Here is a 57,671-nt window from a genome sequence, read left to right on the forward strand (position 1 = left end):
TTCAAACTTTTCTTTTGCCATTTTAAAATTTCCTATAAAGAAATTAAAGTCCAGTCCTAAGACCGGACCGAACTAAAATTACTTAACAGCGCGAGCTGCAATTATTGCGTCGGCAACGTTTTTCGCCGCTTCTGCGTACTTGGAAAATTCCATTGAGTACGAGGCACGACCTTGCGTTGCAGAACGTAAATCGGTTGCATAACCAAACATTTCAGACAGTGGGACTTGTGCATTTACAAGCTTAAGACCACCAAAAGCGTCTTCCATACCTTCGATCATGCCGCGACGACGGTTTAAGTCGCCTACTACGTCACCCATGTTTTCTTCAGGGGTAGTGACTTCAACTTTCATAACAGGTTCTAAAAGCACTGGTTGCGCTTCTAAAGCACCATTTCTGAAGCCCATTGAACCGGCGATCTTAAAGGCCATTTCATTTGAGTCAACATCGTGGAAAGAACCGTCAAATAACGTCGCTTTCACACCTAACAGAGGGTAGCCCGCAAGCACACCTTGTTTCATTTGCTCTTGAATACCTTTATCAACCGCTGGGATGTATTCCTTAGGAACCGTACCGCCTACGATTTCATTAACGAATTCGTAAGTAGGTGCGTCTTCATCAGAAAAGTCCATTGGTTCCAATTTCAGCCATACGTGACCATATTGACCACGACCACCAGATTGACGTACGAACTTACCTTCAGCTTCTACAGAGCCACGAATGGTTTCTCTGTATGCCACTTGCGGCTTACCAACGTTACAAACAACGTTGAATTCACGTTTCATACGGTCAACAATGATATCTAGGTGCAGTTCACCCATACCAGAGATGATCGTTTGACCTGACTCTTCGTCAGTTTCAACACGGAAAGACGGATCTTCTGCTGCTAGTTTACCTAGTGCAATACCCATTTTTTCCTGATCAGCGACTGTTTTTGGCTCTACCGCTACTGAGATCACAGGCTCTGGAAATTCCATGCGCTCTAATGTGATCACTGAATCTTGAGAACAAAGCGTGTCACCAGTGGTAACGTCTTTAAGTCCAATCGCAGCAGCAATATCACCAGCGCGAACTTCTTTAATTTCTTCGCGCGAATTTGAGTGCATCTGAACAATACGACCAAAACGCTCTTTTTTACCCTTTACAGGGTTATAAACAGAGTCACCTTGACCTACAGTACCAGAATAAACTCGGAAGAAAGTCAGTGTACCAACAAATGGGTCCGTCGCAATTTTAAACGCCAACGCCGAAAACGGCGCGTCGTCGCTAGCTGGACGAGTAGCTTCAGAATCATCCTCAAGGATACCCTGAATCTCTTTAACCTCAGTTGGTGAAGGCATGAATTCAATAACAGCATCAAGCACAGCTTGAACACCTTTGTTTTTGAATGCACTACCACAAGACATTGGCACAATTTCGTTGTTCAATGTCAGTTGACGAATCGCAGATTTAATCTCCTCTTCGCTCAACTCACCTTCTTCTAAATATTTGTCCATTAGCTCTTCAGTCGCTTCCGCTGCACTTTCAACTAAGTGAGAGTGCCACTCTTCAGCTAAATCCTGAAGGTCTGCCGGGATCTCTTCGTATGTGAAAGTCATGCCCTGGTCATCTTCGTTCCAGTTAATGGCTTTCATTTTGATGAGATCGATAACACCTTTAAATTCATCTTCAGCACCAATTGGTAACTGAATAGGCACAGGTGTCGCACCAAGACGGTCTTTCACCTGATCCACAACTGCCAAGAAATCTGCACCAGTACGGTCCATCTTGTTAACGAAGATCATACGAGGAACTTCGTATTTATTGGCTTGACGCCAAACAGTTTCTGTTTGTGGTTGTACGCCTGATGAAGCACAAAGAACAACAACTGCACCATCAAGTACACGCAATGAGCGTTCTACTTCGATAGTAAAGTCTACGTGTCCTGGAGTATCAATGATATTGATGCGATGCTCAGGGAACTGAGCATCCATACCTTTCCAGAAACACGTTGTCGCAGCAGAAGTGATGGTAATACCACGCTCCTGCTCCTGCTCCATCCAGTCCATAGTTGCAGCACCATCATGTACCTCACCAATTTTGTGAGACAGACCCGTGTAATAAAGTACACGCTCTGTGGTGGTGGTTTTACCTGCATCTACGTGAGCACAAATACCGATGTTACGATAGCGCTCAATTGGAGTAGTACGTGCCATAATATCCTCTTAAAGGTCTTGGGCAGATTACCAACGGTAGTGAGCGAATGCTTTGTTCGCTTCAGCCATACGGTGAACGTCTTCACGTTTCTTAACCGCAGTGCCTTTGTTTTCCGCAGCGTCAAGGATCTCTTGTGCAAGACGAAGACCCATTGACTTCTCGCCACGCTTACGTGCAGAGTCAACTAACCAACGCATACCTAATGCGTTGCGACGAACTGGACGTACTTCAACTGGTACTTGATATGTAGAACCACCAACACGGCGAGATTTAACCTCAACCGCAGGGCGTACATTTTCAAGTGCAGCTTCAAAGATTTCTAGGTGCGACTTGCCTGATTTATCAGCAGCCACGTCTAGCGCACCGTATACGATTTTTTCAGCAGTAGATTTCTTGCCGTCTAACATTACTACGTTAACGAATTTAGCAAGAAGTTCTGATCCGAACTTCGGATCTGGAAGAATTTTACGTTGACCTATTACGCGTCTTCTAGGCATTTTATCTCTCCGATATCTTCAGGTTCGTTTTTTTAAACGAATACCCAAAACAAATTATTCAATATTAAAACTTAAGTGCTTGGCCTTACTAACGGAGAACCATTAGCCCTTAGGACGTTTTGCACCGTACTTAGAACGACCTTGTTTACGATCGTTAACACCCGCACAGTCAAGCGCACCACGAACTGTGTGGAAACGCACACCTGGTAAGTCTTTAACACGACCACCACGGATAAGGATTACACTGTGCTCTTGAAGGTTGTGGCCTTCACCGCCAATGTAAGAAGTTACTTCGAAACCGTTCGTAAGACGAACACGCGCTACTTTACGTAGTGCAGAGTTTGGTTTCTTTGGTGTAGTTGTATATACACGAGTACATACACCACGCTTTTGTGGACAAGCTTTAAGAGCAGCAGAGTTGCTCTTTGTAACCTTGCTGCGACGTGGCTTACGTACTAGCTGGTTAATAGTTGCCATTAAATAGCTCCTGATTAGTTAAAATTACTACTGAAAAAATAAAATCGACCCAAATTTTCCTTCCATTTTAATGGAACGAATAAATGGGTGGCCGAATTTTAATGAGCAAAGATTAACCTGTCAATAAAAATCCATTTTACAGCGGTATTTTTCGTCGAATTTGTGCATTTTGAGGCTGTGCTTTTAACTCTAAGGTGATTTACGGCTTATCCTATTTTGCTAAATAGTGATATATCTCTCACCCAATATAGATTACACATCGTGCTCCTCGTACCTTTATCAGAGATTTACCAAAACGACAGATACTGACATGTGATTAAGACACCGCCATGACAAGTTGCTTTTTCTCCAATCTCGCTCAAATTGTATAGATCAAAAAGGCCGCCTTAGAGGCGGCCCTTTTAGTCAGACTATTTAGTCTCTAAAGCTTACTCGTTGCCGCCTAATAGGTCAGCGTTAAGTGCGTCTGTAAGCGCCTGAGACGCCTCTTCTGCACTTACTGTTTGCTCTTCAACTGGTAGCTCGCTTTCTTTGCGACGGTTAATACGCTCTTGGTGATACGCAAAACCAGTACCTGCTGGGATCAAACGACCTACGATAACATTTTCTTTCAGGCCGCGAAGCTCATCGCTCTTACCGTTTACAGCTGCTTCAGTTAGGACACGAGTTGTCTCCTGGAACGATGCCGCTGAGATGAACGATTCAGTTGCTAGTGATGCTTTAGTAATACCCATTAGCTGAATTTCGAATTTAGCTGGGATCTTACCTTGCTTCTCAAGCTCACGGTTTGCAATGTTAACGCGTGCAACCTCCGCTTGCTCACCTGCTAGGAACTCAGTGTCACCACCGTCAAGAATGATACACTTACGTAGCATTTGGCGAACAATTGTTTCGATGTGCTTATCGTTAATCTTTACACCCTGAAGACGGTAAACTTCCTGAACTTCGTTGGTGATGTAGTTAGATACATCTGTCACACCACGTAGACGTAGGATGTCATGCGGAGACTCAGGACCATCAGCAATGACTTCACCTTTAGCAACTTGCTCACCTTCGAACACGTTAAGCTGACGCCATTTCGGGATCATCTCTTCATATGCATCGCCTTGATCTGGTGTGATAACTAGACGTTTCTTACCTTTAGTCTCTTTACCGAAGCTCACAGTACCTGTGATCTCTGCAAGGATAGCAGGATCTTTTGGCTTACGTGCTTCAAATAAGTCAGCAACTCGAGGTAGACCACCGGTGATATCACGAGTCTTCGAACCTTCTTGCGGAATACGTGCTAATACGTCACCCGGCTGAACAGTTGCACCGTCTGTAATTTCAATCGTGGTGAATGAAGGTAGACGGATTTCCTGTAGGCCACGCTCTTCGTTTTCGATGATTAGCTTAGGCTCTTTTGCATTTACCTTAGCTAGATCTTTAACTACAACACGCGTTAGACCAGTTAGTTCATCAGTCTGAGCTTCTGTATTTGAGTCATCAATATCGCTGAACGATACTTTTGACTGGTGTTCGATAACGATTGGGTGACTATGCGGGTCCCAGTTAGCAACAATGTCGCTACCTTTAACTTCTGCACCATCTTGAACAGTCAGTACTGCACCGTAAGGTACCTTATAACGCTCTTTCTCACGGCCTTGCTCATCAATAACCGTAATTTCTGTAGAACGTGAAGTTACAACGATCTTGCCATCTGTATTAATTACAAATTTAGCGTTATGTAGCTTCATGCTACCGTTGTTTTTAACTTGTACGCTGTTTTCTGCAGATGCTCTTGATGCCGCACCACCGATGTGGAACGTACGCATCGTAAGCTGTGTACCTGGCTCACCGATTGACTGAGCTGCAATTACACCGACTGCCTCACCTGGGTTAATGATATGGCCACGTGCAAGGTCACGACCGTAACAGTTAGCACATACACCAAAGTCATTGTCACACGTGATTACAGAGCGAACTTTAACTTCATCTACTGAGTGCTCTTCTAAAAGGTCACACAGTTTTTCGTCAAGCATCACGTTACGTTCAACCAGTACTTCATCAGTACCTGGCTTACATACGTCTTCTGCAACAACACGACCTAGAACTCGCTCGCGAAGCGGCTCTACAACGTCACCACCTTCGATAAGTGGCTTCATTACTAGGCCTTCTAACGTGCCACAATCTGATTCGTTGATAACCAAATCTTGCGCAACGTCTACTAGACGACGTGTTAGGTAACCCGAGTTTGCTGTCTTAAGTGCGGTATCGGCAAGACCTTTACGTGCACCGTGCGTCGAGATGAAGTACTGAAGTACGTTTAGACCTTCACGGAAGTTTGCCGTGATTGGCGTCTCGATGATTGAACCATCTGGACGTGCCATTAGACCACGCATACCTGCTAGCTGACGGATCTGAGCGGCACTACCACGAGCACCTGAGTCGGCCATCATGAATACTGAGTTGAAAGAGTCTTGTTGCTCTTCTTCACCCTGTGCATTCACAACTGTATCTTTCGATAAGTTCGCCATCATTTCACGTGATAGGTTTTCGTTAACACGTGACCAGATATCGATTACTTTGTTGTACTTTTCACCCGCAGTTACAAGACCTGATTGGAACTGTTGGTTAATCTCTGCAACTTCAGCTTCTGCACGCTCGATGATTTCAGTCTTCGTAGGTGGAATAACCATATCGTTAATACCGATAGATACACCTGACTTCATCGCATAGTGGAAACCTGTGTACATCACTTGGTCAGCAAACACAACCGTGTCTTTTAGACCTAGGCGACGGTAACACTCGTTAAGAAGACCAGAGATCTGCTTCTTACCTAGCGCTCTGTTGATTAGCTCAAACGGAAGGCCTTTTGGCATGATCAATGAAAGGATCGCACGACCTACTGTTGTATCAACAATGTGAGTTTTTTCCGAACGCTCGCCAGTTTCTTCGTCAACAATAGTTTCTGTTAGACGAACTTTAACACGTGCGTGAAGCTCTGCTGTACCTGTACGGTATGCTTTTTCAGCTTCTTTCGGGTCTTTAAACGCAATGCCTTCACCTTTTGCATTGATGCGATCGCGCGTCATGTAGTAAAGACCTAATACAACGTCCTGTGAAGGTACGATGATAGGCTCACCACTTGCAGGTGAAAGGATGTTGTTTGTAGACATCATTAGTGCACGAGCTTCTAGCTGTGCTTCTAATGTTAACGGTACGTGTACCGCCATTTGGTCACCATCGAAGTCAGCGTTATACGCCGCACACACCAACGGGTGTAGGTGGATTGCTTTACCTTCGATTAGAACCGGTTCAAATGCTTGGATACCAAGTCTGTGAAGTGTAGGAGCACGGTTCAATAGAACTGGGTGTTCACGGATCACTTCATCAAGTACGTCCCAAACCTCTGGTACTTCACGCTCTACCATCTTCTTCGCAGCTTTGATGGTAGTAGCCATGCCACGGCGCTCTAGCTTACCGTAGATAAATGGCTTGAATAGCTCTAGTGCCATCTTCTTCGGAAGACCACACTGGTGAAGTTTAAGCGTTGGACCAACTGTGATTACAGAACGGCCTGAGTAGTCAACACGCTTACCTAGAAGGTTTTGACGGAAACGACCTTGTTTACCTTTGATCATGTCTGCAAGCGACTTAAGAGGACGCTTGTTAGAACCTGTGATCGCACGACCACGACGACCGTTATCAAGTAGTGCATCTACCGCTTCTTGTAACATACGCTTTTCGTTGCGTACGATGATGTCTGGTGCAGCTAGGTCTAGTAGACGCTTCAGACGGTTGTTACGGTTGATAACACGACGGTATAAGTCGTTCAGATCTGAAGTCGCGAAACGACCGCCATCTAGTGGTACTAGTGGACGAAGATCTGGTGGAAGTACAGGTAGTACGCTCATGATCATCCACTCAGGGTTGTTACCTGATTGGTGGAACGATTCCATAAGCTTAAGACGCTTAGTAATTTTCTTACGCTTAGTCTCAGAGTTAATTGTTGGTAACTCTTCACGCATTTCTGCGATTAACTGACCAAGGTCTAGTTCGCGAAGTAGATCAAGTACAGCTTCTGCACCCATCTTCGCTTCAAACTCATCACCGTGCTCTTCTAGTGCATCTAGGTACTCTTCTTCACCTAATAGCTGGCCACGCTCAAGCGTTGTCATACCAGGCTCTGTTACTACGAATGATTCGAAGTAAAGTACACGCTCGATGTCACGAAGTGTCATATCAAGCATTAAGCCGATACGAGACGGTAATGATTTAAGGAACCAAATGTGCGCTACTGGGCTCGCAAGCTCAATGTGACCCATGCGGTCACGACGCACTTTAGTAAGTGTAACTTCTACGCCACACTTTTCACAGATAACACCGCGGTGTTTTAGTCGCTTGTATTTACCACACAAACATTCGTAATCTTTTACTGGGCCGAAAATACGGGCACAGAATAAGCCATCACGCTCAGGCTTGAAAGTACGGTAGTTGATTGTCTCAGGTTTCTTTACTTCACCGTATGACCATGAACGAACCATGTCTGGAGAAGAAAGACCAATGCGAATTGCATCGAATTCTTCGGTCTTATTTTGTTGCTTCAGAAACTTAAGTAAGTCTTTCACCTTAGCTCTCCTGTCGGAGTTAATCTTGAGGGCAAGCTGCGCTCACCCCTTCATTCTTTACAGTTACAGTCCGGGTTGGCAGCTCAACTGAGCTGCCGGTCGGATTAACTTTCTTCCAACTCGATGTTGATACCTAGCGAGCGGATTTCTTTCAACAATACGTTGAATGACTCTGGCATACCCGGTTCCATCTTGTGGTTACCGTCTACGATGTTCTTATACATCTTAGTACGACCATTTACGTCATCCGACTTAACTGTCAACATTTCCTGTAGTGTATAGGCAGCACCGTATGCTTCTAATGCCCATACCTCCATCTCACCGAAACGCTGTCCACCGAACTGTGCTTTACCACCCAGCGGCTGCTGAGTAACTAGGCTGTAAGAACCCGTTGAACGTGCGTGCATCTTGTCGTCTACTAAGTGGTTTAGTTTCAGCATGTACATGTAACCAACAGTTACTTTACGCTCAAATGCATCACCCGTACGGCCATCATAAAGCGTTACCTGACCACTTGATGGGTAACCACCAAGCTCTAGTAGCTCTTTGATTTCGCTTTCTTTAGCACCATCGAATGCCGGCGTTGCGATTGGTAGACCACCCTTAAGGTTATTTGCTAGGCGACGAACTTCGTCATCTGAGAATGTAGCAATGTCTACTTCTTGACGACAGTCGCCAAGGTCGTACGCTTTCTTGATGAAGTCACGCAGCTCATGTAGCTCTGCTTGCTCTTTCATCATATCTTCGATGCGCTCACCGATACCGCGTGCAGCAAGACCCATGTGTGTTTCAAGGATCTGACCGATGTTCATACGTGATGGTACACCTAGTGGGTTAAGAACGATGTCTACCGTACGACCTCTTTCGTCATATGGCATATCTTCTACTGGTACGATTGTCGAGATAACACCTTTGTTACCGTGACGACCAGCCATCTTATCACCCGGTTGGATACGACGTTTAACAGCTAAGTACACTTTAACAATCTTAAGTACGCCCGGCGCTAAGTCATCACCTTGTGTGATCTTGCGACGTTTGTTCTCAAACTTCTTGTCGTATTCCGCTTTCAGTTCATCGTACTGTGCAGCTAACTGTTCAAGTTCAGCTTGTTGTGCTTCGTCTGCTAGGCTCTGAGTCAGTAGCTTCTCAGCATTTAGAAGTGCAATTGCATCTTCGTTTTGACCAGATTCAACTAGTAGTTTACGAGCACGAGTTAAAATGCCACCTTCAAGGATCTTGAATTCTTCATTGAAGTCTTTCTTCGCTTCGCGAAGCTGCATTTCTTCAACTTCAAGTGCGCGCTTGTCTTTTTCAACACCATCGCGAGTAAACACTTGAACGTCAATAACTGTACCAGAAACCGAGTTAGGCACTCGTAGAGAGCTATCTTTAACGTCAGAAGCTTTCTCACCGAAGATTGCACGTAGTAGCTTTTCTTCAGGCGTAAGCTGTGTTTCACCTTTAGGCGTTACTTTACCTACTAGGATATCGCCGCCTTTCACTTCGGCACCGATGTATACAACACCTGACTCATCCAGTTTACCAAGTGCAGACTCACCTACATTAGGGATATCAGCAGTGATTTCTTCTGGACCTAGCTTAGTATCACGTGCAATACACTGAAGCTCTTGGATATGGATCGTGGTTAGACGATCTTCTTGTACAACTCGCTCTGAAAGTAGGATTGAATCCTCGAAGTTGTAACCATTCCAAGGCATGAACGCAACACGTAGGTTTTGACCAAGTGCCAAGTCACCTAAGTCCGTAGAAGGACCATCAGCAAGTACGTCACCGCGTACAACTGGCTCACCAACCATACAAGTTGGTTTTTGGTTAATACATGTGTTTTGGTTCGAACGCGTGTATTTAGTTAGGTTGTAAATGTCGATACCCGCTTCACCAGGAACGCGCTCATCTTCATTTACGTTAACAACGATACGGCTCGCGTCAGCATATTTTACGACACCACCACGTTTAGCAACGATTGTTACACCTGAATCTTTTGCAAGTGTACGCTCGATACCGGTACCTACTAACGGCTTATCAGCGCGTAGTGTTGGTACTGCTTGACGTTGCATGTTCGATCCCATCAATGCACGGTTCGCATCATCGTGTTCAAGGAATGGGATTAGTGCCGCAGCCACAGAGATAACCTGCTGTGGAGATACATCCATATACTGGATGCTGTCGCTAGGCATAAAGGTTGATTCACCTTTATGACGACATGGAATTAACTCTTCTGCAAACTGGTTCGCTTCAGTCAAGTTTGTATTCGCCTGTGCGATTACGAATTGACCTTCTTCGATTGCAGATAAGTAATCAACTTCGTCAGTCACTACGCCATCAACAACTTTACGATAAGGAGTTTCCAAGAAACCGTAGTCATTTGTGCGTGCGTACGTCGACAATGAGTTGATTAGACCGATGTTTGGACCTTCAGGCGTTTCGATTGGACAAACACGACCGTAGTGCGTTACGTGTACGTCTCGAACTTCGAAGCCTGCACGTTCACGTGTCAAACCACCCGGACCTAACGCAGAAATACGACGTTTGTGCGTAACTTCTGAAAGCGGGTTGTTTTGGTCCATGAACTGTGACAACTGAGAAGAACCAAAGAATTCTTTAACAGCTGCAGAAATCGGCTTAGCGTTGATCAAATCTTGTGGCATCACGTTATCTAGGTCACCTAGACTTAAACGCTCACGTACAGCACGTTCAACACGTACTAGACCAACACGGAATTGGTTTTCAGCCATTTCACCAACAGAACGAATACGACGGTTACCTAAGTGGTCGATATCATCCACTTCGCCTTTACCATTACGAATGTCGATAAGAACTTTCATAACAGAAACGATGTCTTCTTTGCTCAGTGTGCCTGGGCCTGTATCTGAATCATAACCAACACGGCTATTGAACTTCATACGACCTACTGTTGATAGATCATATCGTTCATCAGAGAAGAATAGGTTGTCGAATAAAGCTTCAGCAGCTTCTTTCGTTGGTGGCTCGCCTGGGCGCATCATACGGTAGATTTCTACCAATGCTTCAAGACGATTAGAAGAAGAATCAATACGAACTGTCTCTGACATGTACGCACCGCTGTCTACTTCATTGATGTAAAGCGTATCGATCTTAGTGTGACCCGCTTTCACAAGCTCAGCCATCAACTCAAGCGACAATTCAGCGTTCGCTTCAGCGATGATCTCACCTGTTGACTCATCGATGTAGTTTTTAGCAACTACGCGACCAATGATGTACTCATGCGGTACTTCAAGTTGCGTAATGCCTTTTTTCTCGATGTTTTTGATATGACGAGCTGTGATACGACGGCCCTGTTCAACCAATACTTCACCGTCTGCATCTTTGAAATCAAATGCAGCCGTCTCACCACGTAGGCGAGATGGTACTAGTTCCATCATCACTTTACCGTTTACAACTTCAAAACCAGTTGTTTCAAAGAACAGCGCTAGAATTTCTTCAGTTGTGAATTCTAGTGCGCGTAAAATGATTGAAGCCGGTAACTTACGACGACGGTCAATACGAACGAAAAGGTTATCTTTTACATCAAATTCAAAATCTAACCATGAACCACGGTAAGGGATAACACGTGCATTATAAAGCACTTTACCCGATGAATGAGATTTACCGCGGTCGTTATCAAAGAATACACCCGGTGAACGGTGTAGCTGAGAAACGATAACACGCTCGGTACCGTTGATTACGAAAGTACCTGTGTCTGTCATGAGCGGGATCTCGCCCATGTAAACTTCTTGCTCTTTAATGTCTTTGACTGTACCTGGAGCTTCTTTGTCCATAAGTACAAGACGTAATTTAACGCGTAGTGGAGCAGAATAAGTCACGCCGCGAATTTGACATTCTTTTACATCGAATACTGGTTCTCCGATACGGTAACTCACGTATTGAAGTTCAGAATTGCCCGAGTAGCTTTTGATAGGGAATACAGAACGGAATGCAGCTTCCAATCCAGTATCGCCATCCGCGTCCGGCGTAATGAATTTTTTAAACGATTCCAACTGCGTTTGCAAAAGGAAAGGTATATCCAAAACTTGTGGACGTTTACCAAAATCCTTACGGATACGTTTCTTTTCAGAATAAGAGTAAGCCATGGGGTTCCTCAGCTTGCTGATCTTTGACCCAACCTGTTCATGCAGAACAGCATTCATTGGCATCTAAGCCATGATAACAACATCTAAATTGTCTACCTAAACCCAACAGTTTCCCAAAAGGTTTAAATTATTGAAAAACTTGAAGAATTTAGGTTTTTATTGCGCAATAGTAATACTTTCGCTCTAGAGCGCAAAAGGGCCGGTGATTAAAAAATCACCAGCCCTTGCCTGATTTCTCAGGCAGCGAACCTAGCGTATGCTAGATTACTTGATCTCAACTTCAGCACCAGCTTCTTCAAGATCTTTCTTAAGTGCTTCAGCTTCTTCTTTAGAAACAGCTTCTTTGATTGGCGCAGGAGCAGACTCAACAAGAGCTTTTGCTTCTTTAAGGCCAAGACCAGTTGCACCACGTACAGCTTTGATAGCAGCAACTTTGTTACCGCCAGCGCCAGCTAGGATTACGTCGAACTCAGTCTTCTCTTCAGCAGCTTCAGCAGGACCAGCAGCAACAACAGCAGCAGCTGCAGTTACGCCGAATTTTTCTTCCATTGCTTCAACTAGTTCAACAACTTCCATTACTGACATTTCAGCAATCGCGTCAAGGATTTGGTCTTTAGTTACAGACATTTTAAGTTTCCTAATTAATCACGAACCCATGAGGTTCAAAAAAATTTATTGATGAAAGTGTAAAAGGTGCGATTAAGCAGCTTCTTCAGCTTTCTGAACACGTACAGCTTCAATTGTTTTAACCAATTTACCAGCTGACGCTTCTTTCATAGCGCTCATTAAGCGTGCAACAGCTTCGTCGTAAGTAGGTAGCTTAGCAAGCATATCTACGTCAACAACATTGCCTTCAAATGCAGCCGCTTTCAGTTCGAACAACTCGTTTTTCTTTGCGAAATCAGCAAAGATACGAGCAGCAGCACCTGGGTGCTCTGAAGAGAAAGCGATTAGGCTTGGGCCTACTAGCGATTCGTTAAGGCACTCATAATCAGTACCTTCAACAGCGCGTTTTGCAAGCGTGTTACGGACGACTTTCATCCATACGCCTGCTTCACGAGCTTCTTTACGAAGCGCAGTGATAGCATCTACTGTTACACCACGAGAATCTGCAACTACTGCAGATAGAGCACCTTTGGCAGCTTCGTTGACTTCAGCAACAATTGCTTTTTTGTCTTGAAGATTTAAAGCCATGGGTGTTACTCCTGGTTAATATGGGAACAAGTCCCCAGTTCTACTTTACTCACAGCCAACTGGCCATGAGCTGCTTTTTACGGCGAGAACCAGAAGATTAGGAAAAATCTAGCTGGGATTCACACCGTCTACGTAGGGAGATTAAGTAACAAAGTTACACCTACGGTCTTGGACGGAAACGCAATTTATCGATTTTATTGTAGACCAAATTTGATAAACAACTGTTCGAAATTATGCGCTTCAACCCGAATTCTTTGCTTCGTTGGAAGTGACTTCTCAACGAAATGGCGCAAAATTATAGTCTAATTTTTACGCCATGTAAACGCTAAAATCTAAATTACGCTAGTTGCGTGTTTAGAGTAGCTTGGTCTACAGCAACACCCGCGCCCATAGTCGTTGAGATGCTTACTTTCTTCAAGTAAGTACCTTTCGCTTGAGAAGGCTTAGCCTTCTTAAGAGCAACGATAAGTGCTTCTAGGTTTTCTTGAAGCTGGTTAGCGTCAAAGTCAACCTTACCGATTGTTGTGTGGATGATACCGTTCTTGTCGTTACGGTAACGAACCTGACCAGCTTTTGCGTTTTTAACTGCTTCTGCAACGTTAGGTGTTACAGTACCAGTTTTAGGGTTAGGCATAAGACCACGTGGACCTAGGATTTGACCTAGTTGACCAACAACGCGCATTGCATCTGGAGAAGCAACAACAACGTCAAAGTTCATTTCGCCTTTCTTAACCTGCTCAGCAAGGTCTTCCATACCTACTAAATCAGCACCAGCTTCTTTAGCAGCGTCTGCGTTAGCACCTTGAGTGAATACAGCAACGCGTACTTCACGACCAGTACCGTGTGGTAGTACAGTTGCACCACGTACGTTTTGGTCTGATTTACGAGCATCGATGCCAAGGTTTACAGCAACGTCAACACTTTCTGTGAATTTAGCAGTAGCTAGTTCTTTAAGAAGAGCAACAGCTTCGTTGATTTCGTATTCTTTAGTTACGTCAACTTTTTCGCGGATTACGCGCATACGCTTAGTTAATTTAGCCATTCTCAATTACCCTTCTACATTCAAGCCCATTGCACGTGCAGAACCTGCAATCGTGCGTACAGCTGCGTCCATATCAGCAGCAGTAAGGTCAGGACGTTTAGTCTCAACAATCTCTTCTAGTTGTGCACGTGTTACAGTACCAACTTTCTCAGTGTTTGGACGGCCAGAACCAGACTTGATACCTGCAGCCTTCTTAAGAAGGTAAGATGCAGGTGGAGTTTTCATATCAAAAGTGAATGAACGGTCGTTGTAAACAGAAATGATTACAGGAACCGGTGCGCCTTTCTCGATAGACTCTGTACGTGCGTTGAACGCTTTACAGAATTCCATGATGTTTACACCGTGTTGACCTAGTGCAGGACCTACTGGAGGACTAGGGTTAGCCATACCAGCAGCAACTTGTAGCTTGATTAAAGCTTCAACTTTTTTAGCCATGTTAATAACCTCGTTAAATGGGTCTTAGCCTTGTGCGCGCGAGGACGCGTACTCAAACGGCTTCCCGATTAAAAAATTCGTACTTTTTGCAGTTAGCATAGAGCTAGCTACAAAAAGGCCGCTGATTATAGTTTAATCAGCGGCCTTTTTCAATTACTTTTTGCAATAGTACAAAAATAATGCAAATTAGGTATCTTGCTCTACTTGGCCAAATTCTAAGTCAACAGGCGTTGAACGACCAAAGATAAGTACTGATACTTTTAAGCGGCTCTTTTCGTAGTCCACTTCTTCAACTACACCGTTGAAATCTGCAAATGGACCATCGATAACACGAACCACTTCACCCGGTTCAAATAGCGTCGCAGGCTTAGGTGCTTCTGCGTTCTCTTGAAGACGGTTAAGAATACGATCAGCTTCACGCTGACTAATTGGTGCAGGACGATCAGATGTACCGCCAACAAAGCCCATTACACGTGGTGTGCTATTCACCAAGTGCCAAGTTGCGTCGTTCATCACCATTTGAACAAGGACGTAACCTGGGAAGAATTTACGCTCAGACTTGCGCTTTTGACCAGCACGCATCTCTACAACTTCTTCTGTAGGTACTAGTACTTCACCGAAGTCTTCTTCTAAGCCTTCAATTTTAATGTGCTCGATAATTGTTTGAGCAACGCGCTTTTCAAAACCAGAAAACGCCTGAATTACGTACCAACGTAATTTCTTTTCTTTGTTCTCATCCGACATGGGATCAGATCTCCAATCCAGTTAAAAAGCCAACAGCACGGAATAGCAAGCCATCTAATCCCCAAAGGATAAGTGCCATCACTACTGTTGCTGCCATCACGATAATTGTAGTATGTGTTGCTTCTTGACGCGTAGGCCATACAACTTTACGAACCTCAATACGAGACTCTTTTGCAAATGCAATAAAAGTACGACCTTTTTCAGTTGTCGCTGCGATACCTAAAGCGGCACCCACTGCAACTACAACACCGACGGCGCGAACCAACGCAGACATGTCTGCATACATATAGTTACCAACTACTGCGCCAGTGAGTAGTACAACTGCAACTAGCCATTTTACCGTGTCCATCGAGCTAGACGGGTTTTCAACATTAGTGCTCATAATTGTTTTACCTTAAATACAGACACAACAACCCTGTCTAAGACAGGGTTAATCCATTAAATCCAAATTTATAAATAAGCGACTTAAACTGCACATTATTTTAAATTGGGACTAAAAAGTATTGAGTGGCAGGGGCGGCAGGACTCGAACCCGCAACCATCGGTTTTGGAGACCGCTGTTCTACCAATTGGAACTACGCCCCTGCAAAGTGGATGCCCATTATACTGACGAACAATCTGAAAACAAGTGTAAAAGTTATACATCGTGTGATTTTCACAACTTTTGTTTTTCAATCAGTTATTCACAAGTGCGTCACGGCATCACATTTTGTTATTTTAAAGCCCAAAACTGAATAATTCAGCCGCTTTGATTAAATACAGCACAACCTATATTGGGTACGTAGCAGAAAATATCAAGGTCTCGGTTCAAAGTGAGCGATGAAATGGAGCAAGAGTCTCGTTTTTTGTTAACGTTTATCTGTTTAAAGACACTCGCCTCGAGCAACAACCCCTTTTACATCGGCGAGCAAACTAGATGCGCCAAACCTGAAATTGGCTTTTTCTACCCACCCTTTTCCCATAATCTGGCAAGCAACGTCAAGGTAAGGACAGGCCTGTGCAACCGTTTTAACCCCACCTGCGGCTTTAAAGCCAACAGGTTTGCCGTTAACTTTAATACGCTCTAACATCACCTTAGTCGCTGTTAGAGTTGCGTTAACAGCTACTTTCCCGGTACTGGTTTTTATAAAATCGGCCCCGGCTAGTATTGCGATATCACTGGCTTGCGCGATCAATTCTGGCGTGTCTAGCACACCACTTTCAATGATCACTTTTAACTGCACGGACTTGCCACATAGTTCTTTACTTGAGCGCACATATTGCCATGGTGTATCGGGATCTCCCGCGATAACTTGGTTATATGGCATTACTAAGTCAATTTCGTCAGCGCCGTCATCAATGGCTTGCTGAGTCTGTGCTAACACTTGCGAAAGAGGTTGTTCACCACAAGGAAAGTTTGTCACTGTTGCCACTTTAACGCTATGCCAGCCCCGTGATGACAGGTGCATTTTACACAGCGCCACAAATTGAGGATAAACACATACAGCAGCGGGCAATGCGACATCTTCGTCTATACTATCAAGCATCTCTAAGATGCTTTTTTCAGTATCATCTTCATTGAGCGAAGTTAAATCCATTAGTTCAAGCACGTGCTTTGCAACTGCGGCAGTGACTTGATTATTTGTACTCATGAGATCTCCTTAGGGCGCAAACCATCGAATAGGTTTGTCACTATCAATCTTATCCATTTACAGTGTGTTCAAGTTAAATGGATTATTTGGCCACCCTACAGGACATTTGTCCGCCCCAGTGCAGCTTTGACATCTTCACACTCAGCACTGTGTTATTTTCATGTTCCATTATATCTCATAACCAATCGCTATAAGTTGCTAATATGGATACATTTTGCTCTCTAGACCTTGAAATATAAGCCTTAAACCAAAATCAAAGTCTGTATATAACTTTTAGTTATATATTTTGGGTTAATATTATTTTTTTGTATTTAAAGGCCGATATATTCTGCCCTCCTACTAAGTCATTTTAGTTGGCTTAAATCAAGGTTATGCATTTAGGGGCGAGTACAGTGCAATATTTACCGATATTTACCAAGTTAGACGATAGGCCAGTGCTAGTTGTCGGCGGTGGAGATGTAGCTTTACGAAAATGTCAGGCATTTTTGAAAGCCCGCGCACAGGTGACGGTTGTCGCTCCTGAATTTTGTACTGAGCTTACTGAATTAGCAGCACAAGAGCAGTTAACCTTAGTAAAAGAGTACTTCGACACTCACCACGTACTAGGTATGATGCTGGTCATTGCTGCAACTGACAATGAAGCTGTCAATCAAGCAGTGTTCGACGCAGCTAACGCACAGAATATCTTTGTGAACGTGGTAGATGACCAGCCTAAATGCGGGTTTATCTTTCCATCGATTGTCGACAGAGATCCAATTACCATTGCGATTTCAAGTGCAGGTACAGCACCTGTATTAGCACGTAGAATTAGAGAAAAGCTCGAAACAGTTATTCCACATCATACAGGCAAGTTAGCACGTCTTGCCGGTGACTTTAGAGATCAAGTTAAAGCGAGATTTAAAAGCTTCTCAGACCGTCGTCAATTTTGGGAACGCGTGTTCGATTCGAGTGTCGTTAGTAAAGTGCAGACTGGTGATGAACAAGGCGCACAACAGCAACTAACTGAGATGCTTACTCAACCGAGTAAACTCGAAGGCGAAGTTTATGTAGTCGGCGCGGGCCCTGGCGATCCAGAGCTTCTAACAATCAAGGCTTTACAACTAATGCAGCAAGCAGACGTTGTCGTTTATGATTACCTTGTATCAGACGAAATCATGGATTTAGTGAGACGTGATGCTGACCTCGTCTGTGTTGGTAAAAGAGCTGGTAACCACAGCGTAAAACAAGAAGATACCAATCAAATGCTGGTCAACTTTGCCAAGCAAGGTAAAAAAGTTTGCCGTATCAAAGGCGGTGACCCATTTATTTATGGCCGCGGTGGTGAAGAAGTTCAGGTATTAGCGCAACATGGCGTTAAGTATCAAATAGTACCAGGTATCACAGCAGCCGCAGGGTGCAGCGCTTATTCAGGGATACCGCTTACGCACAGAGATCATGCGCAGGCAATTCAGTTTGTAACGGGTCATTGCAAAAAAGATGGCCAAGAGCTTGATTGGCGCGGTTTAGCTCAACCAAATCAGACTTTGGCTGTATACATGGGGGTAATTAAATCCCCTCATATCCAAGCCAAACTTCTAGAGCATGGTAGAGCGCCTGAAACCCCTATTGCCATTGTTGAAAATGGTACACGTCAATCGCAGCGTGTTGTTAGAGGCACACTAAGCGAATTGGCAGAAAAAATAGAGCAGCACGATATTCAATCGCCAGCACTTTTGATCATTGGTGAAGTGGCTGCATTACATGAAGAATTAGCGTGGTTTGGGCAATCAGAGCAAGTAAGTAGCTTTGCACAACCCATTACCCAAGTAGCTTAACCGTATTAATTTAATTAACAGTAGGACGACGAACAATGGCTTTAACCCACCTTCAGCAACTTGAAGCTGAAAGTATAAAGATTATTCGCGAAGTCGCTGCAGAGTTCGATAACCCAGTGATGCTTTACTCAATTGGTAAAGACTCTTCAGTGTTACTGCATTTGGCTCGTAAAGCATTTTACCCAGCAAAAATTCCTTTCCCGCTACTACATGTAGACACAGATTGGAAATTCCGCGAAATGATTGAGTTTCGTGATCGCTTGGCACAAGAATATAACTTTGACCTGATTGTTCATAAGAACCCTGAAGGCATTGCCATGGGCGTCGGCCCGTTTACACATGGTTCAGCAAAACACACTGATGTGATGAAAACACAGGGCTTGAAACAAGCGCTAGATAAGTATGGTTTTGACGCAGCATTCGGTGGCGCACGTCGCGATGAAGAGAAGTCACGAGCTAAAGAGCGTGTATATTCTTTCCGCGACAAACACCATCGCTGGGATCCAAAGAACCAGCGCCCAGAGCTTTGGAATACCTACAACAGCCAAGTAAACCCTGGTGAAAGTATTCGTGTATTCCCATTGTCTAACTGGACAGAACTCGATATTTGGCAATATATCTACCAAGAAAACATCGAAATTGTACCTCTGTACTTATCAGAGAAACGCCCTGTCGTTGAGCGTGACGGTACCCTTATCATGGTTGATGACGAGCGTATGCCTTTAGAAGAAGGTGAAGTACCAGAAATGAAGTCTGTGCGCTTCCGTACGCTAGGTTGTTACCCACTAACAGGTGCTGTTGAATCTGAAGCCAATACTTTAACCGGCATCATCGAAGAAATGCTGCTATCCACATCATCGGAGCGCGAAGGCCGTGTCATTGACCACGATTCAGCGGGCTCTATGGAGAAGAAAAAACGCGAGGGGTATTTCTAAATGTCTACAGCAAATGAAGTAAGAGAACTGGGCATTGAGGCCTATCTGTCTCGCCAACAAGATAAAAGCTTATTACGCATGATGACTTGCGGTAGCGTTGATGATGGTAAGTCGACACTGATCGGTCGTCTACTACATGACAGCCACCAAATTTATGAAGATCAGCTTGCTGCACTACATAAAGATAACGAGAAAGTCGGTAACGCCGGTGAAGAACTAGATTTAGCACTACTTGTTGACGGTCTACAAGCTGAACGTGAGCAGGGCATTACGATTGACGTTGCATATCGTTATTTTTCAACAGCAAAGCGTAAATTCATCATTGCCGACACGCCAGGTCACGAGCAGTATACCCGTAATATGGTAACAGGTGCTTCGACGAGTGACCTCGCTATCATCTTGGTTGATGCGCGCTACGGTGTACAGGTACAGACGAAGCGTCACAGCTTTATTTGTGATTCTTTAGGTATTAAACAGTTTGTTGTTGCTATCAACAAAATGGACATCGTTGACTTTGACGAAGCCGTGTTTGAGAAGATCAAAGCGGATTACTTGCAGTTTGCAGAGCAGCTTAATGTATCAGACATCAAGTTTATCCCTATGTCAGCGCTTAAAGGTGATAACGTAGTAACACGTTCTGAAAAGACTCCTTACTACACAGATAAGCCACTGCTTGAGCTACTAGAAGACTCACCTGCCGCTGAAGCAAACCACGGGTTTGAAGCACGTTTCCCTGTACAGTATGTAGTGCGTCCAAATTTAGATTTTCGCGGTTTTCAAGGTACGCTCACTTCAGGCTCATTGAGTGCAGGTCAAGCAGTTAAAGTACTGCCTTCAGGCAAATCTTCAACTATTAAAGAGCTAGTGACTTTTGATGGTAACCTTGAGCAAGCGCAAACAGGTCAAGCATTTACGATCACCTTAGCAGATGAAATTGATGTCAGCCGTGGTGATGTTATCGTTCCAGCTGACTCTACTGCGGCAGTTACCAACCTTATTCAAGCAAAGCTTGTGTGGATGCACGAAGAGCCTCTTGTATTGGGCAAGAACTACAACTTCAAGTTGGGCAGTAAGAGTACATCAGCCATTGTACGTAAGATTGATCACACCATCGATGTAAATACGTTAGAGCAAGGTCAAGCAGAGCAATTGCAATTGAATGAAATTGCCATTGTCACCTTAGAGTTGACCGAGAGCATCGTGGCTGATATCTATCGCAGCAACCATGAAACAGGTTCATTTATCCTGATTGATCGCATCAGCAACCTCACCATTGGTGCTGGTATGATCGAAGCACTGCTTGCTGAAGAGTCTGCGACAAGCTCTGAGTTCAGTGCCTTTGAACTTGAATTCAACGCCCTGGTACGTAAGCACTTCCCACATTGGCAAGCGCTTGATATCAGCAAGTTGAAGTAAGTGGATTTATGCCTGTTATTGGGAGAAAAACGTGCTAGTTGATCAAATCATCTTAACAGGCATTATGCTCGCTTTAGTCGTGTGCTTATTTGGCACACGACTTAATCCGGCTTGGTTATTTGTCAGCGCCATTGGCGTGAGCTATTTAACTGGTTTAATCGAGCTGGAATCTATGTTGGTAAATTATGCCAACCCTTCTTTGATCACCCTTGTACTGTTGATCTTAGTCTCTATTGCAATAGAAAAAACTACACTTGTACAAAAGCTTGCCAGTACACTTGCCAGTGGCAGTTTGTCTAAGTCCGTAATGAAACTTGGCCTCTCTACGGCCTTCTTATCATCGTTTACTAATAACACCGCGGTTGTCGCTTCTCTGATCAGCACCATTAAAGAGAGCCAAACACATTCGCCCTCCAAGTTATTGCTGCCTTTATCCTACACTGCCATATTGGGAGGCACCTTAACCTTAATTGGCACGTCTACGAATTTAATCGTCAATGGCTTTGCCGTTGATGCAGGTATGGCCCCTCTGGGCTTTTTTGATTTTACTTTGGTTGGTGCGGGCGCTCTTATTGTTGGCTTGCTGACAATTTTATTACTCTTGAAATTCTTGCCAGACCACGGAACCGAAGACCAAGAAGTTGTGCCTTTTTACTTAGAGGGCAAGGTCTCAGCCGATTCAAAGTTAATTGGTCGCACCGTTGAAGAAAACGGTCTTAGAGACCTAAAAGACTTATTCTTAGCAGAAATTATTCGTGGGGAGCGCCGTATCTGTGCCGTAACTCCGCAGCAGGAAATTTGCCAAGGCGATGTTTTATTGTTCGTTGGTGATATCAAATCAGTCCCTTTGTTACGCCGCTTTGATGGCTTGCAGGTTGTGCATGATAAACACGAAAAAGACGTTGAGCACCTAGTTGAAGTGGTTGTAAGTCAGTCTTCGAAATACATCGGAAAAACCATCAAAGAGATCCGTTTTCGTGAACAGTTTCACGCTGCAGTTATCGCCATTCGACGCGGGCATGACCGCCTGCAAGGCGGCCTTGGCAAAGTGAAACTGCAAGCGGGTGACTCATTAATTCTGGCACCTGGCAGCGACTTTTATAATTTGCCTGATCTAAAACGTGAATTTGTTTATATTTCAGGATTGGATTTACAAACTCACTTAACAAAACAGCAATCTGGTCATGTTTTATTGGGCTTTGCCGCTGTGATTGGCTTGGGTATCTTTGATATTGTGCCCCTAGTCAAAGGCCTCATGGTTCTGCTACTTGGATTAGTAGCCCTCGGTACAATTAAAGTCAACGAAATGAAACGTCGTTTTCCTATTGAGTTGCTGGCCATTGTCGGCAGTGCCATTGGTCTTGCCAAATTAATGATTGAAACTGGTTTGGCAACACAACTGTCCGATGCGCTGTTTCTGTTACTCGGTGATTTTGGGCCTTATGGCGCTTTTATTGCCATCTTTGTAATGACCGTGGTATTTACCGAACTTATCACTAATAACGCCGCTGCTGCATTGTCATTTCCAGTTGCATATGCTTTGGCTGTCGGGTTTGGTGTCGATCCACTCCCCTTTATTATGGCTGTTGCTTTTGGTGCGTCAGCAAGCTTTATTTCACCCTTTGGTTATCAAACAAACTTGATGGTCTATAGTGCAGGAAACTACCGGATCAAAGATTACGTCACGGTAGGCGTTCCTCTTTCAATTATTTACTCTATTACCGTCCTGACCTTGATCCCATTGGTCTTTCCCTTTTAATGGATAGCTTCATGGATAAAAATATTGTTTGGCATAATTATGCCGTGGAAAAAACACATCGTAGTGAGCTCAAAGGCCATAAGCCTGTGATCCTCTGGTTTACGGGCTTTTCTGGCTCAGGGAAAAGTACCGTGGCCAATGCACTAGAAAGTGCGCTACATCAAAGTGGTGTGCATACTTATTTGCTCGATGGTGATAATGTTAGACATGGACTGTGTAAAGATCTCGGTTTCAGTGATACCGATCGCGTTGAGAATATTCGTCGAGTTGGTGAATTAAGCAAGCTCATGGTGGATGCAGGACTTGTGGTTTTAACTGCATTTATTTCTCCTTTCCAAGCAGAAAGAGACATGGTTAGAAACCTAGTAGGCGAAGGCGAGTTTGTAGAAGTGTTTTTAGATACGCCTCTTGAAGTATGTGAGCAACGCGATCCTAAAGGCTTATACAAAAAGGCACGCGCTGGCGAAATTAAGAATTTCACGGGAATTGATTCTGACTATCAACCCCCTGTTGCGCCGGAAATAAGACTTAATACAGGTGAAAACTCTCTTGAGCAGTCCGTACAACAATTAATTGATTATTTGAAAGATAAAAACATCATCCAGTAGCAAGGATTACCTATGAATGATACAGACCTGCTCGAAGAACTTGTCGAACTTGCTCGTCTCGCAGGCGACGAAATAATGCAGATCTATGCCAAAGACTTTGCCATAGAATTTAAGAATGATGACAGCCCAGTGACAGAAGCTGATCTTGCCGCAAATAGAGTTATCACCGCAGGTCTACAGCGTTTAACACCTGAAATCCCGATTTTAAGTGAAGAAAGTGCAGATATCAGCTGGCAGGAACGCCAAACTTGGCAGCGATACTGGCTTGTAGACCCAATTGATGGCACCAAAGAGTTCATCAAAAAAAATGGCGAGTTCACCGTCAATATTGCGTTGATTGAACAAGGCACTCCGACTATGGGTGTGGTGTACGCTCCTGCGCTTAATATTTGCTACTTAGCAGCACAGAGCATTGGCGCATTCAGAGAGTGTGATGAAGCCCGTATTGAACTAAAAGTAACCCAAAAAGCACAGCAGGGAACAATTAAAGTGGTTGGTTCTCGATCTCACCCCTCCGCTGAGCTTGCTGATTATTTAGCGCAATTCGATGATGTTGAAATGGTACCAAAAGGCAGCTCATTAAAACTCTGCTTAGTCGCTGAAGGGGAAGCTGACGTATATCCGCGCCTTGGCCCAACAAGCGAATGGGATACAGGTGCCGGTCATGCAGTAGCCAAAATTGCAGGTGCCACCGTCACTCAGATTGATGGTTCACCACTGACATATAATCAAAAAGAGTCTTACCTCAACCCATATTTTGTGGTTTCTAGGCTCAAAGCCTAATATATCGACAGTGTCCAGCTTGGGCACTGTCAAAACCCAATCCACCTTTCACTTGATTCTGCTGGGCTTTTTCATCACTTACTTATACTATAGCGCCCTGATGACTTGGTAATCGCAGCTTTGCTACCTGTCACCCATTGTTTGGACATTTTCTTACCTGTTTGGAATTAAATATGGATTTTAACAAGCTTACTTTGGCACTGCTCTTTGCTTTACCTGCACAACATGCAGTTGCGAAAAGTCCCTCTAAAGACGAAATTTCAGCGCTCAATCAATGTATTTTGAATCAATCAATTTCAGGCGATGACACTCGAACCGTGAAACAAGTGCGCCAATATTGTGAGCAGCAAATAGGAGCTTTAAGCCAACTAGATAAACGTATGGCAAGGGAGCGCGTCACAGAAGAAAATCGCAATGTTTTGACACCGCATCACCGCAATTACATCTTGCCAGTTTCTTATATCAAGAACCCAAACAATCGTCCGTTTGATGGCTTTATGGATAAAACTGAGAAAGATGGTGAACCACTAGACAATGTGGAAGCAAAATATCAAATCTCATTGAAGCTTCCCATCTATCATGATTTTGAAGACAAAGACCAAGCGATATACATGGGCGTGACTTTGCAGTCTTATTGGCAGGTGTATAACAAAGATATTTCATCACCCTTTAGAGAAACAAACTATGAACCCGAAATTTTTTGGGTCAACTTTTTAGATGATGAAAATGTGCTTTGGGGCGATGAAATGGCCTTTGTATTGGGTATCTCCCATCAGTCCAACGGCAGAAGTCAACCAAACTCCCGCTCTTGGAATCGTATTTATGCCAATTTTATTTGGGAATACAATGGCTTTGTATTTAGCTTTAAACCTTGGTATCGCCTGCCTGAAGATGAAAAACCAGATACCAATGCGGCAAAAGGTGATGATAACCCAGATATTCACAAATACATGGGGTATTTTGAACTCAGTGGCGCATACCGTTTCAACAACGACCACGAGGTAGGCATGATGTTACGCAACAATGCGGGCGGCGATAACCGCGGTGCCGTACAACTAGACTGGTCATTTCCAATTACCGGAAGAGTGCGCGGCTACGCGCAGTACTTTAACGGCTACGGTGAGAGCTTAATAGATTACAATGCCCATATTCAGCGACTTGGGCTCGGCATTGCCATCACTGATTTACTGTAAAGTTTGCTATCCGGCCGAATTATATTTGGCCGGATAATTGGCATACAACGAGTTAACGTTTAACGAAAAAGATACCGCAGAACTTAGCCACCAAGACATCACCATCGTAGACGTTGACTGGGACCGTGTATTTCGCTTTGCCTTGTGTTTCGAGTTCGCTTAGCTCACCGCTACACTCTGACAGAGTTACCGTTGCACCCGGCGCTGTCGTTAATGGCTTGAGATATTTAATCTCGGCATCCGCCAGTACAATATCCCCTTCTAAATTGAGCTCTTTAAGTGCTAAATAAGTCGCCCCCCACCCTGTCAAAGTTGCCATGCTATACACAGAGCCTGCAAACATTGAATTGTGTAAATTCAAGTTGGCTTTTAAATCCGCCTTAGTAGAAAACTGCCAATCGGTATAACTTTCAACCTTGATACCCATAGCATCACTGATCGGAATTGACTCGCGCCATGTGTCTTGCAGAACTTGCGTCCAATCTGGATGTCTAAACCAACCCGGTTCTGAAGGTTTTTGCTTAACCATTTTCCAATGTTGTACATCTCCGTACGCTAGATGGGCTTTTTCTACCACCTCATAACCGTGGCGCTCGTAAAATGCCAGTGCGCGTTCTCGCGCAAAGAGTACCAACTCTTGTGCGTCCTGTGTCCAGGCGATTTTTTCCAGTTCATGAAGCAGTCGGCTACCTAAATGCTGCCCTCGGTGCCCTTCAGCCACGGCCATATAACGCACCTGAGCTTGAAGATGATTGTTAAAGTGCAAACGCGCTACCGCCAGGACTTCACCTTCATTATTTTTAATGTATCGGTGCTCTGCATCTTGTTCTAAATCATCTTGCTCTGATCCCCTCGGTTGATCCCACGGTGCTCTGAGTACTTGCCAGCGTAATTGATAATAATCTTGCCAATCTTGGCTACTTTGTGGCGAAATGACTGGAAACATATTTACTCCTTTTCATGCACACTCATGTGTGTGCTATTTTTGTGTTCTACCTTACAAGAAAAATAATGAACAGGAAATGTTCAAGGTAAAATCATCGACTAATTGTGTAAAATCATCTAAACACAGTGGAATTACCTCAATCCTTGTCTATGCTGATGGAACTATGCAAGATTTTTTGACTGAATCAGGAACCGTCAGCAACGATTTTGTAGCCCAAAGCCACCAGCTTGGTCACTTGTTATATTGGCATAAGCACGGTAAGACGAGCATACAAGTTAGACAAGAAAAATCGCTCCGTTGGCTATTGATAAATAATACGTTACAGTCAATCGTTGAACTGAATCACCCAGAGCACTTGCTTTTTCCTCATTTGCAAGTGTTGGATGACCTATGGCAAAAATACCCTGCCCCACAACGAGTACTTGAATTAGGACTCGGAGGCGGTGCGATCCGTGATTATTTGCATAGCGTCCATCAAGATTGCCAAGTGATCTCTGTAGAAAATAACCCTGATATCATCCACTGCTACAAACGTTATTTCGGTGGAGATCATATCAGTGAAGTCAACTGCAATGACGCGTACAAGGTATTAGAGCTGGATAATGCTCAGCCATTTGATTGGATAATCTTGGACTTATTTAGCGAGCTAGATGCGCCACGCTTTTTGTATCAGCACAAATTTTACACCCTGCTACGCAATGCATTAACGGAACAGGGCGTGCTATTTATCAACTTTATTGCAGAGCATGAGTCACAATTGAAACAGCTAGAGCATCTGCTGATCATTAATTTTGGCAAAAAGCCGTATATACATCAAGTACCCGGCTATGCAAATCATATTATTGCAATAGAGCGCTAAACAGACAGGTTAAAAGTCACTGGGCCATCGTTACATAAACTGACCTGCATATCGGCGCCGAATTGACCTGTCGCGACTGTAATACCTGACTCTCGTGCTTGAGAAACAAAGTATTCGTAAAGCTGCTGTGCCTGCTCTGGTGTGCCCGCAGAAGAGAAACTAGGACGCATCCCTTTTTTGGTATCCGCCGCCAATGTAAATTGAGAAACCACCAGTAGCTCACCCCCTATGTCTCTCAAACTCAAATTCATTTTCCCCGCTTCATCGGTAAAAATGCGATAATTACTCACTTTGTGCAGTAACTTATCGGCCTTTTGCTCATCATCAAGTTTTTCAACTCCGAGCAATACCAAAATACCTTGCTGAATTTCACCTACCACTTCGCCACCGACTTCCACTTTGGCAAACTTGACTCTTTGAATTAATCCTTGCACTTTAACCTCTGTTTTTATCTATTTTGCACAGCAGTAAATCTGCCGCTCTGCGAATAGCCTCCGAATATACTTGATTTGACGTACAGTGCCCAACGCCTTCTAAAATAAGTAGCCTAGCTTGCACTAACTCCGCGAACCTTTGCGCAGGTGCAAACCGACAAACTAAATCGTGCCTGCTGTGAATCATCCATATTGGTAGCGACTGCAAAATACCCGCATTGTTAAACAGTGTTTCCTCTTCCAAAAAGCAATGGTTCGACATGTAGTGCACCATCAGTTTCGCCTGCGAAACCAAATGTGCGCTACAAGGTAGTTGATATCTATGCAACTGAGTATCAACACTTAACTGAGTTTCCCAGTCGTGCCACAATTGTGCCGCTTTATGCTGCTGTAACTCATCTTCACCAAATAGCTGTTCATGATATAAAGATAAAATTTGCTGATGCGCCGTCAAATGTTGTGAAAACTGGACAAAACGCTCTGGGTAGAACTGTGCTCCAGCCCCCGTAGCGCCATATAACCAAGCGAGATCTGAATTCGTCGCAAAAAAGCTCGCCCAAATGATCAGCCCAGAGACACGCTCTTTGTATTGCTGCGCAAACAAAACCGCCAACGTCGCTCCCCAAGAGCCTCCCGCTATTACACAACGAGGAATATCCAAATAATTCAACAGCGCAACAATGTCTTCGATGAGTAACGCCGTGTGATTGTATTCAAGCGATTGCGGAGAGGAGTTGCCACAGCCTCTTTGGCTATACAAAATAATGCGATAGCGCTGGGGGTTAAAATAGCTCTGTGCCATCTTTTGCAGCCCCATACCGGGGCCACCATGCAAGATCAACACAGGTATACCAGCTGGGTTTCCATACTCCTCAATATGCAATTGATGGCCATGGGAAACTGGTAGGTGAAAACTGCGCAGCGGATCCGTAGGCTGATACAGTAAGGTCATGGACTTACCTCATTGTTGAGGTGTGTCATTCTCCTCTTTATGGTGTTCGGCTAAACAAGCTGTAAACTCAGCGCCTAATAACACTACCATCCATGATAAATACACCCAAACAAATAAAATTGGGATAGTTGCCAACGCACCGTATATGACCTCATAGGACGGAAAGTGGCTGATATACATCGCAAACCCTCTTTTCGTCAGCTCAAATAAAAAAGCAGCAAACAACGCGCCCGGTATCGCGGCTTTGAACGACACACGTGTATTTGGAACTAAAGTATAGAGCATAATGAAGCCTGCCATAGAAATTACATAGGGAAGTAACTTCAACAACAAACCGCTAAACCCAGGGATCCCCTGATCGGCAAATGATACCAAAGACACAATATAGGAGGTCACACCGATACTTGCGCCCAGCAGCACCGGACCTAAAGTTAAAACCATCCAGTAAATTGCGAAGGAAATCATCAAGGGTCGTTTGCTTTCGACTCGCCAAATTCGATTCAAGGCGCTATCTACATTGCGGATCAGCAGTAACGCAACCGCCGCTAAAAAACTGATCCCCACTGCGGTCATTTGGTTGGCATTGCCAGCAAAAGCACTGATATGTGCTTTAATCGTGTCTGTTGAAGTGGGAACAAAATTATTAAAGATGAAGTTTTCTATCGCCAAACGCGTATTTTCAAACCCAGGAAAGGCCGTGAATATAGCAACGCCAACAGCAATGAGCGGGACTAAAGATAGTAAAGTTACATAGGCTAGATACCCTGCATTGATGGTTAGCTGGTCCTCTTTACAGCGCTCAAAAAAGCGCCGCCACCAACTTGGCTGTGCATCTAACACCGCTTTCGCGCGAACTTTTAATTGTGGCCAATGCTGTTTCATAATAATTCATACATAATGATTGCTTTGCACATCTTACCAATCCACTTCATAATTTAAAGTAGCCATTTAAAGTAAAAGGATAAAGTATGCCTCTAAAATACCTAAAAGTTTATGTTTTAATTGTCGCTTGTGTCATCCTTGGTGGCTGTAAAAGCGCACAAAATGCTTACTATTCTGCATGGGAGCAAGTCGGCGTACACAAACGTGATATCTTGGTAGATCGCGTCGAGGATACCCAAGCATCTCAACAAGCTTCTCAACAAGAGTTTCAAAATGCGTTAGAGCGCTTGTCTGTGCTTATCGATTTCGACGGGGGCGAGCTGAAAAACGTTTACGAGCAATTGAATAGCGATTATGAAGCAAGTCTCAAAGCAGCCGAATCTGTGAGTGATAACATCAACAAAGTAGAATCCGTTGCCGATGCACTCTTCGAAGAGTGGCAAACAGAGCTAGACCAATTTACTAATCCAAAGCTTAAACGCAGCAGTGAAAAAACACTGATCCAGACCCAACAGCAATATAATAGGCTGCTACGTTCAATGCGTAAAAGCGAGGCAAAGATGCAACCGGTCTTAGACTCTATGAAAGACAACGTCTTATATCTTAAGCACAACCTAAATGCACAGGCTATCGCAGCCATCAAAGGCGAATTTAGCAGCTTAAAACGTGACATACAGAGTTTAATCACCGATATGAATCGCTCGATAGCTGACTCAACCAACTTTATTGAGCAAATGAACAAAGGCTAGTTTTTGTGTCCGCACTAAGCATATTTAGTGCGGTACTCAAGGCACGCTGAAACACTGACGGCTGAGTTTCAGCTGGCATGCTCTGTAATATGCTTTTGCATATTTTGATGTAACAAATACAGTGCATCGTCTTCGAGCAATGGTTTGCTCATCAAGTACCCCTGAGTTTGCTGACAATACAGTGTAGATAGAACAGCTAGCTGCGCTGGTTGCTCTATACCCTCTGCGGTCACAGTTAAATTGAAGCTTTTCGCAATCGCACAGATGGCTTCAATCAATTGCCTAGGGTTACCCGCTTTTTCGATGCCATCAATAAACGCACGATCAATTTTCAAGCCATCAACTGGCAGTATATTCAGTCGAGATAGGCTACTATAGCCCGTCCCGAAGTCGTCGATATAAATACCAAACCCCATACTATCCAATTTTTGTAGCGGTGCGATTAAGCTGTTTTCTTGCGTCATCATCGCCGATTCAGTCAATTCAATCTTAAACTGCGATGCATTCAACCCCGTTGCTTCAAACTGCGCGACCAACCAATGCATAAATCCCTTGTGCTGCAATTGCAAAGGCGACACATTAACACTCATAAAAATATGTCGGTTTGGAAAACGTTGCGCACATTGCATCGCGTGCTGGAAAACCCAGCGACCTAGTTTGACTATTTGCGCACACTCTTCCGCGATAGGGATGAATTCAGCCGGACTCACAATACCCAACTTCGGACTATGCCACCTCAGCAGCGCCTCAAAACCAATAATGGTCTCGCCTAGCTGGCAATATATCGGTTGAAAGCGCAGTGATAGCTCCTTATCCATATCGAGCGTTTGCAGCTCTCTCTCTATTAATAGCCGGCGTGAAGCCTCACTTGCTATTGCAGAGGTAAAAATGTGATAGTCATTTTTTCCGCGTTTTTTTGCTTCATACATGGCCACATCGGCATCATGTAACAACCTTTCCGCCTCATAGTTGTGACAGGGTGCTGTAAAACGTCTGACTCCAACACTGCCACTCACTGAATGTTTGGCCCCTTGATAGTTAAATGGCTCACGGATCGCAACTAAAATATCTTCTAGTAATAGCTCCAATGGCCCGCTAAGCGATGCCTGTTCAAAAAGTATGGCAAACTCATCGCCACCTAACCGCGCTATATCTGCAAAGCTGCCCACCAGTTCTCGCATGCGCATGGCAAATTCGACCAGTAACGTATCACCAGCAAGATGACCTAATGTGTCATTGATCAGCTTAAAACGGTCTAAATCGATGTACAGCAGAATATAATGGCCTGAATCACCCTGCCGGCTCTTTTCAACTAGCTGCAAGAATGTTTGTCTATTGAGCAGATCTGTTAAACTATCATGCTGTGCTTTGTATTTAAGTTGTTCATTGAATAGCTTGATCTGCGTAATATCCGTTACTCTTCCTTCATAAATGGTGTCGTGACTATGACAGATCCAAGAGCCGGTTTGTCGCAGCCAAACACCGTTGCATCGCTCTGATCCCGCCAACCACTCTAATTCCTCATGTTGTTCGAATGTCATCACCATGTTGCGCCACTTGGCAGCAAACTCTCCCTCCAGCATAAGATCACTGAGCTTCAAAGAATTAAGTCGTTGGCCTTCACCAATCAGTAGGGTTTTAAATGCCGGGTTTGCATCAACCAGTACACCTTGTTTGTCCAACACAAATAAGCCTTCACTGCTATTCACAAACAGGCTTTTATATTTTCTTTCTGCAACAATTTGCTGCTGTAGTGATGACAAACGCTTATTTGAAGCATGCTGCAGCTGTTGATTGGCCTGTGCCAAACTGGCGGTTCGCTCTTCCACTATGGTGTTGATAGTTTGATGTTGTCTAGATAGATACCGTACTTGAAATAGCACCATTAACCCAAGTGCCGCTGCAATCACTACCACCATCATAATGATCAAGGTGTAATTATTCAGTAACGAAGGTGTCAGTTGCTCTTGTGTATACAGATGGATGGCAATTGGTTGCCCAAAGAAGTCCATGGTTTCAACAATTCCGGGCTGTATTTCAGCTAGCCCATAGCTACTTTGCCAATCCGAAGTAAATAACAGCTGACGTTCAGATAGCACCCGTACTTGATGAGCATTATCTTGATAGAATTGACTAAACAGCCCTTCTAACAAATGTTGTAACTGGAAACCAATACCCAATGCCTTTACAACGCCATCTCTTTGAAATTGCTCAATTACCACACTCCAACGATGAGAATGCGGCCAGTTAATGGCTTGTAGTTCGCTTTTTTGCAATCGCCCAGAAGAAGCCGCTGAAATCGCAACCGAGCTGCCGAGCAAATGACCAAACTCCGATACTGGTGCCGCCTTAACTGTTGTCAAATACTGTTTACTTTCAGTCTCGGGTAAATGCACAGTAAAATCAAAAAAGCCCAAATCGCGATACTGGCGTTCCAACGCCTTTACCTGAGAGCCATCAATGATGACATAGGACTCCAAACTCAGTTCAAGGTCTAATCCCGCCAATTGAGATTGTGCAAGGTGATAAAATTGCTCTGGGGTGATTTCAGGCGTTGCCCGCAAATACGCCTCTATCGAATAGAGTAAATGGGCGAAACGCTGCAACTGCTCACTCATTCTAGATTGGTATTGCGCAACTTGTTGTTCGAGTTGATGATGGCCACGCTGTGTGTAATGATCGTGAAAAACCACGGCCATATAACAGATAGCACACAAGTATACGCTGTATATCCAACCACCGAACTTAATCGATGACTGAAAGAATTTTTCCCACTTTTTTACTCTAGACATCCGCTCATAACACTGTACCATTGCACTACTTGATAATAATTCTTATTTGCGATGATTAAAAGTAAACTTTGTTGTTTTTACCCGATTCTGCTACTAAGTACCCAAGTTTTAGCCAGTGACGATGAATTAAACGTCTATTCATTTCGCAAATATGAACTTATCAAACCTATGCTACAAGCTTTTGAGCAACACAGTGGTGTAAAGGTCAACCTCGTCAACGGTAAATCAACTTTCCTGCTGTCACGGCTCAAAGCTGATGGAACTGACTCTCGAGCAGATGTCATATTAAGCTCTGATTTAGCCCAACTGAGTGCCCATCGAGATCTGTTACAACCCATGACAGAATTAAAGGGCTGGTCGGTATTACCCAGTGTATTTAAGGATCCCAATCAACGTTGGATAAGCCTGTCTATGCGCACTCGAGCATTATTTACTCGTGAAGATAGTCAAAGTCATAAAACCACATTTGTGCCAACTCAATTCGCTCAATTTAGTGCGCATCAAGTGCAAGGCAAATTTTGTGTCAGAGACTGGCGCCATAGCTACAATAAAACGCTCTTCGCAAGTCTGTTATCAGGCAAAAACCTACAAGATACTCAATGGATGACAACCGCCAATCAACTCTTGGCTAAACGTCCTTCAGGTGGCGACAGAGATCAGTTGCGTGCACTCGCTAAAGGCCAGTGTCATTATGCTTTAGCCAATCACTACTACTGGCACATGATGAAACAGTCAAACAACAAACAAGATGTCAAACTCGCTTCGCAACTTGCAATGCACTTTTTGCAAATGGCCAACGGGCAGACGCCTGTTTCAACCACCACAGCCGCTATCGCTAAACATGCACCAAACAAAAAGAATGCCCTCGCTTTCATTGATTTTCTATTGCAGCCACAAACACAAAAAATGTATGCACAATTACTCAACGAATTTCCAGTAGTGGCTATTGATGGCTATCAACTGCCTTTTAAACCAGCGCTAGAAAACATCAATTTAAGCTTGGAGTACACGCAAAAAGCCCATGACATTTTGTCTTTGTAACTAAAATTATTGCGATAATTTACAAAAGTGGTGCACCTAGCGTCCTACTATAGTGCACTTATTAGAACAGGCTAGAACTGTGTTAACTGGCTTGAGAGAGCCACTTTTGCACAGCAGCTTTGGGATAAACGACGTCCTTAAATAGTCTATGCCGCTCAAATTTCAATGCTTTTTCAGTGCTGGGTAAACCCGCCTGAACTTGGCTGTGATGCGTGTTAAAACGCGAGATCAGCGAAAGTTTATCGCGCGCAATTTTAAGGTGGACGTTCAGGTAAGCGCGCACATCATCTGCGGTCATCAAACCTAGTGCGTCTAAGTTCATTAGCTCTTTTTTTAAAGCAGAGCGAATACCCATAGTCGATCTCCCTGTGTTGTCATAATGGAATCAATCAAACTGCAAGCAAAATACACACCAAATGCTGCATTTACATTAAAGACCACCACAATCACGAAAAAGTTTCGTCATTCATCTTAACTGCGCGGTATACTGTCGCAAAGTCGCATTGAGAGTTGTGATATGAATCAAGAATACATTGAAATTGAACTGGAAGAAGAGCCGATAGAGCTGTGTAACCTGCTTAAAGTGCTCGATTTCGCAGAAACGGGCGGACAAGCTAAGCAGCTAATTACACTAGGGTATGTGGCTGTGAATGACGAGCTTTGCACACAAAAGCGTAAAAAAATATATTCTGGTGATACCCTGCAATTTGACGGTGAGGTATTTAAATTAACCCTTTCTGAGGACGCACAACCCAACCCGCGCCCAGCACCAGAAGCACCTCGCCCATCGGCACCCAAGGCGACGGCCAATAAACCGACAAAAAGTAAAACGTCCAATAAAAAACGTAAAAAACAACCATCGGTAGATAGTAAAACTGGCCGTAGACCAATTTCATTTGGTTAGGCAAGGAGCAGATAGTGTATGAGCATTTGGTTTAAGCCTGTTACCAAAGAACTTTGTCAATCCTTAGATAAAGGCATGCATGGCAAAGGTTCATTGATGGCCACACTTGGCATAGAAATAAGCGAAATTGGCGATGATTACCTCGTTGCCACTATGCCCGCAACACCACACCATCACAACCCGATCGGTATGGTTCACGGAGGTGCCAATGTCGCGCTAGCGGAAACCGTTGCCAGTTATGCGGCAAATTTTGTCGTCGACTTTGAACGCTTTTACTGTGTTGGTCAGGAGATCAATGCCAATCATCTCAAGGCATCGCGCAACGGTATTTTGAGTGCAACAGCCAAACCACTCCACCTTGGCAAGCGCACCTCGGTTTGGGAGGTTAAAATAACCAATGCCAAAGGCGAGCTGTGTTGCATATCAAGAATGACTGCGGCCGTAATTGAGCGCCCTGATAAAAAGTCGAGTCAATAAATACCATGGAACATATCGATACGCTCGTGATTGGCGCAGGTGTTGTCGGTTTAGCGACAGCGGCCAGACTCAGCCAAAACCGAGATGTCATTGTGATTGAGCAAGGCTCACACTTTGGCGAGCATACCAGCAGCCGCAATAGTGAAGTGATCCACGCCGGCATTTACTACCCGAGTAACAGTGGTAAAGCACAGCACTGCGTTGAGGGTAAAGCCATGCTTTATCAACACTGTAAAGAGTACGGTGTACCTTTTGCACAATTAGGTAAAGTGATCACGGCACAAACTGCTGAAGAAGCACAGGTACTTGAGACACTATTTCAACAAGCCAAACACAATGGAGTCACTGACTTATATTGGCTCAGTAAAGCAGAGTTACAGGCTAAAGCGCCACAGGTCCGCGCTCAAGAAGGCCTGTTTTCGCCTTCCACAGGCATAGTAGATAGTCACCAATTGATGCTCTCTTTGATTGCGCAACTTGAGCGCAGTCAGGGCCAATATGTGCCGAATACTGAATTTGTTGCCGCTCACCCTACACCACAAGGGTTTACTGTCGATCTCAACTGTGAAGGCGAGATTTTTCAACTAAGTTGTACAAACTTGATCAATGCAGGCGGCTTATTTGCTCAGCACAATGCAGCTAAAATTTCCGGATTGAACCATACACATATCCCACCACTTCACTATTGCCGTGGCCAATATTTTAGCTATCAAGGCAAACATCCATTTAAACATTTGATCTATCCTGTGCCTCAACAGCATGGGCTGGGTATTCATGCCACACTCGATCTTGCGGGTCAACTGCGCTTTGGCCCAGATACTCAGTTTATCGAGTCACTAGACTACACGACAGACTCCAGTGCATTAGAAACATTCTATCAAGCGATACAGCGATATTGGCCAAGCGTTGACAAAAGCAAGCTACATATCGACTACGCGGGGATACGTCCTAAGCTGCAAACAGTTGGTCCACAAGATTTTGTCATCGATAGCGAAGTACAACATGGTATCAAAGGGCTGATCAATTTGTTTGGCATAGAATCTCCTGGGTTAACTGCTAGCTTGTCAATTGCTAAGTTAGTGAGAGAACAGCTCGATCCTACGGAATAAAAAAGGCGACACGAGGTCGCCTTTTTTATGCTGATTTGTCACTGTTATGTATCATCAAGTTGTTTAGCTCTTTGATCCATCAGTTTTTGGACATTTTGCGCATCTTTGACCAGCTTTTTCACTTCGCTTGGCTTCATGCTATTCATACTACCTTTGTCATCTAACTGATCCCCTTGCTCAGCTTTTTCCTTGAGTATGTCTGTATTTTCAGCAGCCATGATGGTAATTTTAGTCGGATCCAAGGTGTGTACTTGGCTATTTACTCGACTATTCGGTCTGTCTGAATAATGCCAATTACCTTTGGCATCTTGCCATTTATATATGGTCGCTTGTGATTTACTTTGTGTCTCATCACCTAGGGCACTTTTTGCAGAATCAACAACATTGTTGAGTTCACGCTTTGATTTGTCTAATAATGAATTTGCTTGCTGCTGAGCTTCGCCAAAGATCATATCGACGCTAAGATAAGGTTTACCATCTGGGCGTTTAATAATAAAAAGCGATGCCAATCCAACCAGCATCATCATGATTAATAGATAACTTGCAGATTTCATTTCGGCACTCCTTTTTGCTTGAGGCCACACTCTTATAGTATAGCTTGGTATTGCGTACAGTTTGACAATTGGGCAGAAAATTATCAATACAAAAAGATATGAAATGACAGAGAAACACAGAGGGTGGAAATAGATAAAAAGGGAAGATTTTGAGTCGCCACCTAAGTGTGCGACTCAAGTCAAAAATTAGATGCCATCACCGTCAATATGCAAGCCACATTCGCGGTTAAGACCAAAGAAGCGGGTTTCTTCTTCTGTCATGCCAGGCTCTAATTTACGTGTCGTATGCACATCACCCATAGACACATATCCTTGCTCCCAAAGCGGGTGATAAGGTAAGTCATGTTTCGTCAAATACTGATAAACATCTCGGTTGTGCCAATCAATAATAGGATAAACCTTTACACTGCCTCGGCTAATTTCCAAGATTTGCTTATCAGAGCGTGATGAAGACTGTTGACGACGCAAGCCACTAAACCAAGTACCAACATTCAGCTCTTTCAATGCTCTAGTCATTGGCTCGACTTTATTCAGAGTATTGTACTGTTTAATACCCGCTTCGCCTTGCTCCCAAAGCTTGCCAAATTTAGCCTCTTGCCAGGCTGGGCTGTATTCGCTGCGGTAAATTTTAAGGTTTAACTTCAGCCTTTCAGTTAGTTCATCCACAAACTGGTAAGTTTCTGGAAATAGGTAACCGGTGTCAGTTAAGACCACAGGAATATCATTTTTCTGCTGTGATACGAGGTGCAGCATCACCGCTGCTTGAATACCAAAACTTGACGACAGCATATGGGTGTCAGGCAGATTCTCAAGCGCCCAAGCAACACGTTCTTCAACACTTTTTTGTGCCAACATGCCATTCGCATCGGCAAGAAGTGCCTGCTGTGTCGCTTTATCTAGGGTTAATATTTGCTTAAATTCGCTCATAGCTTGTCCTATTATGGGGCCCTATCGGGCCCTTGTTATTAAGCGTGGAAATCCGTTTTTGAAACTTTTACTTCCGCAACAATGCCTTTGCGGATCACAAAATCACCAAAGCACTCTTGCTCTTGACGCTCGCCAGCCCATTGACCGATCAACTCATCTAGTGCAGGTAGATAGACATCTTCACTGACGTTTTCTAGATAAAGTTTAGGAACACGCGTGCCTTCACGGTTACCGCCAAGATATACATTGTATTTACCAGGACCTTTACCAACAAAGCCCACTTCCGCCAACATCGCACGGCCACAGCCGTTTGGACAACCCACAACACGCATGATGATGTCATCATTTGGAATGCTGTGTTTTACCAATAGCGCTTCCGTTTTCTCTACCAATTCAGGTAAATAACGCTCAGCTTCTGCCATCGCCAATGGACAAGTAGGCAGTGCCACACATGCCATTGAACTCTTGCGCTGCTCGGTATGTGAGTCATCGATTAAGCCGTGCTCACGGGCAATTTTTTCAATCTCAGCTTTGTCTTCTTCTGCAACACCAGCAATGATCAGGTTTTGGTTCGCAGTCATGCGGAAATCGCCTTTGTGGATCTCTGCAATTTTGCGGCAACCCGTTTTCAGAGGTTGACCCGGATAATCTAAAATGCGGCCACTTTGTAAAAATAAAGTCAGGTGATGTTTACCATCAATGCCTTCAACCCAACCGAAGCGATCGCCACGGTGAGTAAATTCGTATGGGCGACTTTGTTCAAACTTCACACCTGCGCGCTTTTCAACTTCTTCTTTAAACGCATCAATACCGAATGCATCTAATGTATATTTAGTTTTTGCGTTTTTACGATTTACACGGTTACCCCAATCACGCTGTACACTGACCACATGTTCTGCTACTGCCAATGTATGCTCAAGAGGAATAAAACCAAAATCATCAGCACGGCGCGGATAAGTATTTACATCGCCGTGAGTCATTGCAAGACCACCACCCACAAGGACATTGAAACCGACCAATTTGCCTTCTTCAGCAATAGCCACAAAGTTCAAGTCATTGGCGTGCACGTCCACTTCGTTATTCGGTGGAATAGTCACTGTGGTTTTAAACTTACGCGGTAGATAAGTAGAACCTAGAATAGGCTCTAAATCCGTTGAATCTTTACGTTCGCCATTTAGCCAAATTTCTAAATAGGCACGTGTTTTTGGTAGTAAGTGCTCAGAGATCTTCGCAGCCCACTCATACGCTTCTTGGTGAAGCTCTGACTCAACAGGGTTCGTTGTACAGAGTACATTTCGGTTAACGTCACCCGCTGTTGCAATTGAATCGATACCCACATCATGCAAGGTTAAGTGCATTTCTTTGATATGCGGCTTTAATACACCATGGAACTGGAATGTTTGACGTGTTGTCAGACGAATACTGCCATAAGAGGTTTTCTCCTCAGCAAACTTATCAATGGCTAACCACTGATCTGGCTGAATGATACCACCTGGCATACGTGCACGTAACATCACGTTGTGCAGCGGCTCTAGCTTTTGCTTAGTACGCTCAGCACGAATATCTCGGTCATCCTGCTGGTACATGCCATGGAAACGGATCAGTTGGAAGTTGTCCTTGGTAAAGCCACCTGTTAATTGGTCGCCTAAATCGGTTTCAATGGTACCGCGCAAGTGCTGACTCTCTGTTTTTAAACGCTCGTTGTCAGCAAATTTAGCCGCAGGATCGTGCTTACTATTGGGCTTGTAATCTTGATTGCTCATGGTTTTTCCTAAATTCTATACAGTGACGGTAAAAGTGCGTGATGACGCCTATTAATAGACGTCTTTTTGATAACGGTTAGCACTACGCAACTCTTTCAAATACTGCTCGGCCTGCTCATCATCTTTACCACCATAGGTCTTAACGATGTCTAGCAGCGCCTGATGCACATCTTTGGCCATGCGTGTAGCATCACCACACACATAGAAATGCGCACCTTTTTCTAACCAAGCAAAAACTTCTTCGCCCTTTTCACGTAAGCGGTCTTGAACGTAAATTTTTTCTGCCTGATCCCGGCTAAATGCTAAATCCACTCGGTTTAGCAATCCTGACTTCACATACCCTTGAATTTCTACTTGGTATAAGAAGTCTTGTGTAAAGTGAGGGTTACCGAAGAATAACCAGTTATCCCCTTCAGCTTCACGGGCATCTCGCTCTTGTAAAAACGCTCTGAATGGCGCGATACCAGTGCCTGGACCAACCATGATCACAGGCGTATTATCATCACTTGGCAAACGGAAGTTGTCATTGTGCTCACTGAACACTTTGACCTTAGTGCCTTCCTCAACGCGATGCGCTAAGAACCCAGAGCAACCACCAAAATGCTGCTCACCAAACGCGTCAAATTCAACCAAACCCACTGTGAGGTGAACTTCTTCTTCTACCTCTGATTGGCTCGATGCAATAGAGTACAAACGCGCTTGTTGTTTACGGCAACACTCTACAAGTGATTGTGCTGCAATCTCGCTCGGATTTTGTTTGATCACATCAAATATCTGACGCGCTTCCAAATACTCACGCAGTGCCGCCTTGTCTGCAACTAGCTTCGCCAAGTCCTCATTCCCAGTGGCTGTTGCATACTTCTCTACAAACCCAGGGTATGACTGGGTTAATTCGAGCTTTTCAATCAGTGCATCGCGAACACTCAAGATGTCATTGCCCAGCGTAACTTCACTTTCTGGTGCAATATTTAATGCTTTTAATACTTCATCAACCAGCACTTCATCGTTTAGGAAATACACCCCGAGTGCATCACCTGGTTGATAGCTGATATCAGAACCTTCTAGATCAATTTCGATATGGCGCACATCTTTAGTCGAATCACGACCTGTGATCTTCACAGCGGTCGCAATTTCAGCAGTGAATGGATTTTGCTTTGTATACTGGCTATGTGCAGCTTGCGGTGCGCCAAAAGGGGCACTCACAACATTCGTGGCACCACCTGCAGCTTGCTGTGCTTTGAGCTCTGGCTCAAATGCATCTAGCGCTGACGCGATCCACGCTTCAGCCTGCTCTTCGTAATCGACATCTAAATCAGCGCGAGCAACGACACTTTCGGCACCGAGCTTCTGTAAGCGCTCTTCAAAGTCAATCGCTGTTTGACAGAAGAACTCGTAACTTGAATCACCTAAACCTAATACCGCAATTTTAACACCGTCTAGCTTAGGTGCTTTTTTACCAACTAAGAATTCATGTAAATTTTCAGCATCTTCTGGCGGCTCACCCTCACCGTATGTCGATACCGCAACGGCAATAAATTTTTCTTTCTTTAAGTTGCCAGACTTATAGTCCGCCATGTTAACTAGCTTGACCTCTAAGCCTCGTGACTTAGCTTGTGCTTCAAGCTGCGCTGCAACACCTTTGGCATTGCCCGTTTGCGAACCATATAAAATAGTCAATGGAGCAGCATCTTGCGCTGGCGCAGCTGCTTGACCAAGCACGCCACCAAGCGCCGCAGTATTGGCATTTGCAGCCAAGTAACCACTCACCCAAGCTTGTTGAATTGGGTTTAGTTCTGCCACTAACCCCTGTAACTTTTGCAGTTGTTCTTGTGAAAGCGGACTTGCCGCAGCACTCAGTTGACTTAACAACATTGTCTATTCCCCGTAACCCATTTCGTTTTACTTGCTCTGGCACTTTAGTGTGCAGGTCATTTAATAGCATGCAGGATACTGTTCCTATCTCTTAACAAAAAGAACAGTATCTGCTTTGTTATTCCTTTTAGTTATGAAAAGAAAAAAACACCAACGAAAACAGATTAAAAGAAATGTTTATTTTTTGATCTAATTTTTATTAGCATTTTAATAACGGGTGTGGAGTTTTAGCGCCCGTGATTTATTAGATCAAAATAACAAGAGAACAAAATGAAACGAAACATAAAAAACCGGGCGTATATACAAATTGCGATTTTAGCAGGTATTTACAGCTCATCAGGCCACACACAAGTTGACAATGGTAGCTTTGAACAATGGCAACAAAACACCCCGAGTAGTTGGACTACCATTGATTCAGGGATCACAACATCACCTGTTAACACCCCTGTACAGCACGGCCAAAGCGCCGCCGCTATCACCGTGAACACACCAACGCAGGGCAATACGGATATACGCCAAAGTATTGCCGTGGTTGCAGGACAAACCTATGACTTTAGCACTTGGGTTTACCATACCGAAGGGGGCGTTAAGTCACGGATATATGTTGATGGTTATCACAGCTATTCCAATGCACAGCAAACAGGGCAATGGCAACAGCTGACTTACCAATACAAGGCCAGTACCTCTAAAAACATTGAAATCGGTTTACGATTTTATGATGTTACCGGATTTGATGGCAGCGAAGTTGTATACGTTGATAACTTTTCTACCGGCACAGACGTCAATCCGCCCCCACCGCCTCCCCCGCCACCAACAGGTTGTCAGCACAACACAGTCGCCTTTAGTTTACTGACAGACAATTATGGCAGTGAAACCAGCTGGCAGTTGGAGAACAAAGCAGGACAAGTCATCAAAAGTGGCAGCGGATACAGTAATAACCAGACAGTTTCGGACACCTTGTGCTTAACAGACGATACCTACACTTTTACCATTTCAGATAGCTACGGCGATGGTATTTGTTGTTCACACGGCAATGGACACTATGAGTTTAGCCACAATGGTCAAATATTAATTTCAGGTGGACAATTCACCGCTCGAGAGCAAAAACAATTTACTTTAGGTAACGATGGTGGCAATGGCCAAGACCCCACAGGATACTATGCCACCGCAGCTGGGCTTACGGGGCTTGCTCTTAAATCCGAACTCCATGCAATCATAAAGAACCACAACAACCAAGGCTATGGGGCGCTGTGGTCTTTTATTGATCAACATGAACGCGACCGCTATTTCGAGCAAGATAACTCGGTGCTGGATCGTTATTCTGAGAAACCAAGTGGCGCAGATACCATTAACTTTGTTGCAGTCAGTGGTCAATGCGGTAGCTACCGAGCTGAGGGAGATTGTTACAATCGCGAACATTCATTTCCTAAAAGCTGGTTTGGCGGCAAGGTCGAGCCAATGAACTCAGATGTACACCATATTGTTGCCTCAGATGGTTTTGTTAATGCTAAACGCAATAGCTTCCCCTTTGGTGAAGTTGGCAGCGCCAGTTACACTTCTTCAAATGGCAGTAAGTTAGGCAGTGCATCCGGGATTAACTATAACGGTACCGTATTCGAACCCATCGATGCCTTTAAAGGTGACTTTGCTCGCATTTACTTCTACATGGCAACACGGTATGAAAATGTCATTGCCGGGTGGCACAACAAATCAAGCTACGGTAGCGATGTGCTCAATGGCACCTCAGGGTTGGTATTTGAGCCTTGGGTAATAGCCATGCTTAAGCGCTGGCATCAACAAGACCCTGTTGATGCCATTGAACGTGCTCGCAACCAAGCTGCCTATGAATATCAAGGTAATCGCAACCCGTTTGTCGATCACCCTGAGTTTGTCGAGCAAATTTGGTAGTTAAAGAGTCGTTAAATAGAAAAAAGCGGCCCAATCCATTGGGCCGCATAACATACTCAGCGCAGAGTCTACGTGAGTGTTAAAGTAGGTAAGGTAACTGTGTTCCTAACTGATAAATCGATTCGATCTTCCACCACCGCAGCGATTTAAAAGTGCACTTACCTAGGCTCTATCGTTAAGGGAGATAAAGTCATTTTGGCGTTGTTACTGGCACCCATTAAGTCTGTGTACCTGCGATTTTCAAACAGTGTATAAAACACATCTACATAGTCATCATCATTGCTAAACCAATGGCTTGGCATCGCTTTTATCAATTCATTGGTCAACTGAGGAATGATGGCATAACCCTGAACGTTGGGATCTGGAATTAATCTCATTGCCTGTGTGACGATGCTTAAAAAGGTTGATGCAAGCTCTTGATAGTTAGTATTGTCATCATGTTCCATAAATAAAACATCGGCCGCTTGCCAGCGATAGCGCTCCCAATGAATTAGGATTTGGTTAGGTGTATAGTCTTGCCCATCATGATCTAAATAAGGCAGGTCAACCACATCGAGTGCTGGCTCATCTCGACTCGGATTAACCCCATTTACAACCGCATAGACTTCAGCTGCCCCAGAGATCCAAGGCTCTTTGTCATCACTCAACCGGATCCGATTAATCACCGATGTCGAAATAGCCGCACTCGCAGGAGTTTCAGCTATGGTAGACCATGTGTTATCAGTCTTCGTCAAAGCCAATGCGCTGTGCTGTCGAAAAGTTTTTTGCATCACGGCAATTCCTTCGCGATGCACTATCTGTTTATCTAATTCAACGATTAATACCGGGCGCTTGGGCATCTGCTGTGCATCAAGTAAGTGCACTTCACCATATTGATCAAATGCCTCAACATGTAACCATTCTGTATCTTCCCCTTTTGGCGCAAATGCGACCAATGGAGACTCTCCTTGCTGCCACGCGGCCAGCATTGAGCTGTCGGCCAAACGCAATTGATAGACTTGTTGGCTGTGCTCTGTTAGCCCTTTTAATTGACGTGTCAATCGGCTCGCTTGCGCACCCAGCGTGGATGCATCTGAAGACAAGGTAGCTTGCGCTAAATTAAGTTTATTAAAACTGTTTAGTTGCTTAATCCAACTTTGCTCATTAACTGCAATATCACGCGCAACTGCTTTTGCAACCACGCGTTTAATATCTGTTACTTGAAAACTTGCAGGGTTAAACCTGTCTATTGATTGCAGTGAAGTATTGAAACTACCGTCTACTTCTGCCGGTTGCGCATTCGCTTGACCGCTAAAGAGTGAAATGGCGGCTGTCAGCGTCGCCAATTTTAGTAACTTGTTCATAACATATCCTTGAAATAATCCGTGTGTTTACGCATGAAAACCATAAAACCGGTGTTCATTCGCATAGCCAAGATAAAACAGCACACTAAATTTATCAAGATATTAATAATGAATTAACATAAAAAATTTCAGATTTTCGCTATCACAATGAAATATATAAATAATATTGAGGTTTTCTAGATTGCAAAACAATCACTATTTGCGCAACAATCTCTTCTTCTTGAATAATTAACCAGCTTGCAACATAGACAGCATAAAACGACGTATGTAAATAATTGGCCTATAAAATAAGCAAAAATGGTCAGTTGGCAAAGTCACTTGCACAAAGGGGAAGCAAAAGGCAGAAAAAACATGAAAGTATTAACAGATCGTGTCTTGGCGATAAAGGGCTACACGTACCATAACCCTTTTCTTACAACCCTATTTTTCCACTGGATACAAGGTTATCTCTATACCTGCACCAATCGCAGATATACGTAATAAAGTATCGACATCAATGGCTTGAGAATAACACTTTGGTGCTTCACCTGAGACAAAACCAATGTCAAACGTACGTTTTTTACATCCTAACCACTGCTTAAGTGCAGCCTTAGAGCAGGACTCAATCAATTCACATAAGTGGTTGATGGCTTTGTTAGGGCTGTTGACTTCAGTACTCGATTCAATGCGCGCCAGCTCACGATAATCATCTTTATCATAGTGAAGTACAACCGCATTACGCCTCAGGTCCTCAACCAAAGCGGAGATATCATGTTTGGATTCTAACTCTAGGTCGACATTTAAAAATTGGATTTCTGACATTGTGAATGCGTTACCTTGCTTTATGATAGGACCGAAGGTCTCAATTGTTTATACACTGTTCACCACCAAAACGCCGCGTAACTAGCTTACGCAATTAAAGTCATACTTTTGGGTGCGACAATTTGTCACTGTGGATTTTACGCCAATTTCAATAAGCTATCAGCAATTTTGACTAAAAAACAGAGCAATGATTAAAACCGCATTAAAACCAGCCAGAAAAATACATAAATACCTTGGTTATTTACTGGCATTGCAACTCTTTGCATGGCTGCTCGGTGGACTTGTAATGAGTGCCATTCCATTAGAAATGGTCCACGGTAAACACCTTGCGAACCGACAATTAGAAAACCCATTTAATTCAAATCATTACACGGCAAGTTTGGATCAATTGACCCAACAAGTGAGTGGGCTACGCAGCATTGAGTTCAAACATTTTCTCAATACACCCCTGATCAAATTAAGTGGCGATACCGATGTCTATTTTCACGGCGTCACTGGTGAGCGGTTTCAAGCACCAACTCAAGCTGCAATAGAGCGCCAAGCCAAAGCACATTACCTTGGCGACAGCGAGATTGCCCGCGTCACATTCATGGCAACGGGACCCAGAGAAGTACAGTATAGAAAAAATATTTGGCGCGTCGTATTTGCTGATACCCTGAGTACCACGGTTTATTTAGCGAATGACAGTGGTCATGTGATCACAGTACGCAGCACGCTATGGCGCATTTTTGATTTTTTCTGGATGTTACATATTATGGATTATGATGAAAGAGATGACTTTAACAATCCGCTGTTGATATCTTTTTCAGCCACCAGCGTTCTATTCTGTATATCAGGCATCATACTTTTATTTCAGTCTCCGCCGTGGCGACGCCGACGTACCCAGTTTAAATAAGCTGTTATTAATCACATTAATGGGATAATCTGAGGGCAGTTTCGATGTTCACCCTAGGTGAGAGACATGCCCTTTGTCCCTGTTGTCATTTTATTGTTTTCCGTGTTTTTTAGCTGGTTCGCAAACGCGCAGCCATTTACGAGTTTTTATCAGGCAAAAAAGCACTTATCTCAACAACTCAGCGGATCCGCTAAAACACTTTACTGCGGTTGCGACATCACTCGGCAGGGGAAAAAGCTAGTGCCTGATCCGTCTAAATGTGGCTATCAACCGCGAAAACCCATCACTCGAAGTGGCAAACCAAATAGTCGAGCGACCCGGATAGAGTGGGAGCACATAGTACCAGCATGGGAGTTTGGCCATCAGTTACAATGCTGGCAATCTGGCGGCAGAGCGCATTGCCGTAAAGTCAGTGCCCAATTTAGGCGCATGGAAGCGGATGTTCGAAACCTAGCACCTGCGATTGGCGAAATAAATGGAGATCGCAGTAACTATCGTTTCGGCATGCTGCCAAACACGCCATACAAACATGGTGCATGTGCAGTCAAAATCGATTTTAAACAACGGGTTATTGAGCCTCCAGTATACGCACGGAAACAAATCGCCGAGGCATACTTTTACATGCAAAAAACATATGGCTTAAAAATCGCTGAAAAACAGCAAAAGCTGTTCCAAGTTTGGGCAAATTTAAATCAATAAGACGGCCTAATCCATTAATTTTTTCATGTCCTGTATTAAAAATGGTAACAGCCGCTAATTTGATTGTAATCTACATCAGCAATTGATAATTTGACTCTAGTATTGATTTTGGACGCACAATTGAAAGCATCACCCGCTGATACAGGTCTACTCAAAGAAGATCATCTGGCAATGCTTAGGAATGGAATATGAGATTGAATAACAAATTATACCTAGCACTAGGTATGGCATTTACAACTACCTTACTCGCTGGTTGCGGTGGCTCCAGTGGCGGGGCAAATAATGTAACACCGACACCCACTACGCCAGCGGTGCCAGATACAACACCGCCAACCTGGCAAGCCGGTAGATTTGATTCTTCGACTCAGTTTGCTAACCGCTGTGCTGCACCACGCAGTGGTATCGATCCATTCGAGAACAAAGCGTACCCCGATGTTGCCGGTACCGCCATGCATGAGAAAATGTGGTTGCGCTCATTCAGCCACGAAACCTACCTTTGGTACGATGAAATCATCGACAATGATCCCAATGGGTTTGCGACTGTCGCCGCTTATTTTGACCAGTTAAAAACATTTGAAACAACCGCCAGTGGTCGAGATAAAGACGAATTTCACTTCAGTGAAAGCTACGAAGACTTCAAAAAAGAATCACAAGACGGCGTGTCTGCTAGCTTTGGTATCAACTGGACTATACCGCAAACACGTATGGCCTATGTCGGATATATCGATGACAATACACCAGCCGCCGATGCTGGAGTGCAAAGAGGCGACAGATTGCTCAAAGTCGGTGATATTGACTTTGCTACCTTTAATAGTCGAGACATCGCGCAATACAACCAAGTTCTAGCAGCCTTTATACCGCAAAAAGATCAAACCGTCACATTGACTTTGTTGGGTCGTGATGGACAAGAAAAGACCGTATCATTGACCGCAAAAGACTTGGCCCTTGTTCCTGTCAAAAATAGTCAAGTCTTCGAGTTTGAAGGCAAGCAGATCGGCTACGTACAGTTTAATCAATTTGTCGCCAGTGGACAGGCCGATCTGATTGCGGCATTTAATCAATTTAGCCAGAACAACGTCGACGAGCTAGTACTCGATATGCGTTACAACGGAGGTGGTCTTGTATTCCAAGCATCTCAGCTAAGTTATATGATTGCCGGAAGCCAATCTAACAATCGTACCTACTCAGTTAAAACACATAATGACAAGCAGAGCAGTAAAAACGAGCCGCTCGGATTTGTAGATCAGTCGATAAACTGGACCACACTTGAATACAATAATGATCAACTGCCCTCTGCACAAATGAATCGGGTCTATATGTTGACCACCAATGATACCGCTTCGGCCAGTGAAAGCGTCATCAATGCATTGCGTGGCATAGACGTAGAAGTCATCTTGATTGGTGGCAATACACGCGGGAAACCGTACGGCTTTTTACCTGAGCAAAACTGTGGCACTGTGTACTATACAATTCAAACCAAATCAGCCAATGAAAAGGGGTTTGGTGACTATGAGGACGGCTTTATCGTCACCCCTCAAGCAAACATCATTGGCGAGATTGGCCTTGACGCCAAAGTGCCAGGCTGTGTGCTCAGCGATGATTTCACTAAGGAGCTAGGTGACAAAACAGAAGGGCTATTCGCTGGCGCATTGCACCATATATCTACTGGCGCCTGCCCAACCAATGAAGCATCACGACAAGCGCGCACTACTCAGACCTTTATGAATACTAACAATGCCGCGCCATTCGATTTGCCTTTCCAACCTTTGAAACATGGTGCTGTATATACCACAATCAAACAAGGCAAATAAATGACCTTTAAGCAAAGCTTTTGCACCCTAGCGGCACTCCTTGTGAGTGCCTGCCAAAGCCACAGTCAACCGCAGAGCCAACCCGCTGTGCTACAAACTGTGACGCCCTCAATTGTTGCTGAGATTAGTTCAGCTATCGTGGCATTAAAAGGGGGGGAAACCCCGACCCTTGCACATAACGTATTTACTCAATCACCTCAGTTAATTTTAACGCATGGCCAGTCAAGTGGCGGTATGGCAAATACTGCCTTATCAGCACTGCCCATTAGTACCTTTGAACTACAGCTGCGCGCAAATACCTGTGTACTCTATTATCCAAAAGCCAATAAATTTGTGCCGCTGCACTACGCCACCTGTACACCCTTTGAAGATACCAGTAAATAAGAAACAATTTAGGGATGCCACATAATTACCTAACTTGCATCCATAAAAGGGATAGGACACACTAGGGCGGTTCAGCCAAGGAGTCATATATGCACATCACCCCCGTGTCACCATTTCAGCCGCAACTACCTTACATCTATCGCAGTATGGCATTCAGTCCAGAAGTATACCAAGACAGCGATTTTGCGTATTTTAATCAACCTCTACCAAGCAAACTACAGCGTGCAGTGGCGAAGCGAAAAGCCGAATACCTAGCGGGTCGCGTTTGCGCCGCACAGGCTATAAAACAGTTAGGATTACCCCATCACGTAGTGCAAACTGGCGACGACCGCGCGCCAATTTGGCCACAAGGCATTCGGGGCGCTATCACACACAGTAAAGGTATTGCGATGGCAGTGGTTACTGATAATTCAAACGTATTAGGTCTGGGTATCGACATAGAACATATGATGTCAGATAGGCAAGAACTGGAATTGCGTAGCCAAATTTTAAGAGAAGATGAAGCCGACGTATTCGAGTCCCTTGGGCAGTCTCACCATAGGCCACTGACACTGGTTTTCTCAGCAAAAGAAAGCATATACAAAGCACTCTATGGACAAGTGCAAAAGTTTTTTGGCTTTGACGCCGCCAAATTAGTTGGACATGACTCGCAACAGCTGCACTTCACGCTCACAACTGACTTACACCCTACTTTACCTAAAAGCTCGAAAGTAAGTGTTTATTACCAATACAATGATGAAATGGTACTTACTGAGTGTGTGCACCAGCAAGCTTCTTAACTCCAAATACAAAAAACGATGCCAAGGGCATCGTTTTTTATTTGCGTGGTATTGCGTCCTTTAGAAACTATATTCTAACTGCAATGCCACTTCTCGCTCCTGACCCAGCTCTACATAGTTCCAACGACGGCTGCCTTTTGAATTGAGATAGTCTTTGTCCAATAAGTTGTTCACACTCAAGAACACACCCCAGTTTTCAGGTTGATAGCCAACTCGAGCGTTTACAATAGTACGGCTTGGGATCTCTGGATCATCTAATACTCGCTGACCATTGGCATCGAGGTTTTGATAAACCGGGGCTGCAAATTGCTTTGCGCTACTTTGGTAGTTCATATTCATGTTGGCAAGCCAACCAGTTCCTGAATCATAGTCAATCGCTAAGTTTGCAGTCCAGTTAGGGCTTTTTGGAAATGCGCGACCAACAAAGTCGTCACCAGTGACGACATTCGAATCATTGAATTCAAATTCTGTGATTTCAGTTTTTGCATACCCTACACCAGCGGATAGCTGAATCGTATCTGACCAAGCGTACTCTGCACTGGTCTCAAACCCTTTAACTTCTGATTTACCCGCATTGACCACTTCTAGGTCAAATAAATTGCCAGATAACTGCACACGAACTTGTTGCTCTCGCCAGTCAATATAAAACGCATTGGCATTTAGCACCAAGGTGTCATCTAACCACGTGCTGCGCCAGCTTAATTCGTAGTTGTGAGTATATTCAGGATCATAGGTATAAATTTTATTTTTGGTGGTATTGACGCCTAGACCACCCGAGCGGTAGCCTTTTTGGTAGCTTAAACTCACAGACATGGCTTCATCAATATGATGTGTCGCACCAAGCTTAGGTAAAAAGCTCGTGAATGACTCTTCAGCGCGAGGCTGCTCGCCAGATGCACGCTCTGCGTTGGCAACGATAAGCTGATTAACACCGCCAATCAACTGTGCCATTTGCGGGTTTTGTGCAAAGTTTTGCGGATTAGGCAACACGGTTTCTGGTGCAATTTTTTGGCTCGCAACCGATGAGTTAGCGCGAGTTTCTTTGTCCCAACGCGCACCGCCAAACACTGACCACTGGTCGTTGATTTGATATACGAAATCAGCAAAAACAGCTCGGTTTTCGACTTCTTCGATTGGGTTCGTCGCGCCATTGACCAGCACAGGATCTGCACCTACAGCTTGATAAATACCAATGACCTGATTAGCCAGCGCTTCAGCCGGTAAGCCCAATTTAGTAAACTGCGCAACGAGCTGATCTTTTACGCCAGTCTCCGCAAAACCGTAGCTAATTTGCGAATCGGTTGTCATGTTGCGGTCATCATTGGCAACAAAGACACCAAAAATACCACTTAGTTTATCGCCAGAATAGGTGAACTTTACCTCGTGTCCACGTCGCTTATCATCATTCGTTTGCTGCCAAACATCAGACTTAGCAATACCAAAATCACTGTCATTTAAACGAATATATTCACTGTCGCTATATGAACCGGTATATGACACCAACCACTGTGCAGACAGGTCATAATCTAGATTCATCACCCAGCGCTGAGCATCGTTTTCCGTATATGCGTCGGTATTAATAAAAAGATACCTTTGCTCATATAAATCATTGATCGGGTATTTTGCATCTGGCGACACATTCGATTGAAACAAGGTGCCATTTTCGCTGCTAAAATTAGAATAACTCAGGCGTGCTGTGAGCGCTTTCATCGCAGAAGGTGTATATGCTAGGTTAACACGTACCATATCACTTTCTTTGTCATCCATGGTTTTATTTAACAACGGGTTGTATATATCACCATCGCGTTGTTTATGTTCAGCGGCAACACGAAATGCCAATTCGTCTTCAATTAGGCTGCCACCAAAAGCGACCGCAGCTTGTTGTTGACCGTTTTGGCCATAAATAACACGCGCTTTTCCTGATGCTGTATGTTCAGCGTCACGGGTTTTAACTACAACGGCACCTGCCAATGCACTGCGACCTTGCAGTGTCGACTGCGGCCCTCGTAAAACCTCGACTTGTTGCAAGTCCCAAGTAGAAAAAGCCCCCGCAGCTGTCATATCTTCAGATAATGCCGCACCATCCACATAGATACGCGCAAGGCCACCGTTACCGCCACCCGTAATTGTGTACGAATCAATACCACGAATACGGTAACCTGTGCTTGGATCGCCGCTCACATTAGGAGTTCGCATGGTAATGTCATAAAAGTCTTGGATATTTTCCTTTTCCATCTTAGCCGCTGTGAGTACCGCAACACTAGTTGGCGTCTCTTGCAAGCTACGATCTATTTTTTGACCTGTAACCACGATTTTTTCTAATTCTTGTTCATCAGCCAATGTCGCGCCACTGTGCGCGCCTAAAGCCAATGCAATACCGCAATACAACGGAGACAAACCAACTAATCGACCTAATGATGATGACAAAACACCCTCCTAAAAAACATAAACAATGATAATCATTATCATTATACCTTTTAATCGTATAATTAAGAAAGAGTGAAGTTAGCGGATCATTAATTTTTAATCTAATAAATGGGTAATTGGGAAATAAATGTCACAATAATTAGTATAAAAAAGCAAAAGTATGACTTTGGGAGTCAAATATACTGACTTACTAAGTCATTATTCTGTGCAATAAATGAGATTTGTTTTTGATAGCAACAATATTATCGCAGTCGCGAACGGCACCTACGATAATATTGTTGAAGTAGATAGAATAATTAGATGGCGAGTTGGTTTGCGAGGCCATTTTGACTTTCGGTTAAACAGCCATTTTCCATTCGTAGTAAACGATCCGCCAGATGGAAGTATTTGTCATCATGGGTGATAACAAATACGGTTTTGCCCTTCGCACTCAGCTCCGGCAACAGCTCAGTGTAAAAGACATCTTTAAATACTGGATCTTGATCTGCAGCCCATTCATCAAAGATGTAAAACGGTCTATCCTCTAGATAAGTCACCACCAATGCCAAGCGTTTGCGCTGTCCTTGAGACAGCTTTTGAGTAGTAAACGCACCATCTTTAATCGCCACTTTGTGATGCAAATTGAGTTTTTTGATCAACGCATTGCCTTTTTCCTGTAACACTTTATCTTGACAATCGAGCAACCTATCAAAGAGATGGAAATCACTGAACACAGCGCTGAATAACTGACGATAACTGTCTAGATGTGCCGCTGTAATGTGTTCACCATCAACATATAAGTCACCTTCTTTAGCTGGATATAATCCACACAACAGCTTAGCAAATGTGGTTTTTCCGCTACCATTACCACCAACTAGGTAAATGATCTCGCCCTGATTAAGGGTTAAATCAATGGGGGTAAGCGCAAATACTTCGTCACTTTGTTCATGATAATAACCATGACTCAGCGCCTTGAGCTCAATACGGTCAAATTTTGTTCTTTGTGTCTGTGATTGCTGAGCTATCAAACGCATTTGTGAGGTCATCTCAGTAATCGTGTTGGCAGATGCCTTTGCTGCTGCAGCTTTTGGAATAGCAGCTAACATCACCTCAAGTGGTGTAAGCATATATAAAAATAACAGCGCAAAACCCGACATCACTTTAGTTGTGTCTGTACCTTGGCCGGACAGGAAATACAGTGCGCCACCAATGAAGGCAAAAATACTAAAACCACCCCAAGAGGCGGCATAGTGATAAATGGTTGCACCTTGCACGCGACGGGTACGCAGCAATGTAATCGTGTCGCCAATGACTTGCTCAACAAAAATACGGCGCTTGGATTTATGTAGTTTCAGTTCTTTAGCACCATCGTATATAGAGTCAAATTGATCGTACAAAGAGTCTTGAATTTTGGCCGCTTCTGTGACCTTTTTAAATGCCGTGGCGTTGGCCAAGCTATACCCTACAGATCCTACCAATAAAGTCAGTACCGCAAAAATAAACACTCGCCAGTCCAGCCAAGCCATATATGCAAAGCTGCCAAGTACTATCATTGCATTGGTTAAGATCCCCGGCAGACGTTGAAAAAACTCAGACACACGCAGGCTATGCTCAGTTAAACATGATTTAATTTTGCCAGCCCCCTGAGCTTCGACATCATCAAACTCCGCATTAACCACATGTTCAGCAACTTGGTTACGCACGGTTGCCTGACTTTGCTCAGTTAGCTGTTCAGCAAAAACTTTTGAACAGAGCTGTAAAATAACACCAGAGACTGCCAACACAGCAAAATAAGTAAATTGCTCAGACCGCGCATCTGGCGAGCTGTTTATGATTTCATTGATCAGTGCAACTAACGCCACACTGGCTAGGCCAAATAGGGTACTAGTGATGGCTGTTGCAAGAAATCGCCACCATGTGGCGCGGATTAGATTAGCGAGCACGTTACTTCTCTTTTTATTAATTCAAATTTAGGACTAGCTATAGGACGAGAATGCCCACAAAAAATTCACAGTAAAAGCGAGATTTAAAATGCGAAGTACGCTTCTTTCTAAGCCGAGTCACAACACCGACGTCTAGCCGGGAATGGTTAAGTACCATCTCGCACAATCCAGCTTTGCAACCAAGTAAAAAATATCACTGCATTGAACACTAAATCTTTTCGTGATTGACACGTCTTTAACACACATTCACGGCTGACCGACGATTTGGCAGCAGTTAAATGACAACGCAACAAGGTTAAATTATGCATGCTGGCGAAATATCTAACTTAGCTCAGGCTCAGTCTTTAGGTGAGTTTCTATTAGATCAAGATTGTCTTTTCGTTTCTGGTGACAGCTGTTTATTGGGACAAGGGGTCAAACACAGGTTTAAATTGCCCATTGCCAATACTGACTACCTAGTGAGCGAGCTGCAAACACAGCTGCGCAATCACCAAGGAGAAAATGACAATACCATCGCCTTTGGTGTACTGCCTTTTTGCAAATATGAAATGGCGCAATTTATCATCCCTGAGCAGGTCGCTCGGTGGGACAAAAAGGTCTTCAGTCAGTGGCTCAATACCCAAATCACAGAGGGAAGCCATACCGAAAATCCGCTCAAAGCAGTTAACTACTTACAAGACAGAGTACATTTTGAGCATACAGTGCAGCAAGCCAAAGAGCTGTTCGACAAAGCGCTGCTAGACAAAATCGTACTCAGCAAGCAGGTGGAGCTTGAGTTTGAACACACAATCAATCGCAAGCATGTGCTAAATCAACTACTCACGCAAAGTCAGTCTGGGTATCACTTCGCATTTCCGACCGAAAGCGAGTCTGTGTTAATGGGCGTTAGCCCCGAATTATTGCTGCGAAAAGAAGGTGAAACAGTCACCAGTAACCCGTTAGCAGGGTCGATCCCAAGAGATCCCTGTAGCAAGGTTGAGGCGCAGCACCGTGCGGCATTATTCAGTTCAAAAAAAGACAGATACGAACATGCCGTAGTGATTGACGATATGCGTCAACTGCTCGAACCAGTATGCGATAACCTCGCAATTCCTGCTGAGCCATCACTATTACATACTGCCACCATGTGGCATTTGTCTACTGTGATCTCAGGCCACTTGAAAGATCCGAACACCCATATTTTGGCATTGGCCAATCAACTTCACCCGACACCTGCATTATGCGGCAAACCGACCAAGCCTGCATATCAACATATCTTGGATCTCGAAGGCCATGGCCGCGATCTATTTTCTGGGATCATCGGCTGGTGTGATCAGCAAGGCAACGGCGAGTGGGTCGTGGTGATCCGTTGTGGAGAACTCAAAGCACACATTGCTAAATTATTTGCCGGTGCGGGTATCGTCGCCGCTTCAGATCCCAGCTCTGAATGGTTAGAAACCGAAGCCAAACTCAAAACCATGCTGAACGCACTCTCAGTCCAGCAAGCTTATACTCAGTTTAATAAGTAACATTATGCGTATCGAATATACTCCTTGGCCAGCTGAGCTGGCCGAACAATACCGCGCCAAGGGTTATTGGCAAGATAAGCCTCTGACGAGCATTTTGTCTGAGCAACTCAATACCAATAGCCAAGGCATTGCCGTTGCTGATGGGCAACGTCAGCTGAGCTATGCTGAGCTAAATACTTATAGTGATAACCTTGCCGGTTATCTCAGCCAACAGGGCCTGCAACACGGCGACACCGCCATTGTGCAATTGCCAAACTGCCTCGAGTTTTATATCACTTATTTTGCTCTGTTAAAGCTGGGCGTCGCACCTGTTTGTGCACTATTCAACCATCAGCGAACTGAACTGCAAAGTTACTGTGAGATCTTGCAACCCAAAGCCATGATCGTTTCTTCCGCGCACGCTTTATTTAACGACGAACAGTTTACTCAAGAGTTGTTTAATCGCTTCGGCTGTCTAAACAATATCATCACAGATCACAGTAAGGGCAACAGTGAGTTAAAACAGGGTTATCTCAATAAACACGCTTTCACAGCGCCAGATCTGAACCCAGAAGAAGTCGCATTTTTTCAACTTTCAGGCGGCAGCACAGGTACACCCAAACTGATCCCGCGTACGCATAACGACTACCTCTACTCAGTAGTTGCAAGTAAAGAGATCTGTGAACTCGATGGTGATACACGCTACTTGTGTGCCCTGCCAGCGCCACATAACTTCCCTTTGAGTTCACCTGGCGCACTGGGCGTATTTATTGCTGGCGGTAGTGTGATCTTAGCCAGTGACCCCAGCCCTGCGGTGTGTTTTGGTCTGATTGAGCACTATGCCATTACTCATACGGCACTTGTGCCGCCAGCACTGCAATTATGGTTACAACATGCGCCTGCCAGTCAGCATGATCTAAGTAGCTTGCAAGTGATCCAAGTAGGCGGTGCGAAGCTCAGCCGCAGTGTTGCTGAGCAGGTAACACCGGTTTTAGGCTGTCAGTTACAGCAAGTTTTTGGCATGGCAGAGGGCCTAGTAAATTACACCCGCTACAATGATGATCCTGAGCTAATTCTCACTACTCAAGGCCGACCTATCAGCGAACTTGATGAGATTAAAATTGTTGACGAACACGGACAAGAGGTTGCGCAAGGAGAGTCAGGCCGCCTAATGACTCGTGGTCCCTATACGTTCCGAGGTTATTATAAGTCACCAACTCACAACGCCTCTGCATTCGACGATGCGGGGTTTTACAGCTCAGGTGACATTGTTAAGCAATTGCCCTCTGGACATTTAGTCGTTGAAGGGCGAGATAAAGATCAAATTAACCGCGGTGGTGAGAAGATCGCTGCTGAAGAAGTTGAGAACCATTTACTTGGCCACGAACACATTCAACAAGTCGCTATCGTCTCTATGCCTGATGACATATTAGGTGAAAAGAGCTGTGCATTTGTCGTGGCAGATCAGGATATTAAGCTAACTACGCTGATC

General features: G+C 44.2%; 47 protein-coding genes and 1 tRNA gene (1 of these 48 running past the window's edge). 21 read left to right on the forward strand and 27 right to left on the reverse strand.

Annotated features, from left to right (window positions below; translation table 11 throughout):
- Positions 1–78: 78 nt before the first annotated feature.
- The 13 genes from fusA to deoC all read right to left on the reverse strand — a co-directional run bounded on the left by fusA (position 79) and on the right by deoC (position 16,954).
- The gene (gene fusA / locus N483_RS18795; RefSeq protein WP_023400581.1) at positions 79–2,193 is read right to left on the reverse strand and encodes an elongation factor G; all 2,115 of its coding nucleotides are present in this window, start codon (positions 2,191–2,193) and stop codon (positions 79–81) included.
- A gap of 27 nt (positions 2,194–2,220) precedes the next feature.
- Positions 2,221–2,691 (reverse strand): 30S ribosomal protein S7, encoded by a 471-nt coding sequence (rpsG, locus tag N483_RS18800; protein WP_023400582.1) that lies wholly within the window; start codon positions 2,689–2,691, stop codon positions 2,221–2,223.
- A gap of 102 nt (positions 2,692–2,793) precedes the next feature.
- Complete coding sequence (gene rpsL, locus N483_RS18805) at positions 2,794–3,168, reverse strand: 30S ribosomal protein S12 (protein ID WP_010387308.1); 375 nt, start codon at positions 3,166–3,168, stop codon at positions 2,794–2,796.
- 428 nt (positions 3,169–3,596) lie between these two features.
- The gene (rpoC, locus tag N483_RS18810; protein WP_023400583.1) at positions 3,597–7,778 is read right to left on the reverse strand and encodes a DNA-directed RNA polymerase subunit beta'; all 4,182 of its coding nucleotides are present in this window, start codon (positions 7,776–7,778) and stop codon (positions 3,597–3,599) included.
- A 104-nt stretch (positions 7,779–7,882) separates the two neighbouring features.
- The gene (gene rpoB / locus N483_RS18815; RefSeq protein WP_023400584.1) at positions 7,883–11,908 is read right to left on the reverse strand and encodes a DNA-directed RNA polymerase subunit beta; all 4,026 of its coding nucleotides are present in this window, start codon (positions 11,906–11,908) and stop codon (positions 7,883–7,885) included.
- Positions 11,909–12,172: 264 nt separating this feature from the next.
- Positions 12,173–12,535, reverse strand: a complete 363-nt coding sequence (gene rplL / locus N483_RS18820; RefSeq protein WP_023400585.1) for a 50S ribosomal protein L7/L12 — start codon at positions 12,533–12,535, stop codon at positions 12,173–12,175.
- A 72-nt stretch (positions 12,536–12,607) separates the two neighbouring features.
- The gene (rplJ, locus tag N483_RS18825) at positions 12,608–13,102 is read right to left on the reverse strand and encodes a 50S ribosomal protein L10 (protein WP_023400586.1); all 495 of its coding nucleotides are present in this window, start codon (positions 13,100–13,102) and stop codon (positions 12,608–12,610) included.
- 337 nt (positions 13,103–13,439) lie between these two features.
- Positions 13,440–14,144: a 50S ribosomal protein L1 gene (gene rplA / locus N483_RS18830; protein ID WP_023400587.1), complete on the reverse strand. Its 705-nt coding sequence runs from the start codon at positions 14,142–14,144 to the stop codon at positions 13,440–13,442.
- 6 nt (positions 14,145–14,150) lie between these two features.
- Positions 14,151–14,579 (reverse strand): 50S ribosomal protein L11, encoded by a 429-nt coding sequence (rplK, locus tag N483_RS18835; protein ID WP_010387320.1) that lies wholly within the window; start codon positions 14,577–14,579, stop codon positions 14,151–14,153.
- Positions 14,580–14,765: 186 nt separating this feature from the next.
- Positions 14,766–15,323 carry a transcription termination/antitermination protein NusG gene (gene nusG / locus N483_RS18840; RefSeq protein WP_023400588.1) on the reverse strand — a complete coding sequence of 186 codons (558 nt, stop codon included), beginning with the start codon at positions 15,321–15,323 and terminating at the stop codon, positions 14,766–14,768.
- A 4-nt stretch (positions 15,324–15,327) separates the two neighbouring features.
- The gene (gene secE / locus N483_RS18845) at positions 15,328–15,705 is read right to left on the reverse strand and encodes a preprotein translocase subunit SecE (RefSeq protein WP_023400589.1); all 378 of its coding nucleotides are present in this window, start codon (positions 15,703–15,705) and stop codon (positions 15,328–15,330) included.
- Positions 15,706–15,831: 126 nt separating this feature from the next.
- A tRNA-Trp gene (locus N483_RS18850) sits at positions 15,832–15,908 on the reverse strand.
- 278 nt (positions 15,909–16,186) lie between these two features.
- Positions 16,187–16,954 (reverse strand): deoxyribose-phosphate aldolase, encoded by a 768-nt coding sequence (deoC, locus tag N483_RS18855; protein ID WP_023400590.1) that lies wholly within the window; start codon positions 16,952–16,954, stop codon positions 16,187–16,189.
- 392 nt (positions 16,955–17,346) lie between these two features.
- Between deoC and cysG the strand changes: the two genes are divergently transcribed.
- The 7 genes from cysG (at position 17,347) to N483_RS18890 (ending at position 25,462) form a co-directional block, all read left to right on the forward strand.
- A complete protein-coding gene (gene cysG, locus N483_RS18860; RefSeq protein ID WP_036976789.1) occupies positions 17,347–18,768 on the forward strand; it encodes a siroheme synthase CysG in 1,422 nt (473 codons plus the stop codon).
- A 35-nt stretch (positions 18,769–18,803) separates the two neighbouring features.
- Positions 18,804–19,703 carry a sulfate adenylyltransferase subunit CysD gene (gene cysD, locus N483_RS18865; RefSeq protein WP_023400592.1) on the forward strand — a complete coding sequence of 300 codons (900 nt, stop codon included), beginning with the start codon at positions 18,804–18,806 and terminating at the stop codon, positions 19,701–19,703.
- On the forward strand, positions 19,704–21,119 hold the full coding sequence (gene cysN, locus N483_RS18870) for a sulfate adenylyltransferase subunit CysN (RefSeq protein WP_023400593.1): 1,416 nt from the start codon (positions 19,704–19,706) through the stop codon (positions 21,117–21,119).
- Positions 21,120–21,183: 64 nt separating this feature from the next.
- Positions 21,184–22,878 (forward strand): SLC13 family permease, encoded by a 1,695-nt coding sequence (locus N483_RS18875; RefSeq protein ID WP_036976795.1) that lies wholly within the window; start codon positions 21,184–21,186, stop codon positions 22,876–22,878.
- An 11-nt stretch (positions 22,879–22,889) separates the two neighbouring features.
- Positions 22,890–23,486, forward strand: a complete 597-nt coding sequence (gene cysC, locus N483_RS18880) for an adenylyl-sulfate kinase (RefSeq protein WP_023400595.1) — start codon at positions 22,890–22,892, stop codon at positions 23,484–23,486.
- A 12-nt stretch (positions 23,487–23,498) separates the two neighbouring features.
- Positions 23,499–24,269, forward strand: coding sequence for a 3'(2'),5'-bisphosphate nucleotidase CysQ (gene cysQ / locus N483_RS18885; protein ID WP_023400596.1), 771 nt, complete (start codon positions 23,499–23,501; stop codon positions 24,267–24,269).
- Positions 24,270–24,442: 173 nt separating this feature from the next.
- A complete protein-coding gene (locus N483_RS18890) occupies positions 24,443–25,462 on the forward strand; it encodes a phospholipase A (RefSeq protein WP_023400597.1) in 1,020 nt (339 codons plus the stop codon).
- A gap of 52 nt (positions 25,463–25,514) precedes the next feature.
- Here the strand turns inward: N483_RS18890 and N483_RS18895 are convergent, their stop codons facing one another.
- Positions 25,515–26,408, reverse strand: coding sequence for a bifunctional GNAT family N-acetyltransferase/hotdog fold thioesterase (locus N483_RS18895; RefSeq protein ID WP_023400598.1), 894 nt, complete (start codon positions 26,406–26,408; stop codon positions 25,515–25,517).
- A gap of 163 nt (positions 26,409–26,571) precedes the next feature.
- Between N483_RS18895 and N483_RS18900 the strand changes: the two genes are divergently transcribed.
- A complete protein-coding gene (locus N483_RS18900; protein ID WP_036976791.1) occupies positions 26,572–27,267 on the forward strand; it encodes a spermidine synthase in 696 nt (231 codons plus the stop codon).
- Here the strand turns inward: N483_RS18900 and dtd are convergent.
- Genes dtd through N483_RS18915 form a run of 3 tightly spaced genes read right to left on the reverse strand, consistent with a single transcriptional unit; the run spans position 27,264 to position 29,535 of the window.
- Positions 27,264–27,701 (reverse strand): D-aminoacyl-tRNA deacylase, encoded by a 438-nt coding sequence (gene dtd, locus N483_RS18905; RefSeq protein WP_023400600.1) that lies wholly within the window; start codon positions 27,699–27,701, stop codon positions 27,264–27,266. The genes N483_RS18900 and dtd overlap by 4 nt on opposite strands.
- Position 27,702: 1 nt before the next feature.
- Positions 27,703–28,653, reverse strand: coding sequence for an alpha/beta fold hydrolase (locus N483_RS18910; RefSeq protein ID WP_023400601.1), 951 nt, complete (start codon positions 28,651–28,653; stop codon positions 27,703–27,705).
- A 9-nt stretch (positions 28,654–28,662) separates the two neighbouring features.
- Positions 28,663–29,535 (reverse strand): virulence factor BrkB family protein, encoded by an 873-nt coding sequence (locus N483_RS18915; protein ID WP_023400602.1) that lies wholly within the window; start codon positions 29,533–29,535, stop codon positions 28,663–28,665.
- An 86-nt stretch (positions 29,536–29,621) separates the two neighbouring features.
- Between N483_RS18915 and N483_RS18920 the strand changes: the two genes are divergently transcribed.
- Complete coding sequence (locus N483_RS18920; protein WP_023400603.1) at positions 29,622–30,284, forward strand: DUF2959 domain-containing protein; 663 nt, start codon at positions 29,622–29,624, stop codon at positions 30,282–30,284.
- A gap of 68 nt (positions 30,285–30,352) precedes the next feature.
- Here the strand turns inward: N483_RS18920 and N483_RS18925 are convergent, their stop codons facing one another.
- On the reverse strand, positions 30,353–33,076 hold the full coding sequence (locus N483_RS18925; protein WP_080672639.1) for a putative bifunctional diguanylate cyclase/phosphodiesterase: 2,724 nt from the start codon (positions 33,074–33,076) through the stop codon (positions 30,353–30,355).
- A gap of 51 nt (positions 33,077–33,127) precedes the next feature.
- Between N483_RS18925 and N483_RS18930 the strand changes: the two genes are divergently transcribed.
- On the forward strand, positions 33,128–34,117 hold the full coding sequence (locus tag N483_RS18930; protein ID WP_023400605.1) for an extracellular solute-binding protein: 990 nt from the start codon (positions 33,128–33,130) through the stop codon (positions 34,115–34,117).
- Between the two features lie 82 nt (positions 34,118–34,199).
- On the opposite strand, the gene N483_RS18935 is transcribed toward N483_RS18930, so the two are convergent.
- Complete coding sequence (locus tag N483_RS18935; protein ID WP_023400606.1) at positions 34,200–34,472, reverse strand: hypothetical protein; 273 nt, start codon at positions 34,470–34,472, stop codon at positions 34,200–34,202.
- Between the two features lie 162 nt (positions 34,473–34,634).
- Here N483_RS18935 and N483_RS18940 point away from each other — a divergent pair, with 162 nt between their 5' ends.
- Genes N483_RS18940 through N483_RS18950 form a run of 3 tightly spaced genes read left to right on the forward strand, consistent with a single transcriptional unit; the run spans position 34,635 to position 36,607 of the window.
- Complete coding sequence (locus N483_RS18940; protein WP_023400607.1) at positions 34,635–35,021, forward strand: RNA-binding S4 domain-containing protein; 387 nt, start codon at positions 34,635–34,637, stop codon at positions 35,019–35,021.
- A gap of 18 nt (positions 35,022–35,039) precedes the next feature.
- The gene (locus N483_RS18945; RefSeq protein WP_023400608.1) at positions 35,040–35,498 is read left to right on the forward strand and encodes a PaaI family thioesterase; all 459 of its coding nucleotides are present in this window, start codon (positions 35,040–35,042) and stop codon (positions 35,496–35,498) included.
- Between the two features lie 5 nt (positions 35,499–35,503).
- Complete coding sequence (locus N483_RS18950) at positions 35,504–36,607, forward strand: NAD(P)/FAD-dependent oxidoreductase (RefSeq protein WP_023400609.1); 1,104 nt, start codon at positions 35,504–35,506, stop codon at positions 36,605–36,607.
- Positions 36,608–36,651: 44 nt separating this feature from the next.
- Here N483_RS18950 and N483_RS18955 read toward each other — a convergent pair whose 3' ends face one another.
- The 4 genes from N483_RS18955 to N483_RS18970 all read right to left on the reverse strand — a co-directional run bounded on the left by N483_RS18955 (position 36,652) and on the right by N483_RS18970 (position 41,723).
- Positions 36,652–37,161, reverse strand: a complete 510-nt coding sequence (locus N483_RS18955; protein ID WP_023400610.1) for a DUF4124 domain-containing protein — start codon at positions 37,159–37,161, stop codon at positions 36,652–36,654.
- 186 nt (positions 37,162–37,347) lie between these two features.
- Positions 37,348–38,088, reverse strand: a complete 741-nt coding sequence (locus N483_RS18960) for a phosphoadenylyl-sulfate reductase (RefSeq protein WP_023400611.1) — start codon at positions 38,086–38,088, stop codon at positions 37,348–37,350.
- 38 nt (positions 38,089–38,126) lie between these two features.
- Entirely contained in the window at positions 38,127–39,851 is a 1,725-nt protein-coding gene (gene cysI / locus N483_RS18965) for an assimilatory sulfite reductase (NADPH) hemoprotein subunit (protein WP_023400612.1), read from the reverse strand.
- A 51-nt stretch (positions 39,852–39,902) separates the two neighbouring features.
- Entirely contained in the window at positions 39,903–41,723 is a 1,821-nt protein-coding gene (locus N483_RS18970; RefSeq protein ID WP_023400613.1) for an assimilatory sulfite reductase (NADPH) flavoprotein subunit, read from the reverse strand.
- A 270-nt stretch (positions 41,724–41,993) separates the two neighbouring features.
- On the opposite strand from N483_RS18970, the gene N483_RS18975 reads away from it, so the two are divergent.
- Positions 41,994–43,631, forward strand: a complete 1,638-nt coding sequence (locus N483_RS18975) for an endonuclease (protein WP_023400614.1) — start codon at positions 41,994–41,996, stop codon at positions 43,629–43,631.
- 158 nt (positions 43,632–43,789) lie between these two features.
- Here the strand turns inward: N483_RS18975 and N483_RS18980 are convergent, their stop codons facing one another.
- Together N483_RS18980 and N483_RS18985 are read right to left on the reverse strand one after the other, a co-directional pair.
- A complete protein-coding gene (locus N483_RS18980; protein WP_023400615.1) occupies positions 43,790–44,974 on the reverse strand; it encodes a DUF3103 family protein in 1,185 nt (394 codons plus the stop codon).
- 420 nt (positions 44,975–45,394) lie between these two features.
- On the reverse strand, positions 45,395–45,775 hold the full coding sequence (locus N483_RS18985) for a hypothetical protein (RefSeq protein WP_023400616.1): 381 nt from the start codon (positions 45,773–45,775) through the stop codon (positions 45,395–45,397).
- A gap of 187 nt (positions 45,776–45,962) precedes the next feature.
- Here N483_RS18985 and N483_RS18990 point away from each other — a divergent pair, with 187 nt between their 5' ends.
- The 5 genes from N483_RS18990 (at position 45,963) to N483_RS19010 (ending at position 50,343) form a co-directional block, all read left to right on the forward strand.
- Positions 45,963–46,670 carry a hypothetical protein gene (locus tag N483_RS18990; RefSeq protein ID WP_023400617.1) on the forward strand — a complete coding sequence of 236 codons (708 nt, stop codon included), beginning with the start codon at positions 45,963–45,965 and terminating at the stop codon, positions 46,668–46,670.
- 66 nt (positions 46,671–46,736) lie between these two features.
- Positions 46,737–47,369: an endonuclease gene (locus N483_RS18995; RefSeq protein WP_023400618.1), complete on the forward strand. Its 633-nt coding sequence runs from the start codon at positions 46,737–46,739 to the stop codon at positions 47,367–47,369.
- A 188-nt stretch (positions 47,370–47,557) separates the two neighbouring features.
- Positions 47,558–49,180, forward strand: coding sequence for a S41 family peptidase (locus N483_RS19000; protein ID WP_023400619.1), 1,623 nt, complete (start codon positions 47,558–47,560; stop codon positions 49,178–49,180).
- Positions 49,181–49,564, forward strand: coding sequence for a hypothetical protein (locus N483_RS19005; RefSeq protein WP_023400620.1), 384 nt, complete (start codon positions 49,181–49,183; stop codon positions 49,562–49,564).
- Positions 49,565–49,653: 89 nt separating this feature from the next.
- Entirely contained in the window at positions 49,654–50,343 is a 690-nt protein-coding gene (locus N483_RS19010) for a 4'-phosphopantetheinyl transferase family protein (RefSeq protein WP_023400621.1), read from the forward strand.
- Positions 50,344–50,403: 60 nt separating this feature from the next.
- Here the strand turns inward: N483_RS19010 and N483_RS19015 are convergent, their stop codons facing one another.
- Complete coding sequence (locus N483_RS19015) at positions 50,404–52,770, reverse strand: TonB-dependent receptor (RefSeq protein WP_023400622.1); 2,367 nt, start codon at positions 52,768–52,770, stop codon at positions 50,404–50,406.
- 296 nt (positions 52,771–53,066) lie between these two features.
- Positions 53,067–54,692: a cyclic peptide export ABC transporter gene (locus N483_RS19020; protein ID WP_023400623.1), complete on the reverse strand. Its 1,626-nt coding sequence runs from the start codon at positions 54,690–54,692 to the stop codon at positions 53,067–53,069.
- A gap of 302 nt (positions 54,693–54,994) precedes the next feature.
- Between N483_RS19020 and N483_RS19025 the strand changes: the two genes are divergently transcribed.
- Together N483_RS19025 and N483_RS19030 are read left to right on the forward strand one after the other, a co-directional pair.
- Positions 54,995–56,200 carry an isochorismate synthase gene (locus N483_RS19025; RefSeq protein ID WP_023400624.1) on the forward strand — a complete coding sequence of 402 codons (1,206 nt, stop codon included), beginning with the start codon at positions 54,995–54,997 and terminating at the stop codon, positions 56,198–56,200.
- Positions 56,201–56,204: 4 nt separating this feature from the next.
- On the forward strand, positions 56,205–57,671 hold the 5' portion of the coding sequence (locus N483_RS19030) for a (2,3-dihydroxybenzoyl)adenylate synthase (RefSeq protein ID WP_023400625.1). It continues 132 nt past the right edge of the window; 1,467 of the gene's 1,599 nt are visible here — the first part of the coding sequence; it begins with the start codon at positions 56,205–56,207; its stop codon lies off the right edge, out of view.

The sequence above is a fragment of the Pseudoalteromonas luteoviolacea NCIMB 1944 genome (assembly GCF_001625565.1).
Classification (GTDB): Bacteria; Pseudomonadota; Gammaproteobacteria; order Enterobacterales; family Alteromonadaceae; genus Pseudoalteromonas; species Pseudoalteromonas luteoviolacea_F.

Coding starts and splice junctions, on each gene's coding strand:
- rpoB (WP_023400584.1), bottom strand. CDS start 11,908: ATGGCTTACTCTTATTCTGAAAAGAAACGTATCCGTAAGGATTTTGGT.
- fusA (WP_023400581.1), bottom strand. CDS start 2,193: ATGGCACGTACTACTCCAATTGAGCGCTATCGTAACATCGGTATTTGT.
- rpsL (WP_010387308.1), bottom strand. CDS start 3,168: ATGGCAACTATTAACCAGCTAGTACGTAAGCCACGTCGCAGCAAGGTT.
- N483_RS18895 (WP_023400598.1), bottom strand. CDS start 26,408: ATGTTTCCAGTCATTTCGCCACAAAGTAGCCAAGATTGGCAAGATTAT.
- deoC (WP_023400590.1), bottom strand. CDS start 16,954: ATGAGTACAAATAATCAAGTCACTGCCGCAGTTGCAAAGCACGTGCTT.
- cysC (WP_023400595.1), top strand. CDS start 22,890: ATGGATAAAAATATTGTTTGGCATAATTATGCCGTGGAAAAAACACAT.
- cysD (WP_023400592.1), top strand. CDS start 18,804: ATGGCTTTAACCCACCTTCAGCAACTTGAAGCTGAAAGTATAAAGATT.
- N483_RS18925 (WP_080672639.1), bottom strand. CDS start 33,076: ATGTCTAGAGTAAAAAAGTGGGAAAAATTCTTTCAGTCATCGATTAAG.
- rplJ (WP_023400586.1), bottom strand. CDS start 13,102: ATGGCTTTAAATCTTCAAGACAAAAAAGCAATTGTTGCTGAAGTCAAC.
- N483_RS18930 (WP_023400605.1), top strand. CDS start 33,128: ATGATTAAAAGTAAACTTTGTTGTTTTTACCCGATTCTGCTACTAAGT.
- cysN (WP_023400593.1), top strand. CDS start 19,704: ATGTCTACAGCAAATGAAGTAAGAGAACTGGGCATTGAGGCCTATCTG.
- rplL (WP_023400585.1), bottom strand. CDS start 12,535: ATGTCTGTAACTAAAGACCAAATCCTTGACGCGATTGCTGAAATGTCA.
- rplK (WP_010387320.1), bottom strand. CDS start 14,579: ATGGCTAAAAAAGTTGAAGCTTTAATCAAGCTACAAGTTGCTGCTGGT.
- N483_RS18960 (WP_023400611.1), bottom strand. CDS start 38,088: ATGAGCGAATTTAAGCAAATATTAACCCTAGATAAAGCGACACAGCAG.
- N483_RS18935 (WP_023400606.1), bottom strand. CDS start 34,472: ATGGGTATTCGCTCTGCTTTAAAAAAAGAGCTAATGAACTTAGACGCA.
- N483_RS18990 (WP_023400617.1), top strand. CDS start 45,963: ATGATTAAAACCGCATTAAAACCAGCCAGAAAAATACATAAATACCTT.
- N483_RS18955 (WP_023400610.1), bottom strand. CDS start 37,161: ATGAAATCTGCAAGTTATCTATTAATCATGATGATGCTGGTTGGATTG.
- N483_RS18875 (WP_036976795.1), top strand. CDS start 21,184: ATGCTCGCTTTAGTCGTGTGCTTATTTGGCACACGACTTAATCCGGCT.
- rplA (WP_023400587.1), bottom strand. CDS start 14,144: ATGGCTAAATTAACTAAGCGTATGCGCGTAATCCGCGAAAAAGTTGAC.
- N483_RS18920 (WP_023400603.1), top strand. CDS start 29,622: ATGCCTCTAAAATACCTAAAAGTTTATGTTTTAATTGTCGCTTGTGTC.
- N483_RS19000 (WP_023400619.1), top strand. CDS start 47,558: ATGAGATTGAATAACAAATTATACCTAGCACTAGGTATGGCATTTACA.
- rpsG (WP_023400582.1), bottom strand. CDS start 2,691: ATGCCTAGAAGACGCGTAATAGGTCAACGTAAAATTCTTCCAGATCCG.
- N483_RS18985 (WP_023400616.1), bottom strand. CDS start 45,775: ATGTCAGAAATCCAATTTTTAAATGTCGACCTAGAGTTAGAATCCAAA.
- N483_RS18945 (WP_023400608.1), top strand. CDS start 35,040: ATGAGCATTTGGTTTAAGCCTGTTACCAAAGAACTTTGTCAATCCTTA.
- nusG (WP_023400588.1), bottom strand. CDS start 15,323: ATGTCGGATGAGAACAAAGAAAAGAAATTACGTTGGTACGTAATTCAG.
- N483_RS18910 (WP_023400601.1), bottom strand. CDS start 28,653: ATGACCTTACTGTATCAGCCTACGGATCCGCTGCGCAGTTTTCACCTA.
- cysI (WP_023400612.1), bottom strand. CDS start 39,851: ATGAGCAATCAAGATTACAAGCCCAATAGTAAGCACGATCCTGCGGCT.
- N483_RS18915 (WP_023400602.1), bottom strand. CDS start 29,535: ATGAAACAGCATTGGCCACAATTAAAAGTTCGCGCGAAAGCGGTGTTA.
- N483_RS18970 (WP_023400613.1), bottom strand. CDS start 41,723: ATGTTGTTAAGTCAACTGAGTGCTGCGGCAAGTCCGCTTTCACAAGAA.
- N483_RS18980 (WP_023400615.1), bottom strand. CDS start 44,974: ATGAACAAGTTACTAAAATTGGCGACGCTGACAGCCGCCATTTCACTC.
- cysQ (WP_023400596.1), top strand. CDS start 23,499: ATGAATGATACAGACCTGCTCGAAGAACTTGTCGAACTTGCTCGTCTC.
- N483_RS18940 (WP_023400607.1), top strand. CDS start 34,635: ATGAATCAAGAATACATTGAAATTGAACTGGAAGAAGAGCCGATAGAG.
- N483_RS18890 (WP_023400597.1), top strand. CDS start 24,443: ATGGATTTTAACAAGCTTACTTTGGCACTGCTCTTTGCTTTACCTGCA.
- N483_RS18995 (WP_023400618.1), top strand. CDS start 46,737: ATGCCCTTTGTCCCTGTTGTCATTTTATTGTTTTCCGTGTTTTTTAGC.
- N483_RS19010 (WP_023400621.1), top strand. CDS start 49,654: ATGCACATCACCCCCGTGTCACCATTTCAGCCGCAACTACCTTACATC.
- N483_RS18975 (WP_023400614.1), top strand. CDS start 41,994: ATGAAACGAAACATAAAAAACCGGGCGTATATACAAATTGCGATTTTA.
- N483_RS18950 (WP_023400609.1), top strand. CDS start 35,504: ATGGAACATATCGATACGCTCGTGATTGGCGCAGGTGTTGTCGGTTTA.
- N483_RS19025 (WP_023400624.1), top strand. CDS start 54,995: ATGCATGCTGGCGAAATATCTAACTTAGCTCAGGCTCAGTCTTTAGGT.
- N483_RS18900 (WP_036976791.1), top strand. CDS start 26,572: ATGCAAGATTTTTTGACTGAATCAGGAACCGTCAGCAACGATTTTGTA.
- N483_RS19005 (WP_023400620.1), top strand. CDS start 49,181: ATGACCTTTAAGCAAAGCTTTTGCACCCTAGCGGCACTCCTTGTGAGT.
- secE (WP_023400589.1), bottom strand. CDS start 15,705: ATGAGCACTAATGTTGAAAACCCGTCTAGCTCGATGGACACGGTAAAA.